This is a genomic window from Methylobacterium sp. J-067, assembly GCF_022829465.1.
GTDB classification, from domain to species: domain Bacteria; phylum Pseudomonadota; class Alphaproteobacteria; order Rhizobiales; family Beijerinckiaceae; genus Methylobacterium; species Methylobacterium litchii.
Window position 1 is genome coordinate 1 of the sequence record NZ_JAKSXZ010000097.1, and the last position, 57,019, is coordinate 57,019.

The following is a 57,019-nucleotide window of genomic DNA, read 5'->3' on the forward strand; positions in this document are numbered from 1 at the left end:
ACCGGATTGGCACTCGACAGGTCGCTCCGTCCCCTGGCGATCCTGCTCCGCGTTATGATGCCGGAGATGGACGGCTGGTCGGGGCTCGCAACCCTTAAGGCGGCCCCCGAGACGGCAGGCATCCCCCGTGGTCATGGACAGCTTCGTCACGGACGCGGCGTTAAGCGCCTCGCTCGGCGTGGTTGAGGCGTGGTTGAGGCCGAGCCCACTCCGGTGGTCTGGTCGCGCTTGCGCACGATCCTGGACCAGTTCCGGACGGCCGACGGCAACGTGCTCGTGGTCGGCGACGATGGCAACATGCGCCACCGCCTGCGGACCGTGCTGGAGCACAACGTCTGCACAGTGCGCGAGGCCGGGAACGGCCGGGAGGCGCTCGACCAGGGCCAGCATGGCGTGCCGCGCCTCGTGCTCCTCGATCTCACCATACCGGTGATGGACGGCTTCTCGTTCGTCTACCGGCTGCGCGGGTTGCCCGGTTGTGCCGACGTCCCGGTCGTGGTGCACAGCACGCGTGACGTCACGGCGATTGGTTTGCTCGAAGGGGGATGGATGGAACATGGTTTGGCCACGGCGGTCCTTTGCATCGTGGGCGGTGGCATCGCCGCACAGGTGCTTGCCGCGCGCCTGCGCATCCCCGCCATCGTGCTGCTGCTCGCGCTGGGGTTCCTCGTCGGACCCGTGTTCGGCCTGCTGCACCCCACCCGCGACTTCGGGGAGAACCTGCGACCCCTGATCGGGTTGGCCGTGGCCATCGTGGTGTTCGAGGGCGGTCTCGCCCTCGACTTCCGCGAACTCAGGGCCTCGGGCGAGGGTGTGCTGCGGCTCACCGCCTTCGCGCTGCCGGTCAACTTCGTCCTGGGCACCCTCGCCGCCCACCTGATCGGCGGGATGATGTGGGGGCCCGCCTCGGTGTTCGGCGCCATCCTCGTCGTCACCGGCCCGACCGTGATCCTGCCGCTGCTGCGCCATGCCCGCCTGGAACGACGGTCGGCGGCGTTCCTGAAGTGGGAGGCCATCGTCAATGATCCGGTCGGCGCCATCCTGACCGCGGTGGTCATCGAGATCCTGGTTGGCGTACCCCACGAGGCCAGTGAGACCCCGGCGGTCGCCCTGGCCCTCCACCTCGCCGAAGGCGTGCTGGTGGCGGGCGGCCTCGGCGTCGGCTTCGCCCTGTCGGTGGCCTGGTCATTCCGGCGCGATCTCGTCCCGGAAACGCTCAAGACGCCCATGCTGCTCGCGCTCGCCCTCGTCGCCTACGTCGTCCCGAACCTGCTCATGCACGAGGCCGGGCTGATCGGCGCGACCGTGTTCGGGATCGCGCTGGCCAACCGGCACGTGCCGGGCCTGGGCGAGTTGCGGCGGTTCAAGGAGGCACTCGTCGTCCTCCTCGTGTCCTGCCTGTTCGTCGTGCTGACCGCCGACCTCGACCTGGGCGTCCTCGGAAAGCTGTCCCTGCCGATCCTCGGACTCGCGGCGGCCATCCTGTTCGTGGTCCGTCCGGCGGCGATCTGGCTCGCGACGCTGGGCACCGACCTGTCGCGGCGTGAGCGCCTGTTCGTAGGCTGGATAGGCCCCCGCGGCATCGTCGCGGCCGCCGTCGCCGGCTTGGCCGGGCCTCGTCTGAGCGAGGCGGGGTATGCCGGCGGCGACCTGATCCAGCCCACCGTGTTCGCGGTCATCGTGGCGACGGTCATCCTCCACGGCTTCTCGCTGGGGCCGCTGGCCCGACGACTGGGACTGTCCACCGCGGCCGAGACCCAACGGCTCGCCGTCGTGGGGGCGTCACCGTGGGCGAGCGACATGGTCGTCGCGTTGCATCGCGCGGGGGTGCCGGTGGTGCTGATCGACACCTACCCCGGCGCGCTCCAGACCGCCCGTGATGCGGGCGTGCCGACACTGCAGGCCGAGCTGCTCTCCCGGCATGCGGAGGAAGGCTTGGCCGACCATCCCCCGGACCACCTTCTCGCCGCGACCCGGGACGAGCTCTACAACGCGTTGGTGTGCACGCGGCTGGCCCCCGAGATCGGCCGCGAACGCGTCTATCAACTCGCACTCTCGGCTGATCATCTCCTGCACGAGGATACCGGCGTCAGCCGGGATACGCGGGGCAAGGTACTCGGCGACGGCGGGATCGACTTCGACGCGCTGGCCGGGCGGCACGAGGCCGGCTGGCGCTTCGATGTCGTTCGCGCAGACACGGGAGCGCAGGCCGCCGCTCTTGCCCTGATCGTCATCAAGACGGACGGGGCGGTCGACCTCCTGTCGGTCGACAACGAGCACGCCGCTTACGCCGAGGGAGACCGCCTGCTCGTCCTGGCACCGCCGGATAACTCCCTTGCCGACAAGGTGGCCGAACCATTGCCGGCGCACGCATGACTAGTGGTATTCGGACGGCCATTCCGGAGGACCGCACGATATCGAAGGTTGTTCAATAGGTCAGCGTCGCACGCATACCCACGACCGTGGCGTTCCTGATCCGGCGTCCGAGTTCGTCGCGCGGGTCGGGGACGTTGCCGCCGGGGTGGAACACGTACTGGACGTTCGGCTGCACCGTGACGCCCGGACCGAGGACCGCCTGGTACGTCGCCTCGACAAGGGCCTCGAACCGGCGCCGGGGCATGGCGACCCCCGTCTCCAGGATGGTGTCGCGGTCGAAGCCCCGGGCCGATGGCGAGATGCGCGCGTAGGACACGGCGACGCCCGCGGTGTCGTTCGAACGTCCGGGCAGCAGGCCGCGGTAGCCGATGCCGGCATCGAGGTAGAGGTCGACCAGGTTGCGGTCGCCGGGCGAGGCCATGGCGCGAACGAAGGCGCTGGCACCCTCGTCGTCCTTGCCCGGCTCGCGGTACACGGTCTGGTCGATCATCGCGTACAGGCCGTCGTCGCCGCGGAAGCGGCGCGGGTTGCCCGTGCTCGCGGGGTCGGCGAGTGACCGGCCGGTGTCGTCGAACCGGAGCGAGTCGAACCGCCCGAAATGGTGCCAACCCCCGAACGTTACGGTGCCGGGCTCGTCCAGGACCCGGCCGGTGCGAGCCCGTTCCTCGACGTTGTAGGCGTAGGCGACCTCGGCGATCAGGAAGGCCGGGTCGGACAAGCGGAAGTTCGTGCCGGTGCGGTTCCGCCGCTGCGGGTCCGGGTCGTTCCACGGGCGCGCCGGGCCGGCCGGGTCGCCGTCGAACAGCCCGACCTGGAACGATAGGTTCGGGGACGGGAGGTACTTAGCGCGGACCGCCGGCGCGCCGAACGGGTAGGCCGGTCCGCCGCTCGGAAGGTTGGTCCCGGTGATGGTCGGCCAGCCGAACGTCGAGTTGATGAACAGCGTCGCGGTCTGGCTGACCAGGAACTCGGTGTCGGCCGCGACCTGTCCCAGCTTGATGGCGAGTTGGCCGTCGAGGAACTGCTGCTCGACCCACAGTTCGTACAGACGCGTCGAGGGCAGCGCCTCCAATTCGCTCACCACCGCCAGGTCGTTCACGGCTGCTCGCGTCAGCCCAGCGCCGTTGATCTGGTAGGCCTCGACCCGGAACGCGGCGCCGTGCCACCCGGCGAGGCGGTCGAGGTCGGCATCGAGCTGCATGTCGAGCCGCCCCAGGACGGTGGCGGTGCGGCGCGTGCCGCCGTTCGTGTCCCCGAGGATGTCGGCGATGGCGTTGAAGCTGAGGATAATACCCCGGTCCGACAGGAATCGGCGCAGCCCCGTGGGGTCTGCCGCGTCCCCCAAGGTTGCCTGGATCGAGGTTGTAGCTACGGCAGACGGCTTGCCGGATACCTCGGGTTGGGCGACGGAGGTGCGCGGGTCGCCGCCGGCACCCGTGTTGGCCGTCTGCCCGAACGCGGATAACGGCGCGAAGCCCAGGCACAGGGACATGGCGAGCGTGGCGCGCGAGCCTCGTGCGTTCCGGACCCATCGACATAGAAGCGACGGGTTGGTCGGCTCGCTTAGGAACCGGCGTATCCCTTGGATGTCGCGTAGGCTGTCCATGCCGCTCGTCGATCACGCGCGATTCAAGTACCGACCAAACCATACGGGTGCTGCATCGGCGTATACAATGTCCCACGTTGCGGTTCCGTCCACGGCATACGCGCCGCCGCCAGGCTGAACGTGGAGTGGATCTTCCGATGAAGCCCTTGAATCGGCCACCGGTCACCGAGGATAGGATGCCGGCCGCTTCGAACGCCGAGGGATCGGGCCGGGGGTGCGAGCCGCTCTGGGCCATGGCGTTCGACATGGACGGGCGGGGGCGTCCCGTCCCACCGTCGGAAGCGACAAAGGACCTCGACGCGTTCGGCGGCGGGTTCCTCTGGGTGCACTACGACCTGGACGCCGCGGATTCCGGGGACTTGGCCCGGGACGGAAGGTTCGGTCCCACCCGCCTCGCCGGGGCCGTGTTCGCACGCGACGAGCATCAGCGGGTCACGGTGGAGGGCGATCATATCGGTGGCGTCGTGGCCGACCTCGCCCGCCCCGGCGCCAAACCCGTCCCGGCCGGGCGGCTCCATTTCGTGATGGGACCGCGCAGTCTCGTCAGCGGTCGCCGGGGCCCTACCGAGAGCCCGGACGCGACGCGGGTAGCGGTCGAGCATGGGAACGCCGTGGCCTCGCCGGTAATCCTGCTGGAGATGCTGGTTGGCCACGTCGTGTCGGCGATGGCCGCCACGGGCCAGAAGCTCTCGGACGCGCTCGACGGGATCGAGGACCACATCCTCGACGGAAGGCCTCGCGATGACCGTCGTCGCCTCGGTCCGGTCCGACGCGACGCGGTGCGGCTCCACCGCCAGCTCCTCGGGCTCGCCGCGGTCTTTCACCGGTTGGAGACGGACGGGGCGACCGACGAGGTCCACGCGCCGGCTGTCACGGCGGCGGCCCGCCTGGCGCAGCGACTGGACGCGCTCGACCGGGACATGGCACTGCAGGCCGAACGGGCGCGGCTGCTGCAGGAGGAGGTATCCGAGCGCATCGCCGAGGAGACCAATCGGCAGCTCTACGTCCTGTCGATCCTGTCCGCTCTTTTCCTGCCGCCGACCTTCGTGACCGGACTGTTCGGCATGAACGTCAAGGGCCTGCCGTTCGGCGACGACCCACGTGGCTTCCTATGGGTCGTGGCCGTCTCCGTCGTATCGGCCGTCGCGACGTTCGTCCTCATCCGCCTGCTCGGCATCCGGCCGCCGCGACGGTGAACGCCGTATGCGGCAGCGTCCGGCGTCGGACCCTCAGGCCACGCGCACCAACGTGGGCGCCCCTTTCCCAGGCGACGAACCCGCGGCGACCTTGAGGCAGGCATCCACGGCCTCGCGCAGCGAAGACACGTAGGCGTCCGCACCGACCTCCCGACCCAGTGCTGCATCGGTCAGGACCTTCTCGCCGGTCGGCCATAGGCCGACCAGTACGGGGACCCCCGGGGCTTTCCGCTTCAGGCGTTCCAGCAGGTAGCGCAGGTGCGAAGGATTCCCGGTGATGTCGAGGTACGAGATGCACACCATCGCCACGCCGGAGAGGTCGAGTTCGCGGATACCCTCGCGTGAGGCGGACTGGTACGAGGTCACGCGCGCGCCGAGCCCGTGCTTGCGCAGCAGTTGCGCCAGCATCGCCGAGGAAGCCTCGTCGAGCGGGCCGCGCCCGGCCAGGCACAGCACCGGTGCCTCGCCCCTCCAACCCTCCGGCAGGGCGTCCCGCGGCGGGGCCTGCCCCGGCACCGCCTCGGTCTTCGTATGCACGCGTTCCGCCAGGGTCAGGGTATCGGACGGGTTTACCGCCTTGTCGTCGACTGCCGGCTCGACGTCGTCGTGGCCCTCGAAGTCCTCCACCAAGGAGCGTGCTGAGGCGCGGATGTTCTCCAGTTGCGCAGGGGTGACGACCCCGCGGGCGTGGTCGTTGGCGGCGAGTTGCAGGCCTTTCAGCGCCACCTCGTCGTAGTACGACGAGAGCGAGCGGTCTTTCAGCATGCCTTCGGCAACCTCCCGGACCTCGTCCGGGTCGCCGGCGAGCATGCGCTGATAGAAGTTCTCGACCGGGGTAAGCGGTGGCCGGTCTCCCAGCAGCACGTCGAAGAACTCCAGGCTGTCGACGTGGCGGCCGAGCACGACGAGGCAGACGGTGAACGGGGTGGCTAGGATCAAGCCGATGGGCCCCCACAGGAAGCCCCAGAACAGGGTCGAGACGATCACCGCGAAGGGCGAGAGCCCGGTGGAATGTCCATAGAGCAGCGGCTCCACCACCTGCCCGAAGACCGGTTCGGCGATCAGAAACAGGGCGGCTGTGGCGATGACCATCGACCAGCCCGGGTCGACCGCGGCGGCCAGCGCGACCGGGAACACGCCCGAGACGATGGCGCCGATGTACGGGATAAAGCGCATGATGGCCGACAGCACGCCCCACAGCAGCGGGTTGGGCACGCCGATGAACCACAGGCCGACGCCGACGATGACGCCGAAGGCGGCATTCATGCCGAGCTGGGCCAGGAAGTAGGTGCCCAGCCGGCCGGCCGCGTCATCCATGGCCACCGTCGTGCGGTGCAGGTCGCTTGACCCGAACAGGCGGATCATGCGGTTGCGCAGATCCTCGCGTTGCAGGAGCAGGAACACGACGACCACCAGCACGATGCCGACGTCAGTCAGCGGCGAGACGACCGGGCCGAGCACTTTCTCGGCCAGCGCCAGCGGCGAGGGCTCGGGCTCTTGGACGCGCACGAGTTGCGCCTTCGGCGTATCGCCCGCCGGTCCGGTCTCGGCGGTGGTGCCGGCGGCGTCGGCCTTCTGGGTCACGTCCTGGACTTGGTGATTGAACTTCTGAAGGAGCTTGTTGGCCTCGCCGAGCCAGCCCTGCTGCAGGCCGGCGAACTTCCTCTGCACGGTCGTCTGGTACTGGGGCAGGTTACCGGCGAGCCCCGCGACCTGGGTACCGATGACCGCACCGATGCCGCCCAGAACGGCTAGCGCCAGCAGCACCGCGACGATGACCGACGGCACCCGTCCGATCTTGATCCGCCGCAGCAGGTTGACGACAGGCGCCAGGACGAAGCTGAGCAGGATGGCCAGCACCAGGGGAACGAAGACCTCGCGTCCGAAGTACAGCGCGGCGATCAAGACGACGCCGACGGCGAGGGTCAGGAGGCCGCGCAGGCCGGGCACGAGCGGCGGGGGAACCTGGGCGGGCGGCTTCGGGGCATCGGTGACGGCCATCGGCATACGCTGGAACTCCTCGCCGCCCGGCAGGGAACGGCGTGCCAGCACATAACGCCGTCGGCTCCGTTTCGTCCCGATACGCTCGCGACCGTAGGCGCCTGCCTCGGATCGACAGCCCAAGCAATCCAATTTCGGAAGAACCGAATGGCGGACATCTTGCCTGGAACGGGCGTCCCGGAATTGAGAGCCGTCCATGCGCATTCGTTGTGGCTATACCATCGCCCTCGATACGTTCGGCCCGACGCCGATGACGCTGATGCTCAACGTCCGTCCGGAACGGCGGGCTGACCTGAACAGCCGCGAAGTGATCACGTTCGATCCACCCCTAGCGGCCAGGCAGTTCCTCGACCCGTTCGGTAACATCGCCACCCGCATCCTCGTCCCGGGCGGGCGCATCACGATGTCGGCGGACTTCGAGATCGAGGATCACGGCCGGCCGGACGACCACGCGCCGGACGCCCGGCAGATCCCGGTCCAGGACCTGCCGGACGAGGCGTTGCCGTTCCTTCTCGGCTCGCGCTACTGCGACACCGACAAGCTCTCGCAGACCGCCTGGAACCTGTTCGGCTCGACGCGCGAGGGCTGGGCACGCGTCCAGGCCATCGTCGACTACGCGCACGGGCGGCTGCGATTCGACTACATGCAGGCCGACGCCACGCGCAGCGCCTTCGACGGCCACGGCCACCAGGTCGGGGTATGCCGGGACTTCGCCCACCTGGCCATCACGTTGTGCCGGTGCATGAACATCCCGGCGCGTTACGCCACCGGCTACCTCGGTGACATCGGCGTGCCGAGGGACCCGGCGCCAATGGACTTCTCGGCGTGGTTCGAGGTCTACCTCGACGGGCCGGTGGGACCGCGCTGGTACACGTTCGACGCCCGTCACAACCGGCCTCGGATCGGCCGCATCGTCATGGCATATGGACGTGACGCCACGGACTGCGCGATCACCACCAGCTTCGGACAGGCGCCGCTGGCCGGGTTCACGGTGAGGACCGACGAGGTCGACGGAACGGCGTGAGGGCGGCCCTCCGACCGTTGGGGGGACTGGCAGTTGCGCAGGTTCATGGACGCGATCTCGGGCCATGGCTTCGGCCCGCTCGTGCGCTACGGGTTGCCGGTTGCGGCGGTCGCCCTCGCGACCCTGCTCAGGTTCCTCGCCCCGCTCGACGTCGCCCCCTTCCTTCTCTACCTCCCGCTCGTCTTCATGGTCACGCTGGCCCTCGGTCGCGGCCCCGGCGCGGTCGCGGTCGGTTTCTCGTTGGCTGCGGCCGCGTGGTTCTTCCGCCGTTCCGACGGGACGGTCTCGTTCAGCCCGGGGCAGGTCATCGCCCTCGTGCAGTATCTCGTCGTCGGCGGTGCGATGGTCTGGGTTTGCGACGCGCTTCGCCGGACCATGGTCGAGCGTGAGGAAACCCTCGGTCGCCTCGACGCAGCCAACGCAAGCCTTCGCGCCGGCCGGGCGGAGCTTGAGGACGCGCGCCGCGACGCGGAGGCGGCCCGGGAGGCGGCCGAGGACGCCAACCGAGCCAAGAGCAGCTTCCTGGCCAACATGAGCCATGAGCTCCGCACGCCGCTCTCGGCCGTGATCGGCTACTCCGAGATGCTGGAGGAGGAGGCGGAGGAGCTCGGGCAGGACACGCTGCTCAAGGACCTCGGCAAGATCAAGTCCAACGCCAAGCACCTGCTCGGCCTCATCAACGACGTCCTCGACCTTTCGAAGGTCGAGGCGAACAGGATGGACGTCTACGCCGAGGACATCGACGTGGGCGAGTTCGTCCGCGACGCCGCCGGCACTGTCGACGCCCTGGTGGCCAAGCGCGGCAATCGCCTCGTCCTCGATATCCCGGAAGGGCTAGGAACCGCCCGCACCGACGCGACCAAGCTGCGTCAGGGCCTGTTCAACCTGCTCTCCAACGCAGCCAAGTTCACCGAGGGCGGGATGGTCACCCTACGGGTGCGCCGTACGGCAGAGCCGGACGGCGACGGCCTGACATTCGCCGTCGAGGACACCGGCATCGGTATGAGCCCGGAACAGGTCGAGCGCCTGTTCCAGCGGTTCGTCCAGGCCGACGGCAGCACGACGCGCCGCTACGGCGGGACGGGGTTGGGGCTCGCCCTGACGAAGGCGTTCGCCCATCTGCTTGGTGGCGACGTCACGGTCGCGAGCGAGGTCGGGCGCGGTACCCGGTTCGTCCTGACGGTGCCCGCGACATTGCCGGAAACGGGGGATGCCCTCGAATCGGACGAGCCCGGGATTGCGACCGCCCTGGCGGGAAGCGGGCGGGGGTTGGTTCTCGTCATCGACGACGAGGAGAGCCAGCGCGACCTGATGGGGCGCTTCCTGCAGCGGCAGGGCTTCTCGGTCCGCACCGCCGCGGACGGGCGCACCGGCCTCGACCTCGCGCGGTCCCTTGCCCCGAGGGTCATCCTGCTCGACGTGATGATGCCGGACGTGGACGGATGGGCCGTGCTGGCGTCGCTGAAGTCCGATCCGGTCACCCGGGACATCCCGGTCGTGATGGTGAGCTTCGTGGCCGACGCTGCCCTCAGCGCGTCCCTCGGGGCGGCGGACGCGCTGCCGAAGCCGGTCGACTGGGCGCGGCTGAAAGGGGTGCTCGACCGCTTCGGCCCGGGGGCCGGCGACGTCCTCGTGGTCGATGACGACGCGGACATGCGCGGCCGACTGCGCGCGGTGCTCGAACGCGACGGTTGGGCGGTGCGCGAGGCTGGCGATGGAGCCGAGGCCCTCGAACGCCTGACGGAGTCCAAGCCACGCGTGGTGCTGCTCGACCTGACGATGCCGGTGATGGACGGGTTCACCTTCCTGCACGAATTGCGGTCACGGCCGGGTTGCGGGGAGATCCCGGTCGTCGTGCTCAGCGCGCGTGACGTGTCGGGCGAGGAGCGACGCAGGCTCACCGGGGCGGACCGGGTCCTGCGCAAGGGCGACGCGAGCCTGCAGTCCCTCGTCGCCGAGGTCGACCGGCTTGGCCACGCCGCGGAGCGGCATGATGCCGAAATGGGGTGATGCGGGTACGAGTATCGAGTGAGGCGCGGCATCGACGAGGGAATATGGAGGGGCCATCTGCCATGCCCTCGTTTCTCGATGCCCCACCTCTCGATGACTTCCCTACCGCCTGTCCCGGACCGCCGCGGCGCGCTCCACCGCCAGGCGCAGGACGCGCGATAGGTCGGCCACCGAGTACGGCTTGCGCAGCAGCTCGAAGCCATGGCTGCCTTCGTCGGCGAGCACGTCGCTATAGCCCGACGTAAGTACCACCGGCAGGTCCGGGTAACGCCTCCGGATCTCGCGGGCCAATGCGATGCCGTTCATGCCGGGCATCACCACGTCGGTGAACACCACCTCGAAGCGGAAGGGGACGTGCTCGATCTCGGCCAGCGCCTTCTCGGCGTCCGTCGCCCAAACGGTCTCGTACCCGAGCTCGGCGAGGGCCTGGTTCGCGAACGCCCCGACGTCGAGGTTGTCCTCGACGACGAGCACGCAGGTGCCGTGCCCGTCCGCCAGCGGGGCCGGCTCACGTGCGTGCGGCGCCTCGACCACGGCCCGGGATGCCCGCGGCAGGTAGACCGTGAACGTGGTGCCGCGTCCGGCCTCGCTCCGGACCACGACCTCGCCCCCCGACTGCTTGGCGAAGCCGAAGACCTGGCTCAGGCCGAGCCCGGTGCCCTGGCCGACGCCCTTGGTCGTGAAGAACGGCTCGAAGATCCGGTCGAGCACGTCCGCGTCGATGCCGGTGCCCGTGTCGGAGATGGACACGGCGACGTAGTCCCCCGGCACGGCGGCATGAGCCCGCACAGCCGGGATGCGGTCCGCGGGCCGCACGCGGATGTCGAGCCGGCCCTCGCCGTCCATCGCGTCCCGGGCGTTGACGACCATGTTGACCAGGGCCGTGTCGAACTGGCTCGGATCCGCGTCGACGAGGCAGGGCATCGCGCGTCCGGCACCGTCCAGGAACGGCTCGATGCTAGTCGTGACCGCGATGCGTGCGCCCGTCAGCGTCCCGACCATCTCCGAGACCGAGGCGACGCCGCGACCGACGTCGAAAACCTCCGGCTTGAGCGCCTGCCGCCGCGCGAAGGCGAGCAGCTGCCCGGTCAGCTTCGCGGCGCGGTCGACGGTGTCCGAGATCGCCCCGACGTAGCGGTCGCGTCGGTCCTGGGCGACGTTCGGGCGCTTGAGCAAGTCGGTGGAAGACTTGATCACCGTGAGCAGGTTGTTGAAGTCGTGCGCCACGCCGCCGGTCAACTGTCCGACCGCTTCCAGTTTCTGCGATTGGCGAAGTTGCTCCTCCAGGGCCCGACGTTCCGTCACGTCGCGTCCCGAGGCGTAGAAGTGGTCGTCGCGCGGGACGACGTTCCATGAGATCCAGCGATAGCCGCCGTCCTTCGCCCTCAGGCGCAGGTCGATGTCGTCGAGCCTCCCCGTGGCCACCACGCGTTCGAACGCGCGCTCCGTCGACTCCCGTTCCTCGGGATGGACGAGGACGTCGAAGCGAACGCCGACCAGCTCCGCCGAGGACCACCCGAGGGTCACGGTCCAGGCCGGGTTCACTGCCCGGTACATGCCGTCGTAGCCGCAGACGACGAACAGGTCGCGGCTCGCGCGCCACAAGGTATCGCGTTCCTCGGTTCGTTCCCGGGCGGCCGAGGCTAGGTGGTCCTCCAGGTTGCGGCGGTCGGTGATGTCGTTGAACAGGATCGCGACTTGGCGCCGTGCGGATTCGCCGATGCGCAGGGCATGGACGTCGAACCACCGACCCAGTGCGACCGCGCCACTCTCGAATCGCCTCGACGCCCCCGTCATCGCGACCTCGCCGTAGGCGTCGAACCACGACCGTTCCAGGCCCGGCACGATCTCGCTGACCCAGCGTCCGGTCGCGTTCCTGATGCCGGTGTGCCGCTCGAATGCCGGGTTCACCTCGATGAAGCGGTAGTCGACCGCGCGGCCCTCGGCGTCGAACCGCATCTCGATCACGCAGAAGCCGGCATCGACGGCCTCGAACAAGGCCTGGTAGCGCGCCTCGCTCTCGGCGAGACGCTCCTCCTCGGTTCGGAAGCGCGTGACGTCGAGTTGACTGGCGAAGAAGTAACGCAGCTGACCGTCGGCATCGAAGACCGGGCTGATGTACAGCTCGTTCCGGAACGCCGTGCCGTCACGGTGGTAGTTCACGAGCTCGACCACGACATCGCGCCTAGCCGCGACGGCGTCCCGGATCTTGGCGACGTCCGCCGGGTCCGTACTGGAACCCTGCAGGAATCGACAGTTCCGCCCGAGCAATTCCTGTGCATCGTAGCCGCACATCTCCTGGAAGGCGCGGTTGGCGAAGACGATGGGGTTGTCCGGCAGATTGGGGTCGGTGATGATCTGCGGCATGCGGGTCTTCTCCGCCGCCGTGAACAAAAGGTCGGTCCCGGCCGCTGAGGTACGCTCCGCGCCGCTCGGCGCATGCACGTCCCGCTCGTTCCGCCGCCGTAGCCGCTCGATCTCCGCGTTCGCGTCTCGGAGAAGCCGCCGCAGTTCCTCGACCTCGCCTTCCATCGTTTCCCGTTCCCGGCCGAGGGCCACCGATCCTGGCCGCCGGTATTACAACGACGCCGGGAGCGCGCGGCTCCCGGGCCACGGCGCCACGGTCCCGGGGATGTCCGCCCTCAGGCCATCATTTGCAGCATCGTCGCCGTCACTTCGTCCCGCTTGTAGGGCTTCTGGAAGAAGACGCCCCGCTTCGGCAACTCCTCCGGAAGGGGGCGTCGCTTGCCCGAGACGATGATGAGCTCGATGGGGGGCCAGCGGTCACGGACGGCGGCCGCGAACTGCATCCCGTTCAGGCCACCCGGCATGTCGATGTCGGTGAACACCACGCGGATGTCCAGGCGGCTCTCAAGGATGAGGACCGCGTCCGCGGCGCTGGCCACGTGCAGGGCCTCGAAGCCGGCGTCCTCGACGAGGTCCACCGCCATCATGCGCTGCAGGGGCTCGTCCTCGACGACCAGGACGACCAAACTCGCCGGCGGCATCGCCTGACCCAAACCCACCTCCTCAGGAATGCTGTAACTGGACGAGGGGGGCGCGCATCGTCGCCTGGAACCCGGACGGGAGGTAACGGAGGTCCACGCCCCCCGTTCCGACGAGGCCGAGGCTGATCAGGCGCGAGCCGAACCCCTTGCGGCCGCCGGTGGCCGGAGGGGCCACGGGCGGGCCACCGCGCTCCGCCCAATCGAACGTGATCTCGGTCCCCTCGCTCTCGCCGTCGAGGCGCCAGTCGACCGCGACGCGGCCCTCCGGAACGGACAGCGCCCCGTACTTGGCCGCATTGGTCGCGAGCTCGTGCAGCAGGAGGGACAGGGACAGCGTGGCGCGGGGGCCGAGGTCGATCTCGGGGCCCGAAACCTCGATGCGGTCCGCGTGGCCGACGCCCGCGAGCACGGCCTTGACGACCTCCTTCGCAGGCGCGGCCGTCCAACTCTGGCGCAGGAGCACGTCATGGGCCGAGGAGAGGGCATGGATGCGCTTCTCGAACGCCTCGACGGGCGCCCGCTCGGGAACGCCGCGCAAGGTCTGCGTGGCAATGGAAAGCACCATGGCGAACGAGTTCTTGAGCCTGTGGGAAAGCTCCTCGTTCAGCACGCGTTGATCCGACTCGGCACGGACCCTGGCCACCGTCGTCTGTATCCGGTCGGCGACTGTGCGCACGAAGGCCATCTCATCCTGCGTGAAGGCGTGGGGCTCGGCGTAGTGGACGAACCCAAGCCCGACGATCTGCCCGCGCTCCATGATCGGCACGTTGACGAGGGCGCGCACCCCGATGGCCAGCAGCGCCGCGGCCGTTACCTTGCTTCGGGGGTCGCGCTCGACGTCCTCGACCGCGACGACCTCGCCGCGCTTCAACTCGTCGATGTAGCTCCCGTAGTCACGGAACTGGTGCAACCCCGCCACCGATACGACCCCCGGGGCGCACCAGTCGGTAGGGATCTCGACCGTTTCCTCTGCCGCGTCGACGAGTCCGTAGCCCGCCCGCGTGGTGCCGAGCGCGTCGGACATGATCTCGGCGGCGGCCTGCACGAGCGTCGGCACGTCGTCGGTCTCGCGCAGGCGCTCGCCCAGGGCGAGCAGCGCGTCGCGACGCGCGTCCGCCTCGACACGGGCCGTGACCTCCAGGAAGATGACGCCGAAGCGTTCGGGTCCGAGCGGGAACGCGCGGCCCTCGTACCAGCGCCCGAGCATTCCCGCTCGGCGGACGAAGGTGATGGGTTGGCCCGTTGCCACGACGGCCGCGAATTCTTCGACCCACTCGTCCTCGATGCCGGGGATGACCTCCCGAATCGTGCGTCCGACGACGGTTGCGGGTTCGATCCCGACCAGGGCGCCCCAGGCGGCGTTCACGTCGACGTAGCGCCAGTCGATGATGGCACCCCCGTCATCCCGGACGACCTCGCCCACGAGGAAGCCCTCGCTCAGGCGCTCGAACAAGCCGCGCCAGTGCTCCTCGCTCTCGCGCAGCGCTTCCTGGGCCGCACGCCGCTCCTCGATATCGAGCAGCACCCCCGGGAAGCTCAGTGGCGTCCCGTCCGGGCCGTGATCAACCCGCCCGTTGGCCTCGATCCAGTAGTAGCGTCCGTCCGCCCGCCGCACCCGGTACTGATGGGCGTAGGCGCCGCCGCGCAGGATGGCATGCTGGATCGCCGCTCCCAACCCGGCCTGGTCGTCGGGATGCACGGTCGCGACGATCCGGGCGAGCGGGATGCCCTCCCGGCCCAGCGCCGGGTCGAGGCCGAAACTCGATGCGAATCCCTCGTCGACGGTGAATCGGTCGGAGGGCAGGTCCCAGAACCAGGTCCCGATGATCGCGCCGGCGCCGAGCGCGAGCTGCACCCGCTCGACGTTCTGGCGGGCGACCGCCTCGCTGGCGCGCAAGCGTTCCTCCGCGTCCCGCCGGGCGGTGACGTCGTTGAAGAAGATCGCGATCCGCCGCTCCTCGGGCTCCCCGACGCGGACGGCGCGCACCTCGAACCAGCGCCCGAAACCCTCGGCGTAGTTCTCGAAGCTGGCGGCCTCACCGGTGCGCGCGACGCGGCCGTAGGTCTCGAACCAGAACCGCTCCAGGTCCGGGGCGAACTCCGTGACCCACTTGCCGCGCAGGTTGACCCCGGCCTGCCGCTCGAACGCCGGGTTGGCCTCGACGAAGCGGTAGTCCACCGGCCGGTCGTCAGCGTCGAACTTGACCTCGACGATGGCGAACGCCGTCTCGACGGTGTCCAGGATGGTCCTGAAGCGCGCGTCGCTCCGGCGCAGCGCATCCTGTGCCGCGTGGCGGTCGGTGACGTCCTGCACGGTGCCGAACATCTGGCTGACGGCACCGGTCCCGTCGCGGAGGAAATTGGCGCGCCGGGCGATCCAACGCAGCGCGCCGTCGTCGGCCCTGCGGATGCGGTACTCGACGTCGAGCGCGGCCGTCCCGGCCTGCCTGGTCCCGTCGTTCGACGGCACGGCGCGGTCCTCCGGCACGACCAGCGCCTCGAACCGCTCGACAGAGTACAGGCCGGTGGGCGGCACGCCGTACAACCGCGCGAACTCGCTGGAGACGTTGATCAGCCCTGTACCGATGTCGACCTCGAACGTTCCGACCTGGCCGGCCTCCTGCGCCAGGCGCGAGCGTCGGTCCCCCTCCCGCAGGGCAGCCTCGCCCGCGAGCCGGTCGCGGACCGCCGAGACGTACCGAGCCACGGTCTCGAAAAAGGCCAGGGCCTCGTCGTCGAAAGCGGGCTCCCGGGTCGAGCAGAACGACATCACCCCGACGACGTACCCGCGGCTCCTCACCGGGTAGCCGGCGAAGGCGTCGATGCCGACCTGCCGGGCCAAGCCGTAGCGCGGTTCCCGCGTCGCCTGGACGCCGGTGAGCACGAATGGTCGTTTGGTCTCGGCGACGATGCCGCATAGCGGCCCGTCGATGTCCACCTGACGCAGGGCGGTCTGGCTCTCCTCGCTCACCCCGATGGCATGGGTCAGTCGCAGGTGCCGCCCGCCCGGCGCGATGTCGTAGAGGTAGCATTGGTCGAAGCCGAGGCTCGCGGCACCGGCAGCCAGGATGGGCTCGACGGCGCGAGCCGGGTCGTCAGACGTCAGCAGGGCGGCCGACACCTGCGACAGCAGGTCGAGGCGTTGTTGGGCCCGTCGGCGTGCCGCTGCCTCCCCGGCCTCGGCGACCGCGGTCAGGCCGGCCGTCGCAGCCGCCGCGAACAACCGCGCCAGGTCGAGGTCGCGTTCCCGGAAAGCGCCGACCAGGCCGGACTGGAGCTTCAGCACGCCGACGGGAAGCCCCCCGCGCGAGATCGGCGCAAGCACGGCCGAGCGCATGGCAAGCTTGTCCGCGAGATGCGGCTTGACCTGCCCGTCGCGGAGCACGTCGTCCGCGAGCAGCGGCATGTCCGTCAGCGCGCATCGCCCGGCGAGGCTGTCGTGCAGCGGCACGCGCAACCCCCGGTACGGGTCCAGGTTGCCGGCGACCGCGCGATAATCGAGCTCATCGCCCACGATCAGCTCGACGACCGCGCCCTCCGCCGCGGGCACGGCCTGCATGACCCCTGCGGTCACCGCGTCGAGGATGCCGTCGAGGTCGCCGCCCACGGCTGCCACGGTCGCGTTGGTTCGCGCCAGGAGGTCGCGCTCGCGCCGTCCCGCCTCCTGCTCGGCGAGCAGTGCGTCGCGGGCCCCGAGGGCCCTGCGCATCTCCATGAGCCCGCTGACCTGACGCCCGAGGGCACGGAGGTCGTCGGACTGCTCCGGCGTCAGGCCTTCGGGACGCGGCACGGTGTCGATGACGCACAGCGAGCCGACGACCTGCCCGTCCGCGAGGCGTAGGGGCGCGCCGGCGTAGAAGCGGATGTGCGGTGCGCTTGTGACGAGCGGGTTGGCAGCCGTGCGGGGGTCCGCCGTCAGGTCGGGGACGATGAGGAGGTCCGGCTCGGCGAGCGCGAACTTGCAGACCGAACTGTCGAGATCGGTCTCGCAATGGGGGAAGCCGACCCGCGCCTTGAACCATTGCCGGTCGACGGCCACGAGGCTGACCAGGGCGACGGGCGTCGCGCACAGGCGGGTCGCCAGGCGCACGACGTCGTCGAAGCCCGCCTCGGGCGGGGAGTCCAGGATCGCGAGCCCGTCGAGTGCGGACAATCGTGCCGGGTCGATGACGACCGACGCCGATGGCGCAGCGGTCCCCGCGTAGCCGCGAACGATGCCGGGATCAGTTCCGGGTCGCATCGGTCCGGACCGGATGGCGCACGGTCCCCGGGACCGCCGCCGTGATGGGCGCGATCACGCCGGTGGTGATGGCGTAACCGGAGGCGATGGGATGGGTCGGGGCGACGCGACGGGTCATGACGTGTGATGCCGGGACTGCAACCGCCCCCCTGTAGCACAAGCCATCGCGCCCGAAACAAGACCGTCGGTTTCCCGCCCATTGGTAAGAATGACGCGGGGTTCGTCCCGCGGGCGGTGGTCAGATGCCGTTTTCCGTCAGCCGGGCCGGACGGGATCGAATCCGACGGGTTCTCCACAAGAGTAACCCGTCGCGCGCCTCGCCTCCGCGAGGAGGCGAGGCCTCGATGTGGCAGAAATCATCGTGGATACTGACCCCATGCTCGCCCGCGTGATGGCCAAGGCCCCCTACATGGAGTCCCTCCAGATCGACGGACGCCGCGAGGTGCTCCTGGACCTCCTAGGCGAATTGCCGTTCGAAATCCCGTCGAACCTTGGCGACTACGTACGCGATGATGCTGAAATCAGCGAACTCGTCCGTTTCGACGGTCGCTCATGAAATCCCCAGGTTCGTTCGAGACGCTGCTCGAAAAGGTCGGCCCTCTACCGGAATATGAGCAACCTCCGTCGAAGACGATGGACAGGTAGCCACGAGGAAGGCTCATGCCCTTCCCGAATAACCGATAGGGCGGGCGCTACGCACAGTGCCTTATAGAGGCCACGATAGGAATTGCGTGATAGCGGAACCGTGGTCATGCCCCCCACGCCAAGCAAGTCCTCAACTTGGGTGTTCACGGGCCTGCCGTGCCGGCATGCACATCTCGCCTGGTGCGACGCCTCCGACCTTACCCCGCTGCTCCCTACGAGGAGACCGGACCTCTGGGTCCACGGGCACGTCCACGGGCACGTCGATTATCGCGTCGGTCGAACCCTGATCGTGTGCGACGCCCGGGCCATGTCGAGGAAAAGACGGGGTTCCGGCCCGACCTCGCCTTCAACCCCTTTCCCTTGCCCGAGGCGTAACGCGTAGCGGGTGTCGTTACCCGTGATGCGTTACCTTCCGAGTCGCGCTCCCGGACACCCACGGGGCATCCCGGGTCCGAGATCATGGCCGCCAGCAACACGAAGGTGTGGAGGCTCGGCGGCTCCGACGTCGACGTCCCGTCGGATTGTATCTTCGGACAGGTAGGACGGAGCTACGGACCCGGGGCCGGGGAGAGGACGAGGTCGAGTTGCGCGCTCTCCGTGTCGCGTCCGCTTCGCCTGTCGAGGAACCGCAGCACCGGCGTCACCGTCACGCCGTGCAGCACGATGGACACCAGGACGGCGAGGCCGACCGTGGACCAGAGCAGGTCCGGCGCCTCGAACGGGGCGTGCCCAAGGGCGTAGGCGAGATAGTACACCGTACCGAGCCCACGGATGCCGAAGAAGGCGATCACGGCCCGTTCGTCGCCGGGCATACCGGATTTGGTCAAGCCGACCCATCCGCAGAGGGGACGCACGACGAGCAGGGCCAGCGCCACGAACACGGCGGCCGGCCACGTCAGTCCCGTCAGCAGGCCTCCACCGGCGAGGGCGAAGCCGAACCCGACGAGCAGGACCATCATCAGCAGCCGTTCGAGTTCCTCGGCGTAGTCGTGCATCTTGCGATGGTAGTCGTGGCCGTGGTTCGAGGCGCGAAGTGCGAGCGCCGCCGCGAAGACGCCGACGAAGCCGTAGCCGTCGACCGCCTGGACGATGCCGTAGGCGAGACAAGTGACGCCCAGCGCCACGAAGCCGTCGCCGGTGCGCGAGAGCTTCGAGACGTTCGGCAGGTGGAAGGTCAGCCAGCCGAGGGCCCGGCCGACGAGCGCGCCCAGGACCGCGCCGACCGACACCTTCCACAGGACGTCGACGGCGAGCCAATGGCCGAGGGACAGGTCCGCGGAGCCGCCCGCCGCGAGGGCGATGGCGAGGTTGACGAAAGGAAAGGCGAGGCCGTCGTTGAGGCCGGCCTCGGATGTGAGAGCGAACCGCATCTCGTCCTCCCGGCCCTCGGTCGGGTGCCCGACCTGCACGTCGGAGGCGAGCACCGGGTCGGTAGGGGCGAGCGACGCGCCCAGTAGCAGGGACGATGCGGCTCCGAGTCCGAGGAGGGTCGAGGCAAGTGCTGCGAGGGTGGCGATGGTGAGCGGCATGGCAAGCCCGAGCATCCGCCACGTCGTCGCCCAGCGCTTCCAGCCGATCAGCCGGTCGATCTTCAGCCCGGCGCCCATCAACGAGATGACAACGACGGCCTCGGTCGCGTGCTCGACCACGGGAAGGTGCTCGGCCGGGTATCGCGCCAGCCCAGCTAGGGGTGGGACGAAGGACAGCGCCGCGCCCGCCCCGACACAGCAGATGGGGAGGGACAGCGGCAACGCCCGCAGTACCATCGGCAACCACGCCGTGAATAGGACGAGTGCGCCGAAGCCGGCGACGACGAAGACGTACGGTTCCATCAGATGGCGAACCGGTCCTCGCCGGAACCGTTCCGCGGTAATCCGATGTCACCCGACGTAATGGTCGATTTCCTCGCCAAGTGGATTGGCAGGGCCGGGACCGCTTCGCATTATCAATTGGACCGGCGCGAAGGGTTTTCGGCGCGGTTGCCGGAAGACGGGCGACGTCCCTGTGCATGACCAGGAGGATGGGGCTCGGCCGCGCAACCCGTAGGCTCGACCGACGTTCGCTTGACGACCGTCCCGGTACCCTCCCGGGGCAATCAATCGGGCGTTGATCATGCAGGACGAACGTACCCATCTCGACATTCACGACCGGTCCAGCCGCGAGACCTACGCACGACAATTCGGAGTCAGCGAAGACCAGTTGCGCAAGGCCGTGCGGCTTGTCGGCAGTCGTATCAGCACGCTGCGTGGCCACCTCAAGCGGCCAGCTTGAACGCGGACCTCGGCATGCCTTCGGGGCCGCGGAGGGATCGGTCGTGGCGGCCGACCCCTCCGCATACGATGCCCAGTCGATCAGCTCGGTTGGCTCGCCCCGGATGTTGCGTCGTCGCCACGCCCCTGCGCATCGTTTGACCGGTGCGGAACGGCGGACATCGGTAACCTGTTACCCGGGCCATGGAACACTACCGGTCCACCCTGGGCACCGCCGCCATCGCCGCCATCGGCCTTTTCGTGGCCGCGCGCGTGCTGCACCCGGGCAACTTCGAGAAGCTGCCCCGGGCCGCACGACCGGTCGCGTCGCAGTCCGGGGCGGCGTCGACCTCCGTAACAGTGAGGGTCGAGCCGCCCTTCGGCATGTACATCCGGCCGAGCACCCTGTCGCCGGAGATTGCGGTGCTTGCCCCGCGTCTGACCGCGCCGCTGCCGCCCGGAATGACGATGATGCCGATCCTGTCAGCCGCGATGGCGAATGCCGTCGGTCAATCTCGGGACATCGAGGCGCGACGACAGCCGCGGGCCGCCGAGCGCGTGGTTCAATCGAAACCGCCAACGGTCTCGGGCTTGTGGACGACGCAGGCCCCGTCGAGGGGCACTCGGTCGACACAAGTCGAGACGCATGAAGTCGTGGGCCCCGAACTCCCCCGTGACGAAGATGGCTGACCCCCGGATCCGCCTACGCAATTAACCCAGGAGAAGACACATGAAGGCTCTGTTCAACGCCGGACTCGTCGCCGCCGGCCTCTTCACCGCCGTGCCTGCGCTGGCACAGAGCATCGACATCGGCCCCGGTGGCATCCGGGTCGATCCGCGTTCATCGCGCGAGCGCGAGTACGACGCCATCCGTCGGGAGGAGCGCCGGGAGGAATTCCGCGAGGAGCGCCGCGACGCCCTCCGGGACGACATCCGCCGGGAAGAACGCCGCCGCGACTTCGAGGAAGGCGTGCCGCCCCGTGACCGGTATTGAGGCCAGCGAGCGCCGACCATCCCTGAATGGCGGCAGGCATGGGTCTGCCGCGGGCGAAAGGACAACCCTTTGAAGCTTGCGAACTTGGCCCTCCTCACCACACTGGGCCTGATGGCGGCCGGCACGGCCGGGGCGCAACAGATCACGACGGGTGGCGCGGGCAACACCGGCGTAATTCCGCCCGCCCCGGTCGGCGGCGTCGGTCCCGGCGCCCGGGACCTCGGGCCCAGACCGATCACCCGGGGCAACGAGGCCAACCACAGCAACTCGTCGGTGCCCGGCACGACGCCGGACGTGAACATCGGCGGCACCCCGACAGGCTGACCACCCGGCACCGGCGGCACCTCCGGCGGCCCGTCCCTGGACGGACGTTGACCGTCGCGACCGACGCCCACCTCACGAGCCGATCAAGGATCAGAGCATGAACCTCGTCACCATCCTCCTCATCGTCCTGATCGTGCTGGCCCTCGGGGGTGGTGGCTACGGCTACTATGGCGGCGGCTACAACGGCATCGGCGGCATCGGCCTGGGCGGCGTCCTCCTCATCGTCCTGATCGTGCTGCTGGTGACCGGGCGACTCTGAACCCGGTCGCACCCGTCGCGCGGATGAACGAACCCGTCAGATCCCGGTCAGCCCCCCGGTGGCAACCTCCGAGTCATCCGGTCCGACATGGTCGGGCCGCCAACCATTGGGGATGCAGTCATGATGGGCTTGAAGGTGACGGGTCTCGCCGCGTTGATCGGCGCCGGCCTCGCCTCCTCGGCGGCGGTCGCTGCCCCGGTCGGATACGGGTTCGGGCCGCCCGGGCGCGAGGCGATCATCGAGCGGGTGGCCGGCGGCTGCGGTCCCGGCTTCCACCCCAACCCCTGGGGTCGCTGCCGCCCGAACGACTGGGGCCGGGGCGGTTGGGGCGGACCGCGCGGCGGTTACGGCTACGGGTATGGCTACCGCGGCCCGGACCGCGGCGGGTATGGCGGCTACGGACGCGGCCCGGATGGCTACGACGGCCCGCGGCGGTTCTACGGCGGGTACTGAGGCGCGCTTCCGCGACGGCATCGGAGCCCCCCGTCCAGTACGACTCCAAGTCCCCGCGTCGGCGTTAGCCGACGGGGGGACGTAGAGGCGGCTCCGGGTTCGGCCGCGTCGTCCGACCCGTAGTGTTCCGGCCGCTATTCGCGATGTCGCCCGGGCTCGGTCCCGGTGCCCTACGAGGGACCCGGGCGGAACCCGCCAAAGGTCGTACGGCTGGCCGCCCCAACCACCGCCCCAGTCGCCGCCAGGACACCGGGAAACCGAACCTGCCGCCTACGGCTTGGCCTTCGGCGCGACGAAAGGATTGGTCTCCGTCGCCGACCCGTTCTTCTGGTAACACGCCTCCAACCGGTCCAACCCCGCGGCGCTCTTATCGAGCGCCACCTTGATGGTCGCGCCCTCGCCCTTCACGTCCAGGCCATCCGCCAGCTTGAGCGACTTCAGGAACCGCTCGTCCTTGATCGGCAGGGACACCGTGTTGCCCGTGGCCGCGACCTCCGCCTGCAACGTCGAGGAACCGGCGGCCAATTCCACCGGGTAGCTCTTGCCACGCCCGAGCTTCCATTTCGGCGAGCTCATGCTCAGGTCGAGGCCGTCCCCGTCGCGGGTGAACTGGACGTCGACGCCGTCATCGGTCGTACGGGTCATCGTGCAACGCTCGAACTTCGGGCCCTTCGAGACTGCCTCGACCTTCCACGGCCCGATGGCTACCGCCTCCTCTTTCGGGGATTGGGCCATGGCCGGCATGGCGACGACGGATGAAGCGAGGACGAGGGTGGCGAGGCGCATACAATTCTCCGAGAAAGGTTCGGTTGGCCGGACCTGGCGGCTCCGTCGTCGAGTTGAGCAGCCCTGGAAACGACGTCAATCACGATTGGTGACATCCTGATGGGTCCGGCCGTCCACGGGCGAAAGAGGCAAGTCCGGCGCGAGCGGAGGGGTCGGACTTGTCGGGGGTCGGCAAGCCGTTGTCAGGAATCGCGGGCGGCACGCCCTCCGCGAGGTCGGGGTCATTGGGCATCCGTCCCTCCTTCTACGTCACGACCGACGAACGCATCGGGGTGCATCAACGCTCCCACGAACGGAAGGGCAGGCTACGCTGCACCTCTGCAGGTGTGGTTCACCGGCGATGAACGTTACCGCCAAACCGATTTGGTCGGATGATTGCGAAACTACATAGGCGCCAGTCATCGCCCCATCCGTTCGCATCGATCTGCGGCAAACTATCCGCTGGCGATGATGATTGTGTTCCCCCACTAAAGGCCAGTGATCTCGGCGTGGCCAATGATGTCCCACGGCCGATGAGCGTGAACTGATCTGGGTTATGTTTTAGACAGGGCCGATGATGGCTGAGCTTATGCTCGTAAGCGACGACATGGCCCGCGCCGAGCGACGCTTCAGGTCATTGGAAAGGATAAGCACGCTGACCGTGCTGGATCTCTACGAGCCATGTCAGCGGCTGGGTGGTACGGGCATCGTCGTAAGCGATGTCAGTGATCTGTCGGCCGATGCCGTATCACGCCTGCGAACCCTCCTCAGCCGGATACGGCCAACGAATGGCCCTTTCATCTTCATTGCGCACGTCAATGGCCCACGCGCGCTGGCCTATGCCGAGGCGCTCGGCGCGACGGCTGTCGTCTCAGCAACCGACACCGACAAGTTGACCGCCCTGGTCGAACGCCTCGTAGTTGAGGGAGGGAGCGTCCCCCTCTCCGCGAGGGTGCATGCGACGCGGGCCCGTGATTTCCTGCGGGAAACCTTCAGAACAGGCATCCTCACACCGGAGGAGGTTACTAACGGTGCCGACGCGGTCGCGTGGGCAATCGGATCTGGCGGCGTCTACGACTGGATTCGGACGGTTCGCGAATTCGACGATGCCACCCACCAGCATATCCTGCTCGTGGCCGGCATCGCGGCGGCATTCGCCGGGACGTTGGGCCTGTCGGCCATCGATAGGCACAAGGTCGTGAAGGCGGCGCTCCTACACGACGTGGGTAAGACGAGGATACCGACCGCGATCCTGAACAAACCTGGCAAGCTGGACGCGGCCGAGCTGGCCATCATGCGGACCCATGCCGTCGAAGGCCATGTGATGCTCGCCGCCCAGGGGTTCGAGGATGCCATTCTACGGGTCGCACGCTCGCACCACGAGATGCTCGACGGCTCGGGTTACCCGGACGGCTTGCATGGCGACGAGATTCCGGACCTCGTGCGCCTCATCACGGTCTGCGACATCTACGGGGCCCTTATCGAGCGCCGACCCTACCGGGCTCCGATGAGCAACGTCGCTGCCTTCGCGGTGTTGGACCGGATGGATGGTCGGTTGGATCCCGACTTGGTCCGGGCGTTCAAACCGGTCGTGACATCGCCGTCCGAGGCAAAGGGCTCCGATGCGGTCGCACGTGTCGGCGAGCGTCGGGGACCCACTTGATGCAAACCGTTCGGCGGGGCGCGGTAAGCGATTTCGATCTTTATGGGTCTTACCTGCGCCGCGACGAGACTTCGTTTCATAATCCTTGAACGGGCCCGTGATAGTCGGGAGCGGCAGAACGAAGGCCGTCGGGCATGATCGAGCAATTGCCGAGCGCGGGGACGGTCGAGGCGGCCCTGCTGCGTCCGCGGCATCGTCTCCGGATGGATGCCGACCTGGAGGCGCGCTTCGACCGATCCACCGTGCGCGCCCGCACGACGAGACTCCGGCATTTCCTGGCATTCGCCCTGTGCGCCGACATCCTGGCCATCGCGCTGGACACCTGGCACGGTGCGCTACCCCTCGGGGTCGCCGTCAGGCTGGGCGTCGTCGCCCCCGCGCTGTCGGTCGGCATGCTGCTGCTCAAGTCGGACCGCCCGTCCTGGCAACAGGGGCTACTGGCGGGTGTCCCGGTCCTTTGCGGACTCGTGAGCATCTCGCTGATCGGCCTGCTGCTCGGGGGGCGCTACGCCGAACTGTACCTGTCGGCTGCGGGCATGGCGGCCTTCTTCGTCAACGCCGCCATGCCGCTGCGTTTCTCGCACGCGGTCGTGCTCGCCGGCGCGAACGTCACGGCGACATTCGCATTCGCCGTGATGGTGAGCGCGCCTGGCGACCTCGTCGAGATCCTCGCCACCCTGGGCTTCAACGCCATCGTCATCGTACTCACGCTGCCGATGAACTTCGGGCGGGAAAGGGGCAATCGAGAGGTTTTCCTGCACGGGATGAGGGAGACACTGCAGGGCCGGGCCCTCGCCCGGGCGAACGCCGAACTCATGCGTCTGGCGACTACGGATCCGCTCACGGGACTGGCGAACAGACGGGCGTTCGATGCCCGGTTGGAGCGGGTCGCCCTGACTGCGCCGCAGGATCGGGCTTGGTTCGGCGTGCTGATGGTGGACATCGACCATTTCAAGGCCTTCAACGACAGCGCCGGGCACAGCGCCGGTGACGAGTGCCTGCGTGCGGTCGCCGGTACGCTCGCGGCGGAACCGAGCGTCACGGATGGCACGGTCGCGCGTCTGGGTGGAGAGGAATTCGCCATCCTGCTGCCCGGTGCCGACGGGGACGCCATCCTCGTGGCCGGCGAAGCCATCCGTCGAGCCGTCGAATGGCAGGCCATCCAGCATCCCGGCTTCGCGGACAGGCGTCACGTGACCGTCAGCGTCGGGGCTTCTGCCACGAGGGCCGACGGAAACGCCGCCACCGGCTCCCGGACACTCAAGCGGGCTGACGAGGCGCTCTACGCGGCGAAGGCCTCGGGGCGAAACGCGGTGTCGCTTGCCCGCGACATCGTCGAGGCCGCCCCTGCCGCCGCCATCGCGGCGGCGTGAAACTCGTGGCGATGGACGCGGGCAAACGATTGCTTCCCTAAGTTTCCGTCGTCGAGAACCACGTAAGGTAGCGTTGCCTCGGCCATGGCGACCTGAAGGTATCGTGTGCTGAATTTGCACCTAACGGCGCCAGTCTCCGAACAAACGGTTTCGTGATCGTCGAAAGGGGGAATCGGTCTAATTTGGTAATGCGTGGACTGCAGCCTGCTTCGGAGACCATCCGGCGGCCGTGCGCGCGGCGCCCTGCCGAGGTACACCCGCGCCGATCCGGTCCCATGCACCCGCACCTCACGCTGAGAACCACCCTGGCGGCCGCGTTCGGCTTCCTCGCGCTGATCTGCGTCGGCCAAGGAGGCCTATCGCTGGCGAAACTCTCCAACATCCGCCGCTCCGCGACGGAGGTTTCCACGAAGTGGCTGCCCTCCGTCATCGCTGTAACCAACATCCGCGCAAGTGCCTCGGAGGTTCGCATCAAGCAACTCCGTTCCCTGTCCCTCGCCGGGACCGCGGAGCAGCGCGCGAAGAACGCCGTCGACATGACGGAAGCACTCGACGCGTTGAATCGAGCGCGAAAGGGCTACGAGCCGATGATCTCATCCGTCGAGGAACGGGTTTCCTACGACGCGTTCGCCACGGCTTGGGACCGTTACGAGTCGGTCGGCCGGGACGCGCTGCGCCTGGCCGAGGGAGGCCGACCGGGCGACGGGCTCGCGTTGATGGGACGGCCGGAGAACATCGGCCTGTACAACGACGTTCGGCAAGCGCTGACACGCGATGTCGCCATGAACGAACGAGGGGCCCACGCGGATGCGGATGCCGTGGTAGCCGCCGCCGACGATGCCGCGACCGCGGTCTACGTCGCCGTCGCCTTCGCGCTGGTGGCCGCGGTTGCCGCCGCCACGCTCGGCCTGCTGCGGGTGTCGCGTCCGATCCAATCGATGACGGACACGATGGCCAGGCTGGCCGATGGCGATGCAGGCATCGAGGTTCCATACCGGTCGCGTGCAGACGAGGTCGGCGCGATGGCCGCCGCCGTGCAGGTATTCAAGGACAACCTGATACGCACCCGAGCGCTGGAAGCGGAGACCGCGCGGGCAAGGCACGCCGCCGAGGAACAGCGCAAGGCCGGCATGCGCCAGATGGCGGATGGCTTCGAGGGGGCCGTCGGTGGCATTATCGGCATGGTCTCGTCCTCGGCGACCGAGTTGCAGGCGACGGCCCAGTCGATGACCGCCACGGCGACGGAGACGGCCAACCAGTCGACCACGGTGGCGGCTGCCGCCGAGGAAGCCGCCTCGAACGTCAACACCGTGGCTGCCGCCGCCGAGCAGTTGGGGTCCTCCGTCCGGGAGATCGGTCGCCAGGTCAGCGGTTCGGCCGAGCTCGCGCGCCTTGCCGTGGGCGAGGCGGACCAGACCGGCATGCTGGTCAGGGAATTGAGCGCGGCCGTATCCCGTATCGGGGACGTCGTCGGCCTCATCTCGAACATCGCCGGTCAAACGAACCTCCTGGCCTTGAATGCCACCATCGAGGCCGCGCGCGCCGGTGCCGCCGGCAAGGGGTTCGCAGTCGTCGCGAGCGAGGTTAAGGCCTTGGCCGAGCAAACCGCGAAGGCCACCGGGGAGATCTCCGGGCAGATCGCGCAAGTGCAGTCCTCGACGGGAGAGGCCGTGGCGTCGATTGCCGGCATCACCGCGCGGATTCGCGAGATCAGCGGCGTCGCCACCTCGATTGCCGCCGCGGTCGAGCAACAGGGTGCGGCGACACAGGAGATCGTGCGCAACGTGAGCCAGGCTGCGATGGGTACGGGAGAGGTAACCGGCAACATCGCGGGTGTGGCTGGCGCCGCCGAGGAAACGGGGGTGGCGGCGAGCCAGGTTCTCGGCGCGGCCTCAGAGTTGTCCCGCCAGTCCGAGCATCTGACCGCCGAGGTCGGACGCTTCCTCGCGACCGTCCGTGCGGCCTGACATGTTCCTTCGCATGGCGTACCCGCCGGGCATTCCATCGGTCGCCCGACCCGGATGTGATCCCTCGTCCGGTGCCTACCCCTCGGCCGTCGTCGGTACCATCCGATGACGCCGGGACCGGGAACAATCGCACGCATCGTCGCGCTGGCGCTCGGCGTGGGCATTCCCGCCTTCGTCGGCGTTACCCTGCACCGTCAATACGAGGGGGAACTCGCCGAGGCGGGGACACGTGCCGCGAACACCGCACGCGCCATCGAGCAACACGCCGCCCGCACCTTCGAGATCATCGACACGTACCTCCGGGCCGTGGCGCCCCTGGTGGGACGGCGTGACGGTGGCTTGTCGACCGAGGCCATCCACGCGGCATTGCACGAGCAGATCGAAAGGTCGAGGCTCTACAACATCGTCATCGTCGACCGGGACGAACATGCGACGGTCGAGGGACAGACGTTTCCCGCCCGTACCCTCGACATCCATGACCGAGACTACTTCCGTGCGCTGCGCGACCGACCGACCGGGGGGCTGTTGATCGGCGACCCGGTCACCGGCCGTCTCAGCGGCAAGGTCCTGATCCCGGTCGCCCGTCGCATCGACGGGCCGGACGGGAGCTTCGCCGGCATCGTCCAGGCGACGGTCGACCCCGAGAGGTTCGAGTCGGTCTACGCCGGTATCGACAACGGCCCCGGGGCGGGTCTCAGCCTGTGGCGGTCGGACGGGACGCTCCTTGTGCGCTCCCCGCCACTTCCCGCCGTGATCGGCAAGAGCTTCGCCGACGGCGAGAACTACCGGCAGCACGTCCCGGTCAGGGATGACAAGCCGTTTTGGACGACCGCCATGACCGACGGCGTGGAGCGCGTGGTCGCCCTGGGCTTCCTCGACGATTATCCCCTGTACGTCGCTGCCGCGCTATCCCGCCAGGACGCGCTCGCCGGGTGGAGGCGTTCGGCGCTGGTGCAGGCCTCCGTGGCCGGTGGTCTCACGCTCGTGCTGGTCGCGGCGCTGCTGCAACTGGCGCGTGAGTTCGAAAGGCGACGCGTGGCCGATGCCCGGATACGGGCGAGCGAGGAGCGCTACCGCCTCCTGGCCGAGAACACGAACGACCTCATCGTGCTCAAGCCGTCGATACGTGAGCGGGCCTACGTGTCGCCGGCCGTAAGGTCGATCCTTGGATGGGGACCGGAGGAGTACGCCGCGCTGGCCCCCGAGGATCTCATCCATCCCGACGAGATGGCCGAGGTCACCGCCGTGTACGGTGCCTTGTCGCCGGACCGTCCCCAGGCATCCTACATCCATCGGCTGCGCCACAGGGACGGGCACTACGTCTGGATCGAGTCCGTCTTCAGGCTGGTAGGCCGCGTCCGGGGGGACCCGACCGTCGTCGTCTCCGGGCGGGACGTCACGGGCCGCATCGAGGCCGACCGGGCGCTGCGCGACAGCGAGGCGCGCCTGCGGCTGGTATCCGAGGCGGCGGCCGACATGATCACCCACATGGACCGGTCCGGGCGACGACTTTACGTCTCGCCCGCCAGCCGCGACCTTCTCGGCTACGAACCCCACGAGCTCGTCGGCTCATCCCCCAGGCAGATGATCCATGCGGAGGACGCCGCCGGCCTCGACCAAATCCTGTCGGACATGCTCGCCGGTACGCGGGATGGTGGCATCGTCGTCAACAGGCTGCGGCACAGGGACGGTCGCTGGGTCTGGGTCGAGTCCTCGCTCAAGCGGCTTCGGGACCCGTCCGGGGTGACGACCGGTTTCGTCTCGTCGGTACGGAACGTCGAGGCACGCAAGGCCGGCGAGGCCGCCCTGGTCGCCGCTCGGGAGGGGGCGGAGCGCGCGAGCGAGGCGAAGGGTGAGTTCCTGGCCGCCATGAGCCACGAGATCCGGACGCCGCTTAACAGCGTGATCGGCTACGGTGACCTCCTGCTCGGCGAGCCCGGCGTGCCGCCGCGGGCCCGTCTCCACGCCGAGCGCATCCGGGCGGCCAGGGCCGCCTTGCTAACCGTGGTGGACGACATCCTCGACTTCTCGAAGATCGAGGCGGGGCAGGTCGAGATCACGCCACGCCCCTTCGCGTTGCGCGACTTGGTCGACAATGCGTCGGAGATGGTCCGCGGGCCGGCCGAGGCCAAGGGATTGGCCCTCAGCTTATCGTTCGCGGAAGACCTGCCGAGTCACATGCTCGGGGACCCGGACAGATTGACGCAAATCCTGCTCAATTTGCTCGGCAACGCATGCAAATTTACCCATGCCGGTAGGGTGGACCTGGAGGTCCGTGCGGTCGGCGTCACGGATGGACGGGTGCGATTACTCTTCCGCGTTGACGACACCGGCGTGGGCGTCCCCGCGTCCCGGAAGGACAGGCTGTTCCGGAAGTTCTCCCAAGCGGACGGATCGATAAGCCGCGATTTCGGGGGGACGGGCCTCGGCCTGGCCATCTGCAAGGCGCTGGTGGAGGCGATGGGCGGAACCATCGGTTTCGAGAGCGAAGCCGGGATGGGCTCGACGTTCTGGTTCGAGGTCGCGCTTCCGCCCGCGCCGCGGGAGGTCGCGGAGCGGCAACCCGATGGCCCGACGACCGGGCGCGTCCCACGGCACTTGCTGCTTGCCGACGACGTCGAATTGAACCGCGAACTCGCGTACGAGATCCTGACCCGGGCCGGACATGTCGTCGATACGGAGGGGGGGACGGTGCCGCTGCGGTGGCGGCGGTCCGGACGAGGCCCTACGACCTCGTGCTCATGGACGTGCAGATGCCGGTGCTCGACGGTATCGCCGCGACGCGCCAGATACGGGCGTCGGAGGGTGGCTCGTCGCGCATACCGATAGTCGCGATGACCGCCAACGTTCTGTCCGACCAGGTCGCTTCCTTCCTCGCGGCCGGCATGGATGACCACGTCGGCAAGCCGTTCCAGGTGGACCGGTTGCTCGACGTCATCGACCGGTTGACCGTCGTCGACACCACCGCGGAGACCGTGCCACCCACAATCGACCCCGCAATCCAGCTCGAACTGACTGCGATGGTCGGTCAGGAGCGGTTCCATCGGATGCTTGCGATGCTGGCGGACGAACTCACGCAGCGTTTCCCGGACAAGACCGACACCGACCGCGTGCAACTGGCCTACGATGCGCACGCGATGGTCTCGGCAGCGGGAGCACTGGGTTTCCTCGAACTGGCAGGAGTCTGTCGGGATATCGAGAAGGCTTGCACCACGGGTACCGACTACACCTCGATGCTGCCGACCCTGGGGAACCTGCGGGACCGAACGCTCCATGAGATCACCACCCTACGTACCGCGGACGCCGCATAGGCGTGGCCCGCCCGTGGGCGGCGTCGTTCCTCGACTGCGACGAGCCCCGACAGGAGCGGGTTCAAACGGTGTCGTCCTGCAAAGGTGGCTCGCTGTGTGGTGAAGGGGCGAGAGCGAACGCTTTCCCTGGTCGAGAAGTCCCGCCCGGCCAAACCCTCTTCCGGGACGGGATACCCTTCCGACCTTTGAAAGGTCGCTGGACGTCATGCCGCAGGCTATTGAGCAAAAACGCATACGTAAGGCGGGGCGTTTCACGCGATGTTTCAGAGATCCTCAATAGGGTTTCTGCATTCCGGGAGACTAAACATGGCTGCGGAACACGCATGCCGTAAGGTTCAGGCCAGGGATGGAAAGACAACGACAGCCTCTCGTCCGGCGTGACTGCGGAGCCGTACTGGGGACGGTCGCGACCGCCGTACTTCTCGTCCTGTCTTGCGGCATAGCTCCGGTCGCCCTCGCGCTGGCGCCACGCCCCGGTGAAACGGTCATCGTGCTGACGCTCCGACCGGACGCCGCAATCCCGCGTCCGATCCTGGGGTCGAACGCCAGGATACTGACCGTCTCGCCGCAGGGTCACTTCGTGACCGTCCCCGATGCATCGCGTGACCTGGTGGCCGATCTCTACCGTAACGGCGCGACGCTCGTCCTAGCCGCCGCTCCACTCATTGGTTGCCTTCCCCGGGGCACCCTCTCCCCCTCATTTTGGACCGAACGACGCCCATGATCCCGGAAGATCGCCTACACAGGCTTCGCCGTGCCTTCCAGCCGGTCATGCTGACGACCCTGGTCTGCCTGGGCGCAATCGTCGTCACGACGGCATGGACGCTCGACTCGGCGCCATCCGGCGTCGCCCTGGTCGCCGGCATCATGGTCGTAGCCTCCTTCACCGCCGCCCGGCTTCATCCGGCTGCCCTCCTGACGCGTCACCTCACCTCGTCCGTGCTGATGGCGCTCGTCAGCCTGATGGTGTTCGCGGTCGCGGGTACGCACGTGCAGATCGACATGCACATGTTGTTCTTCGCCGCCCTCGCCATCACGGTCGGCTGGGCGTGCTGGTCATCGGTTCTCGTCGCGTCGGCAGTGATCGCAACCCATCATCTCGCATTGAACGTGGCCTACCCCATGGCCGTGTTCCCGAACGGAGCCGAGTTCTCCCGCGTCGTGTTGCATGCCGCGGTCGTTCTCGTGGAAGCCGGCGTCCTCATGCTGGCGGCACGACAGCTTACGGTCGCCCTTGCGGCATCGGAACAGGCGACCAGGCAGGCGCACGAGAGCGCGGCGGTTCAACGCCATGTCGAGCAGACGGCACAGCAGGAACGAGGACTGGAGGTGTTCCGGCAGCAGTCGCTCGCGGAGACCGTCGCGCGGTTCCGCACCGTGCTGGGCCGCATCGAGCGGAGCGTCCAGGAAGAGGCGGCGGGCATGGCGCGGACCGCGCGGGTGCTCAGCGGCGTCTCCGCGGACTCCCTGCGCCAAGCCGGCTTGGCGCAGGCGTCGGCGTCGAGCACGACGGACGCGGTCATCGCCATCTCGACCGGTGCGGAGGAACTGACGGCTTCGATGAACGAGATAGCCGCGAGCGCGGACCAGGCACTCCTGCGTGTCGGCAGCATGGGCGAGGCGGCCCGGGTGTCGCGTCGCGAGGTCGAAGGGCTGGCGGTCATCGCCGACCGCATCGGCACCGTGGTGGGCTTGATCAAGGCGGTCGCCGGTCAGACGAACTTGCTCGCGCTCAATGCGACCATAGAGGCGGCGCGGGCAGGCGAGGCCGGCAAGGGGTTCGCCGTGGTTGCGGCCGAGGTCAAGGCCCTCGCCGGGCAGACGGGGCGCGCCGCGGACGAGATCGTGGAGCAGATCGGCGCGATCCAGGGCGCGGCCGGCCAGACGGTTGGCTCCGTGCAAACCATCGCCAACGGTGTCGGCGAAATCGAGGAACTGGCCCAGGCCATCGCCGTCGCCGTCCGCCAGCAGCAAGCGGCGACCGCGGAGGTCTCCCGTACGATCATGCGCGTGGCCCGTGACAGCGCCCAGACCCGAGCGAGCGCCGTCGAGGTGACCGAGGCGACGCGCCAGACCCGGACACACGCCGATCACGCGCTCGCCGCCTCGCGAACGTTGGAAGATGTCGCAAGCTCGCTCACCCGGTCCGTGGCGGCATTCGCGGCCGACGTCACCGCGGACTTGATTGAGAGACGGACGGCACTCCGCGTCCGCGTGGACGAGAATGTCACAGCCGTGATCCGCGGCCGGCGGTGCGAGGTCCGCACCCTCGATGTTTCTGAGCGCGGCGCCTGCATCGCACTCGATGGCGGTTTGACCGTGGGCGAGAGCGTTGTGCTTGAGTGGCCGGGAGGCCGTCGCATCGAAGCGACGGTCGCGTGGACTTCTCCCAGGGCAGTGGGCCTGGAACTCGCCCGGTCCATCGAGCATCCCGCCTTGTCGTCAATCCGGCCGACTACGATGGTTGCGTAACGGACACCAACGCACGGGCTGGTTGCGGGCGTATAGCCTGTGCCACCAGTGCACGATCCCCAGCGACGAATGTTAATGACAATAATGGGACGCTACCATCGTGTCCGGGCACTCGTGTCCGGCACGTGGCTACCTCTACCAGTTTGCATGACTTCCGAAAGACCTGGTGGGACGGCGACCGGTATTCCAAGACGGGGTGATCACGAACGATCTCGTACCGCTGGCGGCCTTGGCGCGCGCCTTACCGGGCCTTGCACAACTCGACCGGGAGCACGGGGCGGCACTGATGGGCGCCCTCGACGCCTGCAACTGCCCGCTCGGGCGCGGGCCTGTCGTCCCGGGCGGCGACGGGTTCGCCCCGAAGGGGGAATGGTCGACTAAGTTCGACATGCGCTCGCAGCGGTACACCACTCGGGTCGACGAGGTGCCCGTGGTGATGGCGGCATGAACGGCCTACGGCCTTGCGGGGCCGACGCGTTGTGGATCCGCGTGTCCTCCCCTTGCCCGCGGTTGCGGGCCAGGACACCCTGGCTGAACCCTCGCCAAGGAACATGCGGATGATACGCGCGGACTCGCACCCGACCGATTGACCCCGGAGTGCCGCTGCGTGCCGAGCCTCCGCTTACCCGGAGGCCGACATGGCCCTTACCTTCTTCACCGCCGATCATCACATCGGGAATGCGGGCATCCTCTCGCCCAGGATGGACGCTCCCCGGCCATTCACGTCCATCGCCGAACACGACGAGACCCTTGTTGCCTGCTGGAACGCCGTCGTGCGCCCCGACGATACGGTCTGGCATCTCGGCGACTTCGCCTACAGGTGCCGGCATGGGCATGCACTGCGCGTCTTCCACCGGCTGAACGGGCGAAAGTTCCTCGTCCGTGGCAACCACGACAAGATCGGCGAGTCCCTACCGTGGGATGGCCCCGTGATGGGCGTCGCCCGCATCCACGTCCAGGATCCGGGCATGCTGTCCGCAGTCGGGTTGTGGCTGTCGCATTATGCCCACCGTACGTGGCCGCACAGGCACCGCGGCGACCTCCATCTGTACGGCCACAGCCACGGCAGCCTGCCGGCCATTCCGGCCAGCCTCGACGTGGGCGTCAACTGCTGGGGATGGACGCCCGTGACCGTGCCGCAGGTCCAGGCCCGGCTGGCCGAGCTGTTCCCCGACGCGGGAGACGAAGCGTGACGCGCCTCTGGGTCTTCTCCGACCTGCACCAGGACTGGCCTGTGAACGCTTGGGACCCAACCACGCACGCGACGGCCGGGGGCTTCGACGTGGCCGTCGTCGCCGGCGACGTGCACATGCCGCTGGTCCGGGCCCTCGACTGGCTCGGCGACCGCATGACCGGAGTCCCGGTCGTCTACGTGCCGGGCAACCACGACTTCTGGTGGGACCGCGGCGAGGAGCGGTACACCGTCCGGGACCAGATGGAGCGGGGTCTGGACCGCGCCGCCGCGCTCGGCATCCACCTGTTGACGGACAGCGAGGTGCTGGTCGACGGCACGCTGTTCATCGGCGGCACGCTCTGGACGGACTTCCGCCTCGGCTCCCGCTCGCTGACGCACGCCTTCCGCTCCGCCCAGGGCCGCGACGGCGCGGTCAACTACCGTCGCATCCGGACCGGGCCCCGGTCCCGCGACCGGATCGAGCCCGGCGACGTGCTCGCCATGCACCGGGCCACCCGCGCCTTCATCGACACGGGTCTCGCCCACCCGCACGGCGGCCCGACCGTGGTCGTCACCCACCACGCCCCGCACCCCGGCAGCCTGCCCTCCCGGCATGCCCATCTCGCCTGGTGCGACGCCTCCGACCTGACCCCGCTGCTCCATGCGAGGGGGCCGGATCTCTGGGTGCACGGGCACGTCCATCGGCACGCCGACTACCGCGTCGGGCGAACCCGGATCGTGTGCAACGCCAGGGGCCATGTCGAGGAGGAGACGGGGTTCCGGCCCGACCTCGTCGTCGACCCCTCTCCGTCGTCCGAAACGTAACGCGTAGCGGGTTTCGTTACCCGTGATGCGTTACCCTCCGAGTCGCGCTCCCGGACACCCCCGGGGCACCCCGGGTCCGAGGTCATGTTCTCCCCTGTCCACGTCATCCTGCCCTTCTCGGACGTCCCCCCGGCCGAGGCCACCCGCCGCACCTAGACCCGGACCTTCTTGTCGCCCCTCAACGCCCGCAGCTTGTCCGCGACGCGAAAGACCTCTGCCCTGTCCACCATGACCGCCGCCCCGAAACCGTTCAGGGCGTCTTGGACACGGGGCGTGAAGAAGCGGTCGCCGGTTCTCGCCCCGACACGAATGCCTCTATCTGATCGAAAGGCGGCCCCCTCCTGATAGAAAGCACGCCTGGCGATGCTCAGGCTCGACCGTTCGCCTCGAATCTGTCCACCACGTCAGGTTCACGCTCCTCCACGACACTCCACCGGGGCCGTCCCCCGCCAAGATGCAGTATGGTGATGACCTGCTCGATGGCGGTTGCATGCACCGTGTATTCCTCGACCTCCTCGTCGAACCAGACCCCGGAGGGATGGCTGATGCCCGCCCGGCACGCTTCCGCCAGATCCGGCCGCGTCGCGCCGGCGCCGGCGGGGATCTCGTGCGGGGCACCCGACGTCCTAATGAAACGACCGGACTTGAACGCCGGCTCGCTCGACCTCGCCCAGAGAGCATACCCCTCCGTCGAGACGACCATGAGCGACCGGCGCTCGGTGACTTCGAGCCACCTCAGCGTCGCTGCCGTCAGCGACACGCCGTACCGCTCGGCCAGCGCGCCGAGGTCGGCCAGGGTAGGCTTGGCAATGGGATCGATCTGTCGTCGCAGGTCGTGAAGGGGCATAAGAAGCGCGGCGGCGAAGCTGTCCGCCTCCTTCTCGATGTCCTTACCGGCACGGCGGCTGACGTCTTCCTCCTTGCAGTAGATGCCCTGGGGCGGAATGCGGTCGCGGTGGAGCAGGTAGTGCGCAACCTCGTGCGCGACCGTGAACCGGCGCCGGCCCGGCGACGCGGTGGAGTTGCTCACGACGAGCCAACCGCAGGGTTCCTCACGCACCGGCACCAGCGCGCCCTCGAACCCCCTCAGGGGCCGGCTGACAATCTCAAGCACCGGGTCGTCCGGCGAGATGACCCGGGAATATTCGAGGATCAGTTCCTCGACGTCGACCGGGTAACGGTCGGCCCCCTTCACAGCGTCGAGCATTTGGGTGAGCCGGTTGGCCCACCTCATCGGCGTCATCTCGGATGAGTCTGGCATTGACCGGAACCTGAATCCATGACGGTCCAGGCTCGCAGCCAAGCAAGCTCGGGGCAACGCCCGCGGGCGTTGCGGGACGACTATTTTCTGAAGGTCTCGGTGATCCGGCGGATCTGATCCTTCACGTCCGGATCGAGGCCTTTGTACTTCCGGAAGAAAGCCTCGTCCTCCGCGGTCATCAAGTCGGCCTTGGCGTCCATCAGGTAATCGGCGGTGACGCCGAGCGCCTTCGCGATCCGGTCGATCTTCTCGGCCGATGGCCTAGGCGGATTCTTGTTCTCCACCTCCCAAACGTACGACTTGCTGGAGCCTGTCATCTCGGCGAGCTGATCGAGCGTCAGGCCCGCCTTCTTCCTCAACTCCTTGATCTTCTCGCCGAACGTCGCCACCGCGGCCTGCCTCCCCTCACGAACCGGTCGAACCGAAAAGTTCGGCGTAGACTAACACCTGGGCCTTGCAAAGCGCTACAACGACACGCATGTTCGGTGTAGACATACTTTATGGTTCGCTACCACGGTGGCGTAGCGGGAGCACGCGATGCAGCCGGAGAATTGCCCGAAGCCTGGCCGCGAAGCCGACCCGACGTCCCGGGAGAACGGAACGGAACCGCCGGCCACGACCGTCTCGGACGCGACGTCGGCCGGCCAACCACCTGGGCTGCCGATCCGCTTGGCGCTCTCCGGCGGAGGCATACGCGCCGCGGCCTTCCATGCGGGGGTGCTGAAACGCCTTGCCGAGGAGGGCCTTCTGGAAAGGATCACGCACGTTTCGACCGTATCCGGCGGAAGCCTGCTCGTTTCGGCCCTCATGTCGTTCAACGAACATGCGTGGCCCGGCTCGGCAGCCTACCTTGAACGAACATACCCGTCCCTCCGCAACCTCCTGACGACCGTCGATCTCTTCACGGTGAGGGCGGTCGGATGGCGCGGTCTGTTCCGTTTCAACAGAAGAATACTGACGCACCGGGCCAGCGTGCTTGCGGATCTCCTGGCCGAACGCTGGGGCGTCACCGGCCGCGTGCGGGACTTGCCGGAGAAGCCCGCCTGGCTCATCAACACGACGTCCCTCCACAGCGGCAAGTGCTGGAGGTTCTCCGCTAGGGAAATGGGGGACTGGGTGTTCGGGCGTCATTACGCCCCCGACATCCGATTGGCGGATGCGGCCGCAGCATCGGCAGCCGTCCCCTACGTCCTGGGCGCCCTCTGGATCGACCTGCCCAAGGAGGGTTGGTTCCAGACCGATCCGGCGACGCGCAAACCGCTGAAGCGGACCCAACCTGACGTGGACAGGATCGGGCTTTGGGACGGGGGCGTCTACGAGAACCTTGGACTGGAAGCGATCTACAAGCCCGGAATAGCGCCGGACCCGGCGGCGTTCGTCATCTGCAGCGACGCTTCCGGTCCGGTCCCGGCGTACGGCTCGGCCTCCCCATTCGCCATCTTCAAGGGACGCCTCGCCGGTCCCCGACTCTTCGACATCGCGAGCGACCAGATCCGGGCCCTAAGGTCTAGGATGTTCATGAGGGACGTCGACGCCAAGGTCGTCACCGGCGCCCTCTTCAAGATGGGCGTGTCGATCCGGGACGTCGACATCAAGGAAGGTCGCTCGCGCGACGGGCGGGAATACGACGCTTTCCTGAACGACGCCGAGGTCCGCGCAGCTCTCGGCCATCCCACGGACCTTAAGGTTATGACGCCCGCCGCGTTCGAACGCATCGCACGGCACGGCTTCGAGGTGGCCGACACGGTCCTCACGACGCATTCGGCTGCCCTGTTCCCACGGACGCTTGAGTGGCGCCCGTAGACGAAATGCACGCCTGAACCCAAGGGAATGAGGAGCCTTCGAGATGACCGCCTACGCGACCTTCTATCCGCTCGGAAACGCCGACAGCACCTTGCTTGAGCTCGCCAACAAGCAGTTGCTGCTCATCGACTTCGGCAATCAGCACAATCCCGACGATCCGTACGAGAAGCGCTGCGATCTCGCCAAGGAGTTGAGGGCGGTCCTCCGCAAGGCGGGGCGGGACAACTTCGACGTGGTCTGCTTCACGCACCTCGACGACGACCACTGCCAGCGCATGGGCGAGTTCTTCTGGCTCCGGCACTCAACCGCGTACCAGGGAGAGGACCGCGTCGAGATCGACGAGCTGTGGGTGCCGGCCTGTGCGCTGACGGAAACCAATCTCGATGGCGATGCCCGCCTCATTCGACAGGAGGCGCGCCATCGCCTCCGCGAGGGGAAGGGGATTCGCATCTTCTCCCGCGCCGACCGCCTCAAGACGTGGATGGTAGCGGAGGGCATGGACTTCGAAAGCCGGAAGCACCTGTTCGTCGACGCGGGCAAGCTCGTGCCCGGTTTCGCCAAGGATGGCCCGGAGGCCGTCGAATTCTTCGTCCACAGCCCCTTCGCCTGGCGCCAGGACGAGACCGTGGTCCACGACCGCAACGGCGACAGCATCGTCTTACAGGCCGTCTTCGTGGACGGCGGGAAGGAATCGTATGCGTTGTTCGGCTCGGACGTCGACCATATGGTCCTGGCCGAGATCGTGAACATCACACGCGGCTACGGAAACGACGACCGCCTACGTTGGGACCTGCTGAAGCTGTTCCACCATTGCTCGTACCTGTCCCTGGGGCCGGATCGCGGTTTGACCGAGACCGTGGCGGCGCCCGAGGTGAAATGGCTCTTCGAGACCCAGGGGCAGAACCGCTGCACCATCGTGTCGCCGAGCAAGCCCATCCCGCTCCCCGGATCGCCTGAGGACAAGTCCACCCAGCCGCCCCACCGCCAAGCGGCCAATCACCATCGCCGCGTCGTCGGCGACAAGCTCGGGACGTTCATGGTAACCATGGACCAGACCGCAAACCCACCGAAGCCCCTGCGGTTCGAGATCGACCGCTACGGCATCGGCCTGGTGCTTGCAGCCCCGACCGTCGCGACCGCCGCCACCTCCAAGCCCGCCCGCCAGGGTTGAGCGCCATGGCCTGGATCGACGAGTGGGCCGTCATCGCCATCGACGACTTGGTTACGAGGCAGGCGAGGGCCATCGACGCCTACATGCGCACGGCCCCGGACATCGCCACCGTGGTCGAAGCGCGCCGACATCCCGCCGGGCCGGAGATGCTCCTCGTCGATATCAGGACCGGGGTGCCGCAGCGGCCCGTCGTACCTATCGAAAGGGTCGAGAGGATCGGCATCGCCCTTGGCGCCGAGGAAGCCATGCCCTTCGTGGTGATGCTTCGGGAGGACTTTCCGGACACGGAGCACCAACAGCTGGTGCCGGAGGGCTTTCCCTCCGCATTGTGCATCGACGACCGTCCCTGGGACGAGGCGCGCCTGACCTGGTCCCCGGCGGAACTGCTGCAGCGCGTCCACCTCTGGTTCCGGCGTGCCGCCCGAGGCGAATTGCACGACCCCCACCAACCCGTGGACCCCTTCTTAGGGCTCTCTCCCCTGAAGATCGTCGTGCCAACCTCTGTCCTGTCCGAGACGGACGGCGTGGAGCTAGTCGGTTTCAGAACCAGCGATGACGATCCCGACGTCCTCATGGTCATGCCTGTCAATTCCATGCCGAGGAGCGCGGACGCGAGCCGCATCATCCCGGTGGCCTACACCGTGCCCCCGGAGCGGATGACCCGCATGCGGCGGGCACCGCGCGATCTGGCAGCGCTCGCTGCGGTGCTTGTGGACCGCGGCGTCGCGATCATCCCTGACCTCCAGGAACGTGTGAGGCGTTGGGCCGGGTCCGAAGCAAAGGACCGGGCGCGCCTCAACGGGGCGCTGGCCCTGATCGTCGCAATGCCGGTCGTCGCTCCGAATGGCGACCTTCCGGGGCTGATCGACCTCCGGGTCTTCATCACGCAGAAGACGATCGGCGAGGTCGGGGTCGCCCTCGGCATCCTGCTCCCGGACCAGGATGAGAACGCGGCATCCGGTTTCGTCCGTGCAATCCCATCACGCGACGTCGACGGCTCGCAGTTGGCCGGATGCGTCGTGGAGATGGCGCAGGTCCATCGTGCGTTCGACGCGGGGTTGGCCGCCACCTTGGGTGGCCGGCAGGCGTCGGACGCGCGGAAGGTGGTCATGGTCGGGGCAGGCGCCATTGGCTCCCACGTCGCCGAAAGCCTTGTCCGGGAGGGACGATACGAATGGTGCATCGTCGACGACGACCGGCTGCTGCCCCACAACTTGGCACGTCACACGCTGGGGGCCATGCAGGTCGGGCAAGTTAAGGCGGCCGCGCTCGGCCATCACCTGAACGCCGTCTTCGAGCCCACGGCAGCCGGCTCGGTCACGAGGGTCATCGGCTGCAACGTCCTCCGTCCCGGGCCCCACGCCGACGACCTCGGCGATGCGCTCGCGCAGGCGGCGGTCATCATCGATGCCTCGGCCTCGGTCGCGGCGAGCCGACATCTCTCCGACCTCGCCGTGCCCGGCCGTCGTGCAAGCATCTTCTTCAACCCCTCCGCCGAAGCCACGGTGGTCCTCGTCGAGCCCGAGGATCGCTCGATCACGCTGCGCGACCTTGAGGCCCAGTATTATCGGTCCGTGCTGCTGATCCCCGCGCTGGAGCGACACCTTACGGCCACGGGCGAGAGGTTCGCTTACACGGGGGCGTGTCGGGCGGTGACGAACCGCGTCCCGGAATCTCGCGTCGCCCTTCTGTCGTCGCTGGCCGCCATGGGCCTCGCGCGGGCCCTGGATGCCCCCGGCCCCTCAATCGGCATCTGGACCCTCGCCGCGGATGGCGGCGTGTCCGTCACGGCGCCGGTTGTCGCCCCTGTCGAGCGCCACCGCCTCGTGGGATGGGAGATCACCATCGACGCCGAGGCGCGATCCGCGATGGTCGACATGCGGGAGGGCGCCTTACCTGCCGAGACCGGCGGCTCCGTCATCGGCGTGGTCGATGGCTCGGCGCGGAAGATCCATATCGTCGAACCCTTGCCGCCTCCGCCCGACAGCAGGGGGACGCCGGCCGCGTTCGAGAGGGGCATCGAGGGCCTCTCCGACGACGTGACCGGCAAGATGGCCAGGGTCATGGACATGGTCCGGTACGTTGGGGAGTGGCATTCGCACCCCTTCCGACATCCCGTGGACCCGAGTCCCACCGATATCGTCCAACTCTGCCACACGGCCATCGACACCGCCTTAGACGGCCTGCCCGGGCTGTCGCTGATCCTCGGCGACGACGGGCTGAACGTGGTGCTGGCCGAAATGGTCGGATGAGCGGCAGGAGCAATGCGACCGCTGCCGATCCAGCGAGGGGTCGAACCGAGCCTCGCCCACCCAGCGCAAACCGGATGAATGGGGTTCCGGATGGTGACGCGTTTCAGGGCTTACCTATTGGGTACGGAGGGGTCCTCCGTCTCGTACTTCGCCAACAGGCGCTTCACCGTCATCGAAGGTCGCTTGAACGTGTGCAACCGAAAAACCTTGCTTTCCGAGATGGAGATCTGCGGGGTCACCCACGCGAACGACCTGGATGTGACGAACTGGGACGCGGACCACTGTGCTGGCTCCGAGCTTGAGGCACTACTGGGCCTTGTGAGACCGTCGCGGATCCACTGCCCGGGATACGTTCCGCATACCGTCAACGGCGACACGTGCCTCGCCATCATCGAAGCCTACCGTCACGAGATGCGGTTCTCCAATCGGGGCGCCTCCGTTCGACAGATCACGCCGGCGTTCATCGCCAACCTCGATCATGCGCGCGACCTCGCGTTCCAGGAAACATACGACAGTACGTTAGCCGACATTTAAAGATATTCGACGCTTGTCCGGTAACGATCAGGGTCCGTTAGGTGCTCATGATCTTCCGTTACACAATCGGCGTGTAACGGGGCGCTGCCAGGGTTACGAATTGGGGGCCAACAGGGGGACTCGTGGATGCCCGTACGTACCGGCCATCCACAGGCCTGTAACGGACGGTAAGGCATGCCGACGGTTCCCCCTAGACAATGGAGCCGCGATGCCGCCCCCTGGCCGACTCGGACGAATGGAGACGGTCATGGCGACGGGCGAGCATTTTGGCGAGAACGCGGAGACCATCGCCTACGGCATCGCCGCACTCCTGGCCGACCGCGCCATCGAGATGCGTGCCCGTACGGCAGCCCGGATGACCGACGAACTGGCGGCCGCCATCATCCTGAAGCGTCGGCAGGCCAAGGCGACCATCGCCCGGAACGCCGAACTCGCCCGGGCCCGCGCAGACGGTGAGCGCCGGCGTCGCCTCATCCTCGCCGCCGCCGCGGGGCGGTAGCACCACGTGGTCACGCAGGCGCATCACGTGATGCTCACAGATGCTCACATGGAAAGAGTCCATCCCTAAAATGCACTGGACCCCATTTATCTCGGAGTGCTTCCGGACAGCGAAAAGCCCGCCCCGGTGACCGAGACGGCCTTCATCGTCTCTGGGATGGTGTCAGACGGCTAGCTTTTCGTCGAGGTCGTCCAGCAGGTCCTGGATAACGGCGAGGCTGAATGCCCTGTTGGCCTCCTCGACGTCCTCGGTCCGTTCGTGGTCCCGCAGGTCGAGTGCCAAGTTCAGTATCCTGGCCCCGTGCTGGGCCACGGTCGGGACCGGCGGAAGGCCGGGAATCGTGTCCCGGTGACACAAGAACCTGCCGATGTGGTCCGGGAATTTGCTGACCAGCTTCACGCGCTCGGTGACGGTGAGCCCCTTCACGTAGTGCTCCAGGTGAGACGGGAGCGGCTCTGACGGTCCCCCGCCGGCGAACGGGGCGAGCGTCGCCAGCACATCGAGGCCCAGCCTCTCGTGGGGTGTCATCTTCGCCGCGGGAGCCTCAGGGGCGGCAACCGGTGCCTCGATGGCGTCGGCCTCGGCCAGTGCCTCGGAGACGTCGGGCGAGGGCGCGCCGAGTATGGCCCTCGTCACGCGCCACGTCCACGACACCCCATCCCATACTAGGGCCCGGGCCATGGCCAGGGTCGCCATGATCAGTCTCATCAGCCTCCGCATCGGTATTCTCCCGTAGTCGAGGCCGTAATAGTGCTACTCCCCTACGCAAGGAACCAGCGCCGAAGCGTCCGCGCGATTTTTATTCGAAAACACTAAAAATAAAACGTCAGGACCTGCTCTTGCGGCGACGCGCCGACGCTACGATCAATACAGCACCGCCACGCGGTTCCCCTTTCACCCCGGTTTAGTAGAGCGTCTACTCGTGTCCATCCTGTGCCGCGAGCAAGTGCTCGCTAGGCTGGAGATGCGTGTGCGCGCAGCGGGAGGCCCCGTGGCCTTCGCGCGCCGCCATGCGCTGTCCCACGCATACGTCGGCGACGTCCTCGCCACCCGCCGCGGCCCCGGTCCCGGCATCCTCCGCGCCCTCGAGCTTCGGCCCGTGGAGACCTCGTACGAGAGGGTCGAGGATGCACCCCATGGCTGACGCCCCCGCGACCACCTCCCTGCACCCCGCCGACGATTTTTCATTCGTCCGGGGCGAGCCCGCCACGTGCATGTCCCGACAGTGGCTCCTCACCGTCCGCGAGGAATCCCTCACGGCCGCCTTCATAGCCACCGCGAGGCCTGCGTTGGAGATATTCACCACGCTGTCGTCACGCGGGTGCGGGGACTCGACGTCGTCGACCCCGGAGAGCCAGGCTCGCTCAGCGCATTCGCGACGCGCCTGAGCGTCGACCGTGATGACCGCGACGCCCGCCATTCCGCGGCAGGGGGTTGCCCGACTGTTGGCCGCGTGCCTGCCCGGCCTGCGGGATGCCCTCCGGCGGAAGATCGCGCGATGACCGAGCGCGAGGCCCTTGCCTACTGGGCCAACCTCAAGCCGAGGCAGCAGGCCGACCTCGGTTCGGAGCTCCTAGTCGCGGCCGAGGCGCACCTCGTGGCCGAGACCGCCCAGAACATGGGCTGCGAGGCGGACGTCATCCGCGACCTCACATGGCGCGCGGAGAACGCGGATTCCTACCTCGTCGTGGCGGTCAGGGGGGCGCTCGTCCTCACGGCCCACGTCGAAGTCGAACCCCCTCCCGGTGGCGGGGTCGATCCCGTCGCCGGCCCAACCATCCATCGGACCATCACGGGCCTGAGGGCTCGTTCGCCGACGCGCCGGGCGACAGCGGCCAACGACCCCCCCCAATCACCCGAGGACCGTACAATGCGCCAGACAATCTTCGACAGGGCTACGAGTGCCATCGAGACCCAGGCCGACGACGCCGAGCGCGTCATCTCCAGGGCCATCGCGGAGTCGTCGCGGTCCGACCTCCCCAACATGAGGGGACGCCGTGTCACGCAGGCCCTCGCGGCCGCGGGGTTCGAGATCCGGCTGGCCGGTGATGTCACCGACATCCTCGACCTCCGTGCCGGCCACTTCATCCAGGACGGAAGGGTCGACCAGTATGAGGAGTCGCTCGTGACGGACTGGATCGCCGTCATGGAGGAGCTCCCCCTCGACCCGGCGACGCATCCGACCGGGCAGGACGTCGCTATCGTCGCGCTGATGCCGGACGGGAGGCGTATCCCCATGACGCAGGACGAGTTCACGACGCGGGCGCAGCACCAGGTGTCGACCGCCGTCACCCCCACGGACCCGCGCGCTCAGGCCGTCATCGACATCGTCGAGGCCAAGAGGCTCATCGCCAGCGCCGAGGCCGTTATCGGAGAGGAGGCCGTCGACGAACTTTTGAATTAGCTGCCGGACGCCCCGGCCGAGATGGCCTGATGCGCCGCGTCCTTTCCCTGACCACCGGCGCCCCCGGCCGCCTGGTCGTCTCCGCCGCCTGACTCGCCACGGTTGTCGTCACGGCGGCCGGGTACTTTGCGGAGCTTGTGGGCAGTGCCGGTGTGTTGGTCATCTGGTCAACCATTTTCGCCGTAGCGTTGATGGCCCTGACCGTCGCCGCGAGCATGGCCGGGGTCTACGACGGGGGGGTAAGCCGCATGCGTGACAGGCCGGACGATCAAACCATCGCCCGCGTCATCGCCGCGTCGCCGTCCCTCGCGGCGGCGGGCGAGGCGCTGGGCTACCGCACGACATGGGCACGCCGGCAGGCCGAGCGCCTGGGCGTCCGGTCGCAGTACAGGCTCGTCGAGGAGGTTCTCCCCCTTGACGCCAGCCTGAAGGCCGCCTTGAGCGCCGGCCGCGGCCTCGCGGCCCTCTCGCGGGACCTCGGCGTCTCGCGGGAGGCCTTGGCCCGTAAGGCCGACGCGCTCGGGATCTGCGGCCGGAAGCCGGTCCGTGCAGGCCTGCCCGACGAGGAGACGCTCATCCGGGACATCTGCTCGGCGTCGTCCATGGCCGCCCTGGCGCGCCACTACGGCGTAGCCGACCACACGGTACGGAATCAGTCAAAGAGGCTCGGCGTGCGCCCCGGCGACCCAGTCCCGCCGCCCCGGCCGGCGAAGGAGGACCCCGAGGCGGTGGCCCGCAGGGCCGCCGAGAACCTGGCCCTCTTCGAGGCGGCCTCCGACGAGCTCGCACAGGTCGAGCGGCAGCGGGATGAACTCGCCGCCCGGGAACTCGTGCTACGGGCCGAGATCGAGCGCCTGCGGGCGCCGGCCCCGGCGGTCGAGGTCGTTCCTACCGATATCGACGGCATCCTCGCGGAAGCCCAGGCGACCGGTTCGCTCGTGATCCTACCAAAGGCGGTGAAGTCGGCCAGAAAGGCGACGTACGTCGATCTCGGTAAGCTGCGGACCATCCTGCTGCTCCTACGGGACGCCTGGGTTCCGATGATGCGCATGGACCCCGGGACGACGCACGAGGACGTGCAGGCCCGGTTCGGGCGAGAGGGCCTGGATGTCGGGCGACCGATGAGAAACCTCGCGAAGCTGAAGCACCTCGGATACACCGCCACCTGGAAGGGTAAGGAGATCCTGCTCGACCGCCGCGTGAAACACGGGGTGGACCCGGCCCGGCTGATTCGCGTGTACTTCCATTACGATGAAGACACCCAGGTCGCCGTCGTCGGTTGGCTGCCCACCCACCTTGCCATCACGAACTACGCGTGACGGCCATGCCATATTTCCCGAAAAGGGACCTACTACATTTCGCAGTATTAACCTGTTGTTTACCGTCCCACGAGGGTGTCGTTGCGCCATTGACCTCCTCATGTCAGGTTGTGAGCTCGGAGCGGTCTTAACCACCAAGGTGTTTAGGACTCGCAACAGGGCGGGTATTCTGGATTCCTCTGCGCATCGAGGCATTGGCCTCATCGTGGAGCACTCCAATGACCGATTGGTCCGCCATCGTCGCCACTGAACTCGTCGCCAAGGACCGCCAGCACATCGAGGCGTTCCTCAGGGAGTCCTCGCGGGATTCCACATCCGACGGTCACTGCGCGATGTACCAAGCCGGTGGGTCGCTACCGGATGTCGACCCCGATGGGCCGGTGGCGGCGGCTGACATCGCCCTCTTCCTCGAGATCCTCGCCGGGATGCGGCCCGGGATGAACCGCCGCCGGGAGTGGGATTACCTCCTCGACCTCATCATCCCTGACGCCCCCGAGGCGGTCATCGCCATCATCGAGCGGGAGACGGGCCTGACCGATGACCAGTCGTTCCCGCCCCATCTCGACCCGGAGAGGCCGCAAGGCCGGGCGGTCTGGGAGGCGGAGGAGGCCGCACACCGTGCCTGGAAGGTCCAGGAAGACGAGAAGCACAGGCTGCGGGTCGAGGCGGCGGCGGAGTACGCCGCTCGACGCGCCGCCGAGAAAGAGGCCCGTCTCGCCCGCCGACGTCGTATCCCGGTGCCGGTCGCCGACCCGACGAGGCAATTGGCGTTGGTATTCCCCGACGCACCGACTGACCCGACGCCGACGAAGTTGACGCGTCTCCCATCGGATACTCAGTTTAAGGTAACGCAGTTGATGCGGGCCTGGCTTGGTGACCAAGTCACGCCGATCAAGTCGTTCCTGGCGACGGGTACGCGCGGGCGGGACTTGTGGGCGCATGTCCGGTTGGTCGAGGGCAAGCGCGGCCTGATCATCTTCGAGAACGGCACCGGAAGGAACGGCACTCCTTTAGTCAGATACCGTGGTGGAGACCTGGTATACTATACCGACCTCGAAACCTGGGGGTACTCCGACTACGACTCCGCCGCGGACGAGAACACTCGCCCAGCGGGCTGGGTGCCTGCCGACGACGCCGGGGTGCCTGAAGAATGAGGTTTGTGGGTTGCGAGGGCGTGCGCTTCAATTCGGTCACGGGCAGGCGTTGCCGCCCGCAGCCGGAGTGCCGCAATGCTCTACGACCATCTCGCCCCCAAGAAGCCCCATCGCAGACCCAGGACCACCGAGCGCGTCAGCAAGCCGTCGCGCCCTCTGACGCGCCGTGAGCGCGAGGACATCGCCGATGCGCACGCCCTGAGGATAGTCGGCGGTCGCACGTTGGTGTTCCATATGTCCGTCGTCGACCCGTCGGATCTCGACACCGACTTGGAGGGCACGGGCCTCGACCTGGTTGTGGCCACTACGACGCCCTCCGCCGCCTATTCGGCCTGGGAGCGCCATGCCGAGGCGGTCGGCGCCGTCGGGGCGCATTGCGTGAAAATGACGTACACGCCGGTCGCGCCCGCGGGGAAGCCGGCGGGGAAGCGGGCAGCGAAGCGGCCGGAGGAGGTCGTCGTATGTCGGATGGTCGACTTGGATTGGCTGCAGCTATGCGACGACCTGGCCGTCCTCGACGACGAGGACCGGGCGCTCGGATTCCCGGTCTACCGGAGGGAGGGTCCGTGACACCGGAACTCCTGGCCCGGGCCGGGGAGGCTCTCCGTGCCGGTGACGATTGGATTCGCATCATTGCCGACGTCCTCGGGCCCCGGCATCCCACCGCGCCCAAGGATGCGCTCGACAGGCGAATGGTCCAGCGGTGGGCGACCGGGGTAATGGAAGTTCCGGCGTGGGTCGCCCCGGCGTTGGCGGAGGCGCTGCGGGAGGCGCGGGACCGTCTCCACGACGTCGCCCAGGAACTCGACGGTGTCGCAACATCCCCACCAGGGCTCATCCGATGAACGAAGGGCCCCGGCGGTAACGCGGGGCCCTTTTCTCATTCCTCGCCCCGCCGCTCCTCCGGGGCATCAGGGGAGGCCGCCATTCGGGCGAGGATCTCCGGTAGGGTCACGGGCCTGTACGACCAGACATCGACACCCACATCCGTCGACTGCTTGGTCCCCGCCAACGCCCCGTGGGTATGCCCGTGGAGGTGCAGCGATCCGTGGTAGGCCCGATCCCACGCCCGGAGCGGATAGTGGTCCAGCACGATTCGATGCCCGTCCAGGGCCACCGTCAGCCGTTCGTGGATACTCAGCCACGGCAAGGCGAACGTATCCCCGTGGTCGTGATTCCCGGCGATGAGGTGCTTCCGCCCATGGAGGGACCGGAACAGCGGTGCCATGCGGTCGGACCGCATCTTCCAGGCGAAGTCGCCGAGGTGGAACACCGTGTCGTCAGGGCCGACGGTGGCGTTCCACGCCTCGACCATGAGGCGGTCCATCTCGCCGACGTCGGCGAAGGGGCGGTCGGAGTGCCCGATGGCCCGGGCGTGGTTCCAGTGGGTATCGGCGGTGAAGAGCACGCGGCCGGTCAGATGGACGGCCTTGGGACGGGTGAACACGATGCAGCCTCCTGATGGGGCTGCGCACGGCGTCACGCCCCCGGATTACGGTCCTGTCGGTTGGGGGTGGCTATCGGTTTCACGGCGACCTCTCGTGTTCGAGTCCCTGGTCTGTCAGCTCGCCGGGACATCGGCAAGCGGCTGATTCCGGTGTGGTTTACGGTTCCCTGGCCGGTGTGGCCGCGAGGAGCCGGGCGGCCTCGGCCACGGTGATCCGGCCATCCTCGACGGCGACGGCGAGGTCATTTTCGAGGAGGAACCGGGCCCTGGCCGCATCCGGCTCCTCGTAGCCCATGTCGGCGAGGAAACATCCGCTGCCGCGCACGGGACGTTCGTATTCAGCGTCGGACGGGATCATTGACCACTCCTGTTTGTTCTATATCTGTTCTCACGTGAAGGAGGGACAGATGGGCTACGACGATGTGTCGATGGCGACCGCGGGCGAGGAGAGGGATGCCATCCTCCGCGCCCTTGCGGAGGATGTGCTGGGCGTCGGCTGCCGGGCCGGATTCGTGCGCGCCGACCGCCCCAAAGACGTAGCGCGCGCCCTCGGACGCGACCGCCGCCGTCAGGCCTTGAGGCGTGCCGCCTCCGCGGCGTAGGCCTCCAGGACGGCGTTGGTCCACGCCGACATACCCTCGGACTTGAGCTCCAGCCGTTGAGTGTGGAGATAATGCCGGAGAGTGATCGCCTGGGCCAGTTCTCGTTCCGCCTGTTCTCCGCGGGCGACCGGTGGCCGGTGTGCCAGGATGGCCGATGCCGCACCGCCGAGCCGCTCCAGGTCGAGGAACGCCGAGAGGGTCCTGCGGACGTCGTGCGGGGTCCACGGGCGGATGCCGTGCGATGCGAACAGGTCGCCCTCAGGCCTTAACGTGACGCCCCCCTGTTTCGCCGCCTTCAACTTCCCTTGCATCCGAGTGAGGTGCTGCGTGAGCCCGACGGCGGTCGTGGACTTGTTTGGCACGCGCGACGGGAACAGGAACGGCGATGCCGGGTCGGTGCGGAACCGCGCCAGCACCGCAAGGGCTTCGGGCGGCACCGGGATGGCGTGGGGTTTAGGCGCCTTGCCGCCTTTCATCTCGACGGCCGTCCACGTCCAAACCTCCCAGCCTGGACGGTCCGGCCAGGGACGCGTCGTGGCCCGTAGCGTGCCGGTCAGCGCACCGGCGCGCTGACCCGTCAGCACGACCGCCCACAAGGCCGCCAGCAGGCCGTCGGCGGTCTCCTTCCCGGTCCCGCCGAGCGCCCGATGCCTCTCCGCCAGAACAAGCGTCCGCGCGAGTTCTTCAAGGGTTGGGGTGTGCTCCCGGGGCGTCGATGACCAGGCCGTCGTCAGCCGTTCGCGCCACCACGGGAATGGCTGGTGCTGCAAGCCGGCCCGCGGTGCATGGTCCGTCCAAGCCCAGTCCAACGCGGCCCGGACGGCCTCGACGGTGTCGGCGGCAGCGGAGGCCGTCCGCTCCCTGGCCACGCGGTCGCGGACACGCACAAGGTCCTCCAAGGTCACCGCGGAGACCTGACGCCAAGCCAGGCCCTCCTCGGCCCGGCGCAGGTGACGCTCGAACTGCACCGCCCAACGCGACTTCAGGCGGGGCAGCTTGTAGGCCAGGAAAAGGTCGATCAAGTCGGCCCAATTCCAAGGACCGTCCCGCCGGCGGTCGCCGTCGGTCTGCTGCGGCAGCGGCTCGGGAAACGCCGCGTCGCGCGCATCCTCGGCCGAGAACCCCCGCCGGTGCGCCTCCTCCCAGGTTGCCAGGTCGACCGCCAAACCGCCGACTCGACCTTCGCGGACGGCGACCCGGGCGCGTTCCGCGGCCTCGCGGGCGGCCGAGACCGGTAGGGCATCCATGTCTGCCAACCGCACGGTGCCCGAGCGATGCTTGAGGAGCCAGGTACCCGACCGTCGCGTCACCCGCAGCAGCAGTCCGGGGGATTCGGTGTCAGCGAATTCGCAGCCACGGCCTGGGACGGCGCCGGCGGCGATGAGCCTGCGAGCCTTCTTCAAGTGGTCGGCGGTCAGCTTGGCGCGCTCGCGCTCGTACCCGCCTCGTGCCTCGCCCATGGAACGCCTCAGCCCCGGATGCCACAGGGATGTCACGCATGGTGCAAAACGTCAGGCAAGCCGCCCAGGCTGCGTAGGCGGCGGAAAACGCTGTAATATCAATGACGAGGTTAACGGTGGAATCACTCAGCCGTGGGTGCCGGAAAGGGCCGTATCAGCTTCCCAAGCTGAATGTCGTCGGTTCGATCCCGATCGCCCGCTCCACCTTTCCCCAAATCGTCAGTCCTCCTCAGAACCAGCGTTTGAGGGCGCGCGGCCGAACCGTTTGCGGTGGCCGCACAACCACAGATATACGCAATATGTCGCATCCGAAATGGGCGGATGTATTGCCCATCCCCAATATGGCGGCGCTTTGGGGTGTTCCATCCCCGGTCCCACCGTTCGACAGTACGGCAGTACTGGTGACTGGTTGGATTTGATTGGGCTCCGCGCTCGTCGTGAACGTAACCAGTGGTTGTATAATCGACAAAACGTAACTCAGTTTATTTTTCCGGCAAAACATTCTTTCGGCGGCATTAACCTACCTTGTGTCAGCTCCATTTGATTGGAAACAATTAAATCGTAAGCTAGAAGGTCGAAGTCATGTTCGCTATCTCCGATATTAAAATAACGACGAAGTTGACGACTGCCTTCCTATCCCTCGCTGCAGTCACGCTCGGAAGCAGTATTCTCGGTTACGGACGGCTTCAATCGATCGACGCCAACATCCGTATGACCGAACACACCTTCCAGGTGCTGCGGTCGCTCGAGGCGGCAACGACCGCGATGGTCAACCAGGAAACCGGTGTCCGTGGTTATCTGGTTTCCGGTGATGCCAAGTTCCTGGCGCCCTATCGCGCCGGTCAGACCGAATTCCGCGAGAGCTTCGAGCGGGTCAGGCAACTGACATCCGACAATCCCACGCAGCAGACCCGGCTCGTCAGCTTGAAGCAGGCTGCGGACGCGTGGTCGGACGGGGTGGCCGCCCGCGAAATCGCCAGCGCCGAAGCCGGACATCTCGACAAGGCCCGGGAGATCGAGGCGAGCGGAGCCGGCAAGTCGTCCATGGATGCGCTGCGCGCCCGCGCCGCCGAAATCGCACAGACCGAGCAAGACCTCCTCGCCCGCCGCTCTGCCGAGCAGCGGCAAGCGTTCGATACGGCGTACTTCACGAGCATCGCCAGCAGCGTCGCCAGCGTCCTGATCGCGCTGTTGCTCTCGGGCTTGGTGTTCGTCCTGATCGCCCGGCCCATGGGCCGCCTCGTGTCGGTGCTGCAGCGGATGGCGCAGGGCGAGACCGACGCGCCCATCGTCGAAGCCCAGCGTGGCGATGAGATTGGTGCGGTCGGCAAGGCCGTCGAAGGGATCAAGGCCATGGTCGCCAAGACGGCCTTGGCGCAGGCCGACCAGCAGCGAAGCGCCGACGCGGCGGCGGTGGCCGAGCGGCGCCGGACGATGATCGAACTCGCCGACAGCTTCGACCGCGCTGTCGGGGGCATCGTCGGCATGGTCTCGTCGTCGGCTACCGAGCTTCAGGCCACCGCACAATCGATGACGGCGACGGCCACGGAAACCGCCAACCAGTCCACGACCGTCGCGGCGGCGGCCGAGGAAGCGGCCTCGAACGTCAACACCGTGGCGGCGGCGGCGGAAGAACTGGGTTCGTCGGTGCAGGAAATCGGACGCCAGGTGAACGGATCGGCCGAACTCGCGCGGGCCGCCGTGGGCGAAGCCGATCAGGCCGGCATGCTCGTCCGCGAATTGAGTGCGTCGGTGGGTGAGATCGGCGATGTCGTCGGCCTAATTTCGAGCATCGCCAGCCAGACCAACCTCCTCGCGCTGAACGCGACCATCGAGGCGGCACGGGCGGGCGTCGCCGGCAAGGGCTTTGCCGTCGTCGCCTCCGAGGTGAAGGCGCTCGCCGAGCAAACCGCCAAGGCGACGCAGGAGATCTCCGGGCAGATCGCGAAGATCCAGACCTCGACGGGCCATGCCGTGTCGTCGATCGGTGGGATCACGGGGCGGATCCGCGAGATCAGCGGCGTCGCGACGTCGATTGCCGCCGCCGTCGAGGAGCAAGGCGCCGCGACGCAGGAGATCGTCCGCAACGTCAGCCAAGCTTCGGCGGGCACGGCCGAGGTCACGAGCAACATCAGCGGCGTCGCCGACGCCGCCGAGGAAACCGGCGCCGCCGCGAGTCAGGTTCTGAACGCGGCCTCGGAGTTGTCGCGGCAGTCCGAAAGCCTCAGCGCCGAGGTCGGACGCTTCCTCGCCTCGATCCGCACCGCCTGAACGATCATCACGGCATCGAGCGACACGCTGGCGCGGTCACGTCATCCGCGCCAGCGTGTCGTCCTTCCAGCGCAGCCTGTGCACCATCGCCATCGCCACGTGGCCGAGGACGACGATCATCAGCGTGAAGCCCAGCCAGTAATGAAAAAGGTCGGCGGGGATCATCATCCACGCGATCCTGTCGTCCCGCCCCGGCATCACCGGAATACCGTAAGGGGTGAACGGCTTGCCGGAGCCGTATTGGCGCAGCAACGCCAAGCTCGGGATGACGACCATCAGCGCGTAGATCAGCCCATGCCCGAACGTCGCGGCTCGCCCGAGACGGCCGTCGTGGATCGGGCGGCGCCGGATGTTCGCGAGCCCCCAGATCCCGCGAAACAGAACCAGCACGAAGAGCGTGAAGCCGAGGGTGAAATGGCTTCCGCCGACGAATCGCGTGATGGCCGTGTCGCCGATGGTGACGTAGAGCAGCGCCCCGGCGAATTGCCACGCGAAGAGCGCCGCCATGAGCCAATGGAAGGCGCGGCTGACGCGGCCGTAGCGCTGCGGGGTGTCGAGCCAGCCGGCCGTCGTCATGCGCGGTCCCCCGGATCGTTCACGAGCACGTCGAGGCGGTACGCGTCCGTCGCGCCATGGTGGATGGCGCGAAGAAACGGTCGGCCGGTCGCCATGAACAGCTCGGCAGCCTCGTCGCCGCTCAGCGGATAATGCGTCACCCCCGTCCAATGCACGAGGACGATGGTGCCGCCCGGCCGCAAACTGCCCTTCACCCGTTCGACCAGACGCTCCACGTCGATGGGATCGAGGAAGTAGACCACTTCGGACAGGACGATCAGGTCGAACGTCCCCTCCGGCCATTCGCCGGGCACCTGGGCGCGGGCAAAGCGCACATAGGTGAGATCCTTGTTGCGGTCCCGCGCCTGCTCCAGCGCCTTGTCCACCACATCGAGGCCGAGGACGGCATCGCAGCGCTCCGCCAGCGCCCGCGTCAGCACGCCGATGGAGCAGCCAACCTCGACGGCCGAGGCGAAGCGCGGGGCGGGCAGGGCGGCGAGGGTGGCCGCGTATTTCTCGCGCTCGTAGTCGCTGGTGGCCAGCTGCCAGGGGTCGGCACTGCCGGCATACTGGCCGTCGAAGTAGCTCGGCGGCAGTGAGGACGTGAAACGGCTCACGTGACGTCCCCGTCCCACAGGTCGCCGACGAGGCCGTCGGCCTTCAGGATCTCCGCCGCCGCGCCGACCAGGGCGCCATCGGGGGCGGGCTGGCGCAGGTAGGTCGCGAGATCGCGCGACAGGCGTTCCAGCGGATGACCGCGCAGGAAGCCCTGCAAGCCGACCGAACGCTGCGCCAGTTGCAGCACGTCGAGCCCCGCGCGCTCGACGGCGAGGCGGACGAGGTTGATCGTGGCGACGATCCGCGCGGGCGGTAGGATGGCGTCGGAGACGGTCTCGGCGCCGCGCTTCACCCAGTTGCGGGCGCCTTCGAGGGCGAGAGCCCCCTCGCCGAGCCGCGCGAGCTGGTGCGGGTCGCCGCCACGGCCGGTGCGGGTGAGATGGGCCCGCCACGCGTCGAACACAGCCTCGATGCCGCCGAGTTGGACGGCCGCGAAGCGCCACGCCCCGCCGGAGAAGGCCGGCTGTCGGGAGTAGGAGTCGGGCTCGCCGAGGATGTCCTCCTCGCGCACCGGCAGGCCGGTGAAGTCGAGGGTGCCGGTGGCCGAGGCGCGCATCCCCTGCGATTGCCACGCGGAAAGGTCGGCGCGGGTGCCGTGGTCGAGCGGCATCACCAGCATGAGCGTGCCCGGTACGCCGTCCCGCCGCGCGGTGACGAGGGCGCGGGTCACGTATCCCGCGCCGGAGGCGAAGGTCTTCACGCCGCCGAGTTGCAGGCCGTCTCCGGCCTCCCTCAGGACGAGGCCGTTATCCGGCGGCTCGGTGTTCCAGACCCCGAAGAGATGTCCTGCGCGGGCATCGGCGAAGAGCCGGGCGCGCTGGGCGGCATCGCCGTGCGTGGCGACGAGTTGCAGGGCGTTGACGTGGCCCTCGTAGAGCCGCCCAAGGGCAAGGCTGCCGTATCCGACGAGGCGCAACACCTCCGCGAGGGCGCAGGCTCCCGGCTCGTCGCCGAGGCCGGTGCCGCCGGCTGCGGCGGGGATGGGCGCGGCCAGGAGGCCGAGGCGGGCGAGGTCGGCGACGTCCTCGCTGGGGAAGCCGTCGTCGCGATCCTGCGCGGCGGCCCGGAACGGCGCCGTCGAGGCGACGAGACGCGCGGCCGCGACCGCATCGTAGGCGAGGTCGAGCGGTGTTCTCTGGTCCATCCGTCTCTCACCCCGGTCCGCAGCGGCAACGTCCGCAACATGCGGCCTTGTGCCGACAACCATACCGAGGCGGATTCTTTCACGGAAACGTTATGCGCCATCGCGGCGCATGGTCCGAACCGAAAGCTGGGGAGGACGCGGCGGCTTAGGCAGGCTCGATCCGCCGGCCCGAGGCCCGGTCGAAGACGTGAATCCTGTCGGCCGGAAAGGCCACGCGGATCGCCTCGCCCATCCCCGGCCCGCCCGAGGGCGGGTTCGGCGTGCGGAGGGTCAGCGTCGCCCCGCCGGGCCGGGTGGCATGGACCAGCATCTCCGATCCGAGCAGTTCCACCACCTCGACCGGCCACGCCATGCCGTCCGCCGCGAGGGCGACATGCTCCGGCCGGATGCCGAGGAACACCGGGTGGCCGTCCGGGAGCGCGTAGCGCTGCGGCCCGAGATCGAACTCGGTATCCTCGACCGTGATGGCGGTGCCGTTGCGGCGCATGAGGCCGGTCAGGAGGTTCATCGCGGGCGAGCCGATGAAGCCGGCGACGTAGGTGTCGGCCGGGCGCTCGAAGATCTCGGTCGGCGTGGCCAGCTGAACTGGC

General features: G+C 68.2%; 51 protein-coding genes (1 of these 51 cut by a window edge). 33 read left to right on the forward strand and 18 right to left on the reverse strand.

The features are described from left to right. Together MKK52_RS10950 and MKK52_RS10955 are read left to right on the forward strand one after the other, a co-directional pair. Positions 1-186, forward strand: a 186-nt coding sequence (locus MKK52_RS10950) for a hypothetical protein (RefSeq protein WP_243953822.1), incomplete at its 5' end; no start/stop codon positions are given. Between the two features lie 3 nt (positions 187-189). Further along, on the forward strand, positions 190-2,376 hold the full coding sequence (locus tag MKK52_RS10955; RefSeq protein ID WP_243953823.1) for a cation:proton antiporter: 2,187 nt from the start codon (positions 190-192) through the stop codon (positions 2,374-2,376). A 52-nt stretch (positions 2,377-2,428) separates the two neighbouring features. Here MKK52_RS10955 and MKK52_RS10960 read toward each other — a convergent pair whose 3' ends face one another. Then, entirely contained in the window at positions 2,429-3,868 is a 1,440-nt protein-coding gene (locus MKK52_RS10960; RefSeq protein ID WP_243953824.1) for a carbohydrate porin, read from the reverse strand. A 290-nt stretch (positions 3,869-4,158) separates the two neighbouring features. Between MKK52_RS10960 and MKK52_RS10965 the strand changes: the two genes are divergently transcribed. Beyond that, a complete protein-coding gene (locus MKK52_RS10965) occupies positions 4,159-5,178 on the forward strand; it encodes a CorA family divalent cation transporter (RefSeq protein ID WP_243953825.1) in 1,020 nt (339 codons plus the stop codon). A 33-nt stretch (positions 5,179-5,211) separates the two neighbouring features. Here MKK52_RS10965 and MKK52_RS10970 read toward each other — a convergent pair whose 3' ends face one another. Continuing rightward, the gene (locus tag MKK52_RS10970) at positions 5,212-7,185 is read right to left on the reverse strand and encodes an AI-2E family transporter (protein ID WP_409564655.1); all 1,974 of its coding nucleotides are present in this window, start codon (positions 7,183-7,185) and stop codon (positions 5,212-5,214) included. A 190-nt stretch (positions 7,186-7,375) separates the two neighbouring features. On the opposite strand from MKK52_RS10970, the gene MKK52_RS10975 reads away from it, so the two are divergent. Together MKK52_RS10975 and MKK52_RS10980 are read left to right on the forward strand one after the other, a co-directional pair. Beyond that, positions 7,376-8,203 carry a transglutaminase-like domain-containing protein gene (locus tag MKK52_RS10975; RefSeq protein WP_243953826.1) on the forward strand — a complete coding sequence of 276 codons (828 nt, stop codon included), beginning with the start codon at positions 7,376-7,378 and terminating at the stop codon, positions 8,201-8,203. A 33-nt stretch (positions 8,204-8,236) separates the two neighbouring features. Further along, positions 8,237-10,213 carry a hybrid sensor histidine kinase/response regulator gene (locus MKK52_RS10980; protein WP_243953827.1) on the forward strand — a complete coding sequence of 659 codons (1,977 nt, stop codon included), beginning with the start codon at positions 8,237-8,239 and terminating at the stop codon, positions 10,211-10,213. A gap of 102 nt (positions 10,214-10,315) precedes the next feature. Here MKK52_RS10980 and MKK52_RS10985 read toward each other — a convergent pair whose 3' ends face one another. The 4 genes from MKK52_RS10985 to MKK52_RS26935 form a co-directional block, all read right to left on the reverse strand. Then, positions 10,316-12,745: a PAS domain S-box protein gene (locus MKK52_RS10985; protein ID WP_243953828.1), complete on the reverse strand. Its 2,430-nt coding sequence runs from the start codon at positions 12,743-12,745 to the stop codon at positions 10,316-10,318. Between the two features lie 110 nt (positions 12,746-12,855). Then, positions 12,856-13,221 (reverse strand): response regulator, encoded by a 366-nt coding sequence (locus MKK52_RS10990; RefSeq protein WP_243954102.1) that lies wholly within the window; start codon positions 13,219-13,221, stop codon positions 12,856-12,858. 22 nt (positions 13,222-13,243) lie between these two features. Next, the gene (locus MKK52_RS10995; protein ID WP_243953830.1) at positions 13,244-17,374 is read right to left on the reverse strand and encodes a GAF domain-containing protein; all 4,131 of its coding nucleotides are present in this window, start codon (positions 17,372-17,374) and stop codon (positions 13,244-13,246) included. A gap of 70 nt (positions 17,375-17,444) precedes the next feature. After that, entirely contained in the window at positions 17,445-17,579 is a 135-nt protein-coding gene (locus MKK52_RS26935; protein WP_279597771.1) for a hypothetical protein, read from the reverse strand. Between the two features lie 228 nt (positions 17,580-17,807). Between MKK52_RS26935 and MKK52_RS11000 the strand changes: the two genes are divergently transcribed. Continuing rightward, positions 17,808-18,017, forward strand: a complete 210-nt coding sequence (locus MKK52_RS11000; protein ID WP_243953832.1) for a hypothetical protein — start codon at positions 17,808-17,810, stop codon at positions 18,015-18,017. Between the two features lie 637 nt (positions 18,018-18,654). Here the strand turns inward: MKK52_RS11000 and MKK52_RS11005 are convergent. Further along, positions 18,655-19,938, reverse strand: coding sequence for a cation:proton antiporter (locus MKK52_RS11005; RefSeq protein ID WP_243953833.1), 1,284 nt, complete (start codon positions 19,936-19,938; stop codon positions 18,655-18,657). A 280-nt stretch (positions 19,939-20,218) separates the two neighbouring features. Between MKK52_RS11005 and MKK52_RS11010 the strand changes: the two genes are divergently transcribed. From MKK52_RS11010 to MKK52_RS11035, 6 genes are all read left to right on the forward strand, one after another. Next, entirely contained in the window at positions 20,219-20,377 is a 159-nt protein-coding gene (locus MKK52_RS11010) for a DUF3606 domain-containing protein (protein ID WP_243931462.1), read from the forward strand. A 182-nt stretch (positions 20,378-20,559) separates the two neighbouring features. Further along, positions 20,560-21,045, forward strand: a complete 486-nt coding sequence (locus MKK52_RS11015) for a hypothetical protein (protein ID WP_243953834.1) — start codon at positions 20,560-20,562, stop codon at positions 21,043-21,045. Between the two features lie 40 nt (positions 21,046-21,085). Next, positions 21,086-21,349, forward strand: a complete 264-nt coding sequence (locus MKK52_RS11020) for a hypothetical protein (RefSeq protein ID WP_243953836.1) — start codon at positions 21,086-21,088, stop codon at positions 21,347-21,349. 69 nt (positions 21,350-21,418) lie between these two features. Beyond that, the gene (locus MKK52_RS11025) at positions 21,419-21,673 is read left to right on the forward strand and encodes a hypothetical protein (RefSeq protein ID WP_243953837.1); all 255 of its coding nucleotides are present in this window, start codon (positions 21,419-21,421) and stop codon (positions 21,671-21,673) included. A 97-nt stretch (positions 21,674-21,770) separates the two neighbouring features. After that, positions 21,771-21,932, forward strand: coding sequence for a hypothetical protein (locus MKK52_RS11030; RefSeq protein ID WP_243953839.1), 162 nt, complete (start codon positions 21,771-21,773; stop codon positions 21,930-21,932). A 120-nt stretch (positions 21,933-22,052) separates the two neighbouring features. Continuing rightward, positions 22,053-22,385 carry a GCG_CRPN prefix-to-repeats domain-containing protein gene (locus tag MKK52_RS11035; protein WP_243953840.1) on the forward strand — a complete coding sequence of 111 codons (333 nt, stop codon included), beginning with the start codon at positions 22,053-22,055 and terminating at the stop codon, positions 22,383-22,385. Positions 22,386-22,655: 270 nt separating this feature from the next. Here MKK52_RS11035 and MKK52_RS11040 read toward each other — a convergent pair whose 3' ends face one another. After that, complete coding sequence (locus tag MKK52_RS11040; RefSeq protein ID WP_243953842.1) at positions 22,656-23,171, reverse strand: hypothetical protein; 516 nt, start codon at positions 23,169-23,171, stop codon at positions 22,656-22,658. Between the two features lie 553 nt (positions 23,172-23,724). Between MKK52_RS11040 and MKK52_RS11045 the strand changes: the two genes are divergently transcribed. The 9 genes from MKK52_RS11045 (at position 23,725) to MKK52_RS11085 (ending at position 35,935) form a co-directional block, all read left to right on the forward strand. Then, entirely contained in the window at positions 23,725-24,813 is a 1,089-nt protein-coding gene (locus tag MKK52_RS11045; RefSeq protein WP_243953844.1) for an HD-GYP domain-containing protein, read from the forward strand. Positions 24,814-24,947: 134 nt separating this feature from the next. Then, positions 24,948-26,186 carry a GGDEF domain-containing protein gene (locus tag MKK52_RS11050; protein WP_243953847.1) on the forward strand — a complete coding sequence of 413 codons (1,239 nt, stop codon included), beginning with the start codon at positions 24,948-24,950 and terminating at the stop codon, positions 26,184-26,186. Between the two features lie 275 nt (positions 26,187-26,461). Then, entirely contained in the window at positions 26,462-28,153 is a 1,692-nt protein-coding gene (locus MKK52_RS11055; RefSeq protein WP_243953849.1) for a methyl-accepting chemotaxis protein, read from the forward strand. 105 nt (positions 28,154-28,258) lie between these two features. Then, the gene (locus MKK52_RS11060; protein ID WP_243953851.1) at positions 28,259-30,982 is read left to right on the forward strand and encodes a PAS domain S-box protein; all 2,724 of its coding nucleotides are present in this window, start codon (positions 28,259-28,261) and stop codon (positions 30,980-30,982) included. Next, a complete protein-coding gene (locus MKK52_RS11065; RefSeq protein ID WP_243953853.1) occupies positions 30,895-31,464 on the forward strand; it encodes a response regulator in 570 nt (189 codons plus the stop codon). The genes MKK52_RS11060 and MKK52_RS11065 overlap by 88 nt, the downstream gene beginning before the upstream one ends. 720 nt (positions 31,465-32,184) lie before the next feature. Continuing rightward, positions 32,185-33,936 carry a methyl-accepting chemotaxis protein gene (locus MKK52_RS11070; RefSeq protein WP_243953855.1) on the forward strand — a complete coding sequence of 584 codons (1,752 nt, stop codon included), beginning with the start codon at positions 32,185-32,187 and terminating at the stop codon, positions 33,934-33,936. A 196-nt stretch (positions 33,937-34,132) separates the two neighbouring features. Then, positions 34,133-34,384: a DUF4113 domain-containing protein gene (locus tag MKK52_RS11075; protein WP_409564656.1), complete on the forward strand. Its 252-nt coding sequence runs from the start codon at positions 34,133-34,135 to the stop codon at positions 34,382-34,384. Positions 34,385-34,574: 190 nt separating this feature from the next. Further along, positions 34,575-35,129 (forward strand): metallophosphoesterase, encoded by a 555-nt coding sequence (locus MKK52_RS11080; RefSeq protein ID WP_243953857.1) that lies wholly within the window; start codon positions 34,575-34,577, stop codon positions 35,127-35,129. Then, positions 35,126-35,935 (forward strand): metallophosphoesterase, encoded by an 810-nt coding sequence (locus MKK52_RS11085; protein ID WP_243953859.1) that lies wholly within the window; start codon positions 35,126-35,128, stop codon positions 35,933-35,935. Before MKK52_RS11080 ends, MKK52_RS11085 begins: the two co-directional genes overlap by 4 nt. A 367-nt stretch (positions 35,936-36,302) precedes the next feature. Here MKK52_RS11085 and MKK52_RS11090 read toward each other — a convergent pair whose 3' ends face one another. Both MKK52_RS11090 and MKK52_RS11095 read right to left on the reverse strand, forming a co-directional pair. Then, positions 36,303-37,169, reverse strand: coding sequence for an ImmA/IrrE family metallo-endopeptidase (locus MKK52_RS11090; RefSeq protein ID WP_243953862.1), 867 nt, complete (start codon positions 37,167-37,169; stop codon positions 36,303-36,305). A 107-nt stretch (positions 37,170-37,276) separates the two neighbouring features. Beyond that, on the reverse strand, positions 37,277-37,585 hold the full coding sequence (locus MKK52_RS11095; RefSeq protein WP_243953864.1) for a helix-turn-helix domain-containing protein: 309 nt from the start codon (positions 37,583-37,585) through the stop codon (positions 37,277-37,279). A 148-nt stretch (positions 37,586-37,733) separates the two neighbouring features. Between MKK52_RS11095 and MKK52_RS11100 the strand changes: the two genes are divergently transcribed. From MKK52_RS11100 to MKK52_RS11120, 5 genes are all read left to right on the forward strand, one after another. After that, positions 37,734-38,999 carry a patatin-like phospholipase family protein gene (locus MKK52_RS11100; protein ID WP_243953865.1) on the forward strand — a complete coding sequence of 422 codons (1,266 nt, stop codon included), beginning with the start codon at positions 37,734-37,736 and terminating at the stop codon, positions 38,997-38,999. A gap of 43 nt (positions 39,000-39,042) precedes the next feature. Next, entirely contained in the window at positions 39,043-40,170 is a 1,128-nt protein-coding gene (locus tag MKK52_RS11105) for a hypothetical protein (protein WP_243953868.1), read from the forward strand. 5 nt (positions 40,171-40,175) lie between these two features. After that, positions 40,176-42,422 carry a ThiF family adenylyltransferase gene (locus MKK52_RS11110; RefSeq protein ID WP_243953870.1) on the forward strand — a complete coding sequence of 749 codons (2,247 nt, stop codon included), beginning with the start codon at positions 40,176-40,178 and terminating at the stop codon, positions 42,420-42,422. A gap of 90 nt (positions 42,423-42,512) precedes the next feature. Then, on the forward strand, positions 42,513-42,956 hold the full coding sequence (locus MKK52_RS11115; RefSeq protein ID WP_243953872.1) for a hypothetical protein: 444 nt from the start codon (positions 42,513-42,515) through the stop codon (positions 42,954-42,956). Positions 42,957-43,203: 247 nt separating this feature from the next. Continuing rightward, the gene (locus tag MKK52_RS11120; protein ID WP_243953874.1) at positions 43,204-43,455 is read left to right on the forward strand and encodes a hypothetical protein; all 252 of its coding nucleotides are present in this window, start codon (positions 43,204-43,206) and stop codon (positions 43,453-43,455) included. 162 nt (positions 43,456-43,617) lie between these two features. Here MKK52_RS11120 and MKK52_RS11125 read toward each other — a convergent pair whose 3' ends face one another. Further along, a complete protein-coding gene (locus tag MKK52_RS11125) occupies positions 43,618-44,151 on the reverse strand; it encodes a hypothetical protein (RefSeq protein WP_243953876.1) in 534 nt (177 codons plus the stop codon). A gap of 274 nt (positions 44,152-44,425) precedes the next feature. Between MKK52_RS11125 and MKK52_RS11130 the strand changes: the two genes are divergently transcribed. The 5 genes from MKK52_RS11130 to MKK52_RS11150 all read left to right on the forward strand — a co-directional run bounded on the left by MKK52_RS11130 (position 44,426) and on the right by MKK52_RS11150 (position 48,902). Next, positions 44,426-44,599 carry a hypothetical protein gene (locus MKK52_RS11130; RefSeq protein ID WP_243953877.1) on the forward strand — a complete coding sequence of 58 codons (174 nt, stop codon included), beginning with the start codon at positions 44,426-44,428 and terminating at the stop codon, positions 44,597-44,599. A gap of 354 nt (positions 44,600-44,953) precedes the next feature. After that, the gene (locus MKK52_RS11135) at positions 44,954-45,859 is read left to right on the forward strand and encodes a hypothetical protein (protein WP_243953879.1); all 906 of its coding nucleotides are present in this window, start codon (positions 44,954-44,956) and stop codon (positions 45,857-45,859) included. Positions 45,860-45,996: 137 nt separating this feature from the next. Further along, positions 45,997-47,178, forward strand: coding sequence for a hypothetical protein (locus MKK52_RS11140; RefSeq protein WP_243953881.1), 1,182 nt, complete (start codon positions 45,997-45,999; stop codon positions 47,176-47,178). A 218-nt stretch (positions 47,179-47,396) separates the two neighbouring features. Next, positions 47,397-48,332 (forward strand): hypothetical protein, encoded by a 936-nt coding sequence (locus tag MKK52_RS11145; RefSeq protein ID WP_243953883.1) that lies wholly within the window; start codon positions 47,397-47,399, stop codon positions 48,330-48,332. Between the two features lie 75 nt (positions 48,333-48,407). Beyond that, a complete protein-coding gene (locus MKK52_RS11150; RefSeq protein ID WP_243953885.1) occupies positions 48,408-48,902 on the forward strand; it encodes a hypothetical protein in 495 nt (164 codons plus the stop codon). 310 nt (positions 48,903-49,212) lie between these two features. Here the strand turns inward: MKK52_RS11150 and MKK52_RS11155 are convergent, their stop codons facing one another. Both MKK52_RS11155 and MKK52_RS11160 read right to left on the reverse strand, forming a co-directional pair. Then, complete coding sequence (locus tag MKK52_RS11155; protein WP_243953887.1) at positions 49,213-49,779, reverse strand: metallophosphoesterase; 567 nt, start codon at positions 49,777-49,779, stop codon at positions 49,213-49,215. Between the two features lie 157 nt (positions 49,780-49,936). Next, positions 49,937-50,137 carry a hypothetical protein gene (locus MKK52_RS11160; protein WP_243953889.1) on the reverse strand — a complete coding sequence of 67 codons (201 nt, stop codon included), beginning with the start codon at positions 50,135-50,137 and terminating at the stop codon, positions 49,937-49,939. A gap of 49 nt (positions 50,138-50,186) precedes the next feature. Between MKK52_RS11160 and MKK52_RS11165 the strand changes: the two genes are divergently transcribed. Continuing rightward, positions 50,187-50,381, forward strand: a complete 195-nt coding sequence (locus MKK52_RS11165) for a hypothetical protein (protein WP_243953891.1) — start codon at positions 50,187-50,189, stop codon at positions 50,379-50,381. On the opposite strand, the gene MKK52_RS11170 is transcribed toward MKK52_RS11165, so the two are convergent. Continuing rightward, positions 50,348-51,841 (reverse strand): hypothetical protein, encoded by a 1,494-nt coding sequence (locus tag MKK52_RS11170; RefSeq protein WP_243953893.1) that lies wholly within the window; start codon positions 51,839-51,841, stop codon positions 50,348-50,350. The two genes, MKK52_RS11165 and MKK52_RS11170, sit on opposite strands and share 34 nt — an antisense overlap. A gap of 582 nt (positions 51,842-52,423) precedes the next feature. Between MKK52_RS11170 and MKK52_RS11175 the strand changes: the two genes are divergently transcribed. After that, positions 52,424-54,112, forward strand: a complete 1,689-nt coding sequence (locus MKK52_RS11175) for a methyl-accepting chemotaxis protein (RefSeq protein ID WP_243953895.1) — start codon at positions 52,424-52,426, stop codon at positions 54,110-54,112. A 36-nt stretch (positions 54,113-54,148) separates the two neighbouring features. Here the strand turns inward: MKK52_RS11175 and MKK52_RS11180 are convergent, their stop codons facing one another. The 4 genes from MKK52_RS11180 to MKK52_RS11195 all read right to left on the reverse strand — a co-directional run. Next, a complete protein-coding gene (locus MKK52_RS11180; RefSeq protein WP_243953897.1) occupies positions 54,149-54,688 on the reverse strand; it encodes a cytochrome b in 540 nt (179 codons plus the stop codon). Then, complete coding sequence (locus MKK52_RS11185) at positions 54,685-55,284, reverse strand: class I SAM-dependent DNA methyltransferase (protein WP_243953899.1); 600 nt, start codon at positions 55,282-55,284, stop codon at positions 54,685-54,687. The genes MKK52_RS11180 and MKK52_RS11185 overlap by 4 nt, the downstream gene beginning before the upstream one ends. Continuing rightward, positions 55,281-56,429, reverse strand: coding sequence for an acyl-CoA dehydrogenase family protein (locus tag MKK52_RS11190; protein ID WP_243953901.1), 1,149 nt, complete (start codon positions 56,427-56,429; stop codon positions 55,281-55,283). The genes MKK52_RS11185 and MKK52_RS11190 overlap by 4 nt, the downstream gene beginning before the upstream one ends. A gap of 145 nt (positions 56,430-56,574) precedes the next feature. Beyond that, a protein-coding gene (locus tag MKK52_RS11195; protein ID WP_243953903.1) for an ABC transporter ATP-binding protein crosses the window boundary here: on the reverse strand, positions 56,575-57,019 show its final stretch. It continues 632 nt past the right edge of the window; 445 of the gene's 1,077 nt are visible here — the last part of the coding sequence; its start codon lies off the right edge, out of view — the gene reads right to left on this strand; the stop codon is at positions 56,575-56,577.

What these genes read in the sequence shown, in the direction of transcription:
- MKK52_RS10960 (WP_243953824.1), bottom strand. Translation starts at nt 3,868, where the DNA reads ATGTCCCTGTGCCTGGGCTTCGCGCCGTTATCCGCGTTCGGGCAGACG.
- MKK52_RS10965 (WP_243953825.1), top strand. Translation starts at nt 4,159, where the DNA reads ATGCCGGCCGCTTCGAACGCCGAGGGATCGGGCCGGGGGTGCGAGCCG.
- MKK52_RS10970 (WP_409564655.1), bottom strand. Translation starts at nt 7,185, where the DNA reads ATGCCGATGGCCGTCACCGATGCCCCGAAGCCGCCCGCCCAGGTTCCC.
- MKK52_RS10975 (WP_243953826.1), top strand. Translation starts at nt 7,376, where the DNA reads ATGCGCATTCGTTGTGGCTATACCATCGCCCTCGATACGTTCGGCCCG.
- MKK52_RS10985 (WP_243953828.1), bottom strand. Translation starts at nt 12,745, where the DNA reads ATGGAAGGCGAGGTCGAGGAACTGCGGCGGCTTCTCCGAGACGCGAAC.
- MKK52_RS10990 (WP_243954102.1), bottom strand. Translation starts at nt 13,221, where the DNA reads ATGCCGCCGGCGAGTTTGGTCGTCCTGGTCGTCGAGGACGAGCCCCTG.
- MKK52_RS26935 (WP_279597771.1), bottom strand. Translation starts at nt 17,579, where the DNA reads ATGACCCGTCGCGTCGCCCCGACCCATCCCATCGCCTCCGGTTACGCC.
- MKK52_RS11005 (WP_243953833.1), bottom strand. Translation starts at nt 19,938, where the DNA reads ATGGAACCGTACGTCTTCGTCGTCGCCGGCTTCGGCGCACTCGTCCTA.
- MKK52_RS11010 (WP_243931462.1), top strand. Translation starts at nt 20,219, where the DNA reads ATGCAGGACGAACGTACCCATCTCGACATTCACGACCGGTCCAGCCGC.
- MKK52_RS11015 (WP_243953834.1), top strand. Translation starts at nt 20,560, where the DNA reads ATGGAACACTACCGGTCCACCCTGGGCACCGCCGCCATCGCCGCCATC.
- MKK52_RS11020 (WP_243953836.1), top strand. Translation starts at nt 21,086, where the DNA reads ATGAAGGCTCTGTTCAACGCCGGACTCGTCGCCGCCGGCCTCTTCACC.
- MKK52_RS11030 (WP_243953839.1), top strand. Translation starts at nt 21,771, where the DNA reads ATGAACCTCGTCACCATCCTCCTCATCGTCCTGATCGTGCTGGCCCTC.
- MKK52_RS11035 (WP_243953840.1), top strand. Translation starts at nt 22,053, where the DNA reads ATGATGGGCTTGAAGGTGACGGGTCTCGCCGCGTTGATCGGCGCCGGC.
- MKK52_RS11040 (WP_243953842.1), bottom strand. Translation starts at nt 23,171, where the DNA reads ATGCGCCTCGCCACCCTCGTCCTCGCTTCATCCGTCGTCGCCATGCCG.
- MKK52_RS11045 (WP_243953844.1), top strand. Translation starts at nt 23,725, where the DNA reads ATGATGGCTGAGCTTATGCTCGTAAGCGACGACATGGCCCGCGCCGAG.
- MKK52_RS11050 (WP_243953847.1), top strand. Translation starts at nt 24,948, where the DNA reads ATGATCGAGCAATTGCCGAGCGCGGGGACGGTCGAGGCGGCCCTGCTG.
- MKK52_RS11055 (WP_243953849.1), top strand. Translation starts at nt 26,462, where the DNA reads ATGCACCCGCACCTCACGCTGAGAACCACCCTGGCGGCCGCGTTCGGC.
- MKK52_RS11060 (WP_243953851.1), top strand. Translation starts at nt 28,259, where the DNA reads ATGACGCCGGGACCGGGAACAATCGCACGCATCGTCGCGCTGGCGCTC.
- MKK52_RS11065 (WP_243953853.1), top strand. Translation starts at nt 30,895, where the DNA reads ATGGACGTGCAGATGCCGGTGCTCGACGGTATCGCCGCGACGCGCCAG.
- MKK52_RS11070 (WP_243953855.1), top strand. Translation starts at nt 32,185, where the DNA reads ATGATCCCGGAAGATCGCCTACACAGGCTTCGCCGTGCCTTCCAGCCG.
- MKK52_RS11080 (WP_243953857.1), top strand. Translation starts at nt 34,575, where the DNA reads ATGGCCCTTACCTTCTTCACCGCCGATCATCACATCGGGAATGCGGGC.
- MKK52_RS11090 (WP_243953862.1), bottom strand. Translation starts at nt 37,169, where the DNA reads ATGAGGTGGGCCAACCGGCTCACCCAAATGCTCGACGCTGTGAAGGGG.
- MKK52_RS11100 (WP_243953865.1), top strand. Translation starts at nt 37,734, where the DNA reads ATGCAGCCGGAGAATTGCCCGAAGCCTGGCCGCGAAGCCGACCCGACG.
- MKK52_RS11105 (WP_243953868.1), top strand. Translation starts at nt 39,043, where the DNA reads ATGACCGCCTACGCGACCTTCTATCCGCTCGGAAACGCCGACAGCACC.
- MKK52_RS11110 (WP_243953870.1), top strand. Translation starts at nt 40,176, where the DNA reads ATGGCCTGGATCGACGAGTGGGCCGTCATCGCCATCGACGACTTGGTT.
- MKK52_RS11115 (WP_243953872.1), top strand. Translation starts at nt 42,513, where the DNA reads ATGGTGACGCGTTTCAGGGCTTACCTATTGGGTACGGAGGGGTCCTCC.
- MKK52_RS11120 (WP_243953874.1), top strand. Translation starts at nt 43,204, where the DNA reads ATGGCGACGGGCGAGCATTTTGGCGAGAACGCGGAGACCATCGCCTAC.
- MKK52_RS11125 (WP_243953876.1), bottom strand. Translation starts at nt 44,151, where the DNA reads ATGGCGACCCTGGCCATGGCCCGGGCCCTAGTATGGGATGGGGTGTCG.
- MKK52_RS11135 (WP_243953879.1), top strand. Translation starts at nt 44,954, where the DNA reads ATGACCGAGCGCGAGGCCCTTGCCTACTGGGCCAACCTCAAGCCGAGG.
- MKK52_RS11145 (WP_243953883.1), top strand. Translation starts at nt 47,397, where the DNA reads ATGACCGATTGGTCCGCCATCGTCGCCACTGAACTCGTCGCCAAGGAC.
- MKK52_RS11150 (WP_243953885.1), top strand. Translation starts at nt 48,408, where the DNA reads ATGCTCTACGACCATCTCGCCCCCAAGAAGCCCCATCGCAGACCCAGG.
- MKK52_RS11160 (WP_243953889.1), bottom strand. Translation starts at nt 50,137, where the DNA reads ATGATCCCGTCCGACGCTGAATACGAACGTCCCGTGCGCGGCAGCGGA.
- MKK52_RS11165 (WP_243953891.1), top strand. Translation starts at nt 50,187, where the DNA reads ATGGGCTACGACGATGTGTCGATGGCGACCGCGGGCGAGGAGAGGGAT.
- MKK52_RS11170 (WP_243953893.1), bottom strand. Translation starts at nt 51,841, where the DNA reads ATGGGCGAGGCACGAGGCGGGTACGAGCGCGAGCGCGCCAAGCTGACC.
- MKK52_RS11175 (WP_243953895.1), top strand. Translation starts at nt 52,424, where the DNA reads ATGTTCGCTATCTCCGATATTAAAATAACGACGAAGTTGACGACTGCC.
- MKK52_RS11180 (WP_243953897.1), bottom strand. Translation starts at nt 54,688, where the DNA reads ATGACGACGGCCGGCTGGCTCGACACCCCGCAGCGCTACGGCCGCGTC.
- MKK52_RS11190 (WP_243953901.1), bottom strand. Translation starts at nt 56,429, where the DNA reads ATGGACCAGAGAACACCGCTCGACCTCGCCTACGATGCGGTCGCGGCC.